This window comes from Chitinophaga dinghuensis, assembly GCF_003259435.1.
GTDB classification, from domain to species: Bacteria; Bacteroidota; Bacteroidia; order Chitinophagales; family Chitinophagaceae; genus Chitinophaga; species Chitinophaga dinghuensis.
This window is the reverse complement of record NZ_QLMA01000010.1, coordinates 230,686-288,356: the sequence shown is the minus strand read 5'-3', so window position 1 is coordinate 288,356 and position 57,671 is coordinate 230,686. Positions and strand designations below refer to the sequence as shown.

Below are 57,671 nucleotides of genomic sequence, written 5' to 3'. Positions count from 1 at the left end.
GAAATAAGTCCATCGGCATCCACCGGCAACCATGTTACCTGTGCGCCCTTTTTCTCCAGATGCTTGACCGTATCTATTACTGCTTTATGCTCCGTTACACAGGTGATAATATGATTACCGCTGGCAACATAAGTTTCATATACGCCTTTTATCGCCAGGTTAATGGCCTCCGTTGCGCCGGATGTAAACACAATTTCCTGCTTCACTGCGCCAATCAATCCCGCGACCTGCTCTCTCGCATAATCAACGGCCTCTTCTGCCACCCATCCAAAAGAATGACTTCTGCTGGCTGCATTGCCATACTGAGTAGTAAAATAAGGGAGCATGACTTCCAACACCCGCGGATCGACAGCGGTAGTGGCGTTATTGTCCAGATAAACAGGTAGTTGCAGCATCAAACAAAAATACGACATTAGATGCTGTAAAAACAATATACATGCTCAAGGTTGAACATATCGGAATCGCCGTTAAATCACTGGATGTAAGCATCCCTCTGTTTGAAAAATTATTGAACACACCTTGTTACAAAAAGGAAGAAGTCGCCAGCGAAAATGTACTGACCGCCTTCTTCCAACAAGGAGAAAGTAAAATCGAATTGCTGGAAGCAACGGCGCCTGAGAGCGCTATCGCCAAATACCTGGATAAAAAAGGAGAAGGAATGCATCATATCGCATTCGAAGTGGCAGATATCTATGCAGAAATGGAACGACTCAAATCTGAAGGCTTCATTTTACTCTCAGAAACACCTAAAAAAGGAGCCGATAATAAGCTGATTTGCTTTGTACACCCGAAAAACACAAATGGCGTGCTCATCGAGATTTGTCAAGAGATTCGCTAAAATTCCTATCTTGATTTAATTAGATATTTTAAAATTAAATAATAAGATTTTTTTTTATTTTTTTTCCATTTTAGCAATCCAAACGAATTAAGTGTTCGTAAGTAATTATGTAGCACGCTTAAAAAAGCTGCACTGTTAAAACCAAAAAAAAATATTTAGAAAAAACTGAACAAAATTATTTTCTACTACGTTAATAATATATCAACACAAAAAAGACAATCATAACTAAAAATATTAGGGCTTAGCGGCTCAGCCGTAACGCTCTTAACGATTACTCTAAAGTTGGCATAGGTTATGAACACCTGCGGGTTTTTTAGCTTGCAGGTCTTTTTTTTTATATATGCCTGAAGTATGGTATAAGGGAAAGACAGGAGAAAAATTTAGAATATAGCTATGCTATATAAACGGTCACCATTTCCATCAAATTGTACAAGTACTCATATAATTTTTACTACCATTTATTACTTGCTATAAACGAAAAATCCATCTCTACTTAGCAGAGATGGATTTTTCGTTTATGGATAACCGTTAGTTAAAGATATATCGGATACCTATCTGTCCTTGCCAGCGACTAATAGTTCCTGTATTATCTCTCCAGGAATTAGTCAACGGAATTTCATTTTTCGCATCCAGGTAAGGGAAGGAGAACGCCGGCGTTGCAGTAGCCTGGCCACTTACAGGATCGCGGAACTGACCTTCGTACTTCAGGAAAGATGGCTGATTCGGCAGTTTGTAAGTACCCCATCTTCTGTTCAGTAAATTACCCAGGTTGATAATGTCAAATGTTAAGCGAATAGTATGCTTCACATTATTCTTACCAGTGAACATAAAGATATCCTGTGTAATATTCAGATCTGCACGCTTGAACCAAGGCAATACCACGCCATTACGCTCTGCATACTCGCCACGATGATTACTCAGGTAATTATCCTGCTTGATGAAATTATCCAACTGATTCCAAATCACTGATTCACTGCGCTTATCAGCATTGGTACTAGGATTATACGTTTTGTCGCCATAACCTACCTGTACCAGTTTGATGTCGCTCGCTTGTCTTGGAATATAGATCAGGTCATTGTTTCCGCCTGAACCGTCGTTGTTGAGATCGCCGTTATAAGTATAAGAAGTAGTTCCGTTAGGCGCCGCTTCGAATACTAAACCAAAAGACGTTGCAAAATGCTTGGCCCACGTAAAACGATAGGTAGCTGTTGCAATCACACGATGAGGCAGGTAGAAGTTAGAATATCCCAGATCATTCGCATTAGGATCTCCACTCACCGGACGGTCGCGCCAGTTACTCTGCGCAATAGTTCCTCCGTCATTCACACTGCGCGACTTACTATAAGTATACGCTGCACTCACCGTGAAATTCTGCACATTCTTCTGCAACTGTAATGTTACAAAATAGCTGTACCCTTTATTGGTGTTACGCATCAGGATAGCGTCGCTGATGTTAGGATTGCTAAGCGAATTTTTACCAGGGCCATAGATCTGTGAAGAATTGTAACGGATTCTGTGGTCAGGCGTTCCATCCAGCATCATACCGGTAGCAGGCAGATTCACGTTCTGGAAATATACAGCGTTGATATCTTTGGAATAGTTGAATTCCAATGTTCCATCAATACCACCTGGTAGTCTTCTATCCACAGCCAGCGTGGTTTTCAGTACTTGCGGATATTTAAAATTCCGGTCTGTTGCCGCAATGTTATAGGCTGTTGCTAACTGTCCGGGTCCAGGACGGTAAATATTAGGATCTGGACTAAACGGATAAGGAATAGTAGTGGTATTTGTAGCAGTTGCTACGAAAGAGCCAAACTGTACGCCATTGTTACCTGCCTGATTGCTCAGCCACACTGCTGGCGGCGGACCTGCAAATAACCCAATACCACCGCGGATCTGCGTCTGGTTATCATGGGTAACATCCCAGTTAAATCCAATGCGTGGCGACAATAACGGCGTCGTTTTAGGTTTCTGTCCTACATCCAGTTTCACGCCATCGCGGAAAGTCAGCGCCATCAGGGAATCGTTTCTGGTAAAGGTGTTGCCAATGATAGGAACATCTATACGCAGACCGTATGTTAAAGTGAAGTATTTACTTACACTCCATTTATCCTGTACAAACAGGCCGAGCTCCAGTGAATTCACTTTTGCAAATGGAAATGATCCATCTGGCGTACTGGCATAAGACAATGCATAACGGGCAGTGGTTAATGCGCCGGAATTCGCACTGGCGTAGAAGTCTGTCAATGTATTGAAACGATAGTTACCCACATAGTTAGGCGCAAAACCATTTACAAATGCTTTGTAATAGTTCTGTGTTCCAATGGTAATCTCATGTGCGCCTTTATACAAATTGAAGATGTCAGAGATCTGATATACATCCGTACTCAATTTGTTGTTGTAAGTAAATGGCTCATAACCAAAAGCAGTATAGCTCGCACCTTGCCCATTCAGGATATCCACCAGCGGGAAGTTGCTGCCGGATAAGGAAGATCTGAAGTCGCGCATAGCAGAGTATCCAATCTGTAATTTGTTGGACATGTTATTACTGATGCGGGTATTCAACTCTGCAATGAAGATGTTGAAGTTGTTATTGATCGTATAGCCACTACCGCTGAAAGGTAAGCCAGTATTGCTTGGCTGACGGTTGCCGTTTGGAGCGCCACTATTACTTGCAGAAATATCTCTGAATGATTTCAGATAGTTATACTTGAAAGTAAGGGTGTTCTTTTCATTGATATTCCAATCAATCTTTGCAGTAATCTTATCACTTTGTGTACGATAAGGATAACCTTGATAATCTCCCGGATTGTAATTGTATTTGTCGATCAGGAATTTCTTCAGGGCATCCAGCGTATCTGCTACGGCCTGTGATACGTTACCGCCAGCTACCTGGTTAGGCTTGTTGGCTACCAGACTGGTGGCAGGAGCGCTGATACGTTCCTGTTCTGCACTCAGGAAGAAGAATACTTTATTCTTTACTATTGCGCCGCCTACATTGAATCCACGCAGGTTATAATTGAAGTCTGGCTTAGGAACAGTAGCAGTCCCTACTTTCAGCCCTTGCAATCCTGGCGTTTGTAAAAAAGTATATACCGTTCCTTTGAAAGTATTGGTACCACTCTTAGTGATACTGTTAATACCGGCTCCGGAAAATCCTCCCTGACGTACATCATATGGAGAAACGTTTACCTGGATTTGTTCCAGCGCTTCCAGACTGATAGGCTGAGAAGCTGTCTGAGAGCCAAGTGTAGCCTGTAACCCGAACGCATTGTTGAAGTTAGCACCGTCTACAGTCATGTTGTTTAACTGGTTACTTCTTCCTCCAATGTTCAGGCCATTCGCAGAAGGTGTCAGGCGGGTAAAATCCTGCATAGAGCGACTGATTGTAGGCAGTCGGTCCATTTGCGCACGGGTAATCACTTCCTGGCTACCAGTGCGACTCTTGTTGAACACTTTGTTCTGCGCCCCTGTAGACTTCACCACCACTTCGTTTAAAGAACTGGTGCTGGCCTTCAGTGTCAGATCAAGTTTGTAATCTTGTCCCAAGGAAAGAAAAATGTTCTCTTTCTTTTCTTCCTTAAAGCCTACATAGGTTACAGTAACAACATAAGGGCCGCCTACACGTAGGTTAGGTAAGTTGAAACGGCCATCTTTACGGGAAACAGTAACATACCTGGAGCCAGTGGGTTGATGTATCGCTATGATACTGGCACCAGGAACGGGATCATTACCACTGTTGATAATTCCGGAAATGTCGGCAGTAGTTTCCTGGGCATAAATAAACGTTGGGATCAGGAGCATGCAGCATAGCAGCCCCCAAATTAATCGGATGATTTTGGGACTCATTAAATTCAGATTTTGGTAAAGGTCGAAACCGTATGTTAAGGATTAAATATAAATAAATTATGAAATCATTAACATTTCTTATATGTGACCATTTACCAAAATCTTCTGAGAGAAATTATATAACTCGCTCCATGCCAGTGCTTCTGGAGCCCTTGATTAATAAGAAAGTATTTGTGAATTGTTGGGCTTCCAACCATTTTTTCGCTTCCAGTGCATCAGAAAGGAAAATATAGGGATGATTGACCTTAGCAAAATCCCCGCCTACCAATACAACTGCTTCCCAATGGTGTTTGAGCAGGTTATCTACCAGGGTCTGGTGTTCTTTTACGGAATCGGGGCCCAGTTCCATCATTGCGCCCAGCAGCAGTACTTTTTTAGGAGCCTGCAAGCCTGCGAAGTTATCCAACGCAGCTTTCATGCTGGAAGGGTTCGCGTTGTATGCATCCATGATAATCGTATTGCTACCCTGTTCTATAATCTGGGAGCGGTTATTGGATGGAACATATGCTGCAATGGCAGGTGCAATTTTTTCTGACGGCACTTTGAAATAACTGGCTACAGTAACGGCAGCCATTACATTCGGGAAGTTGTAAGCGCCTACCAGGTGGGTGGGTATACTACCTACTTGGCTGTCGCCGGTTACGGCTACTTCCAGAAAGGCTTTGTCTGCCACCGGATGACCGGTGAAATCAGCTTCTTTCTGGCCATAGGTCACAATATGCGGGATACCTTTGCTCATTTCCACGAGGTACTCGTAATCGTTGCAAACGAACACGGTGCCATTGTGTGCGCGAAGATAATCGTACAGTTCACCTTTCGCTTTTTTAACGCCTTCTTCTCCGCCGAAGCCTTCCAGGTGGGCTTTACCGATATTGGTGATGATACCATGCGTAGGTAAGGCCACCTCGCAATAAGCGGCAATTTCGCGCTGATGGTTCGCGCCCATTTCAATGACAGCGATTTCCACATCTTCTTTTATAGAAAGAATCGTCAGCGGAACGCCAATATGATTATTGAGATTACCTACGGTGGCGTAGGTTTTATAGTTGGACGACAGTGCGGCGTTTACCAGTTCTTTCGTAGTGGTTTTACCGTTAGTGCCTGTGATGGCGATAAATGGGATACCCAGTTGTTTACGATGATGCAGGGCCAGGTTTTGTAACACTACCAGCGCATCGCCTGCCAGTAACATTTTGTCTGGTTGGGTAAAATACTTTTCCTCATCCACTACGGCGAAGACAGCACCTTGTTCCAGGGCCTTTTCAGCGAATTCATTGCCGTTGAAGTTAGTGCCTTTCAGTGCAAAGAAAATATCTCCCTGTTTGAGTTTACGGGTGTCTGTCTGGATAGATGGGTACTGCTTGTATATTTGGTAGAGTTGTTCGATATTCACAGTGAATGCTATTTGTTACAAAAATAAGCGGTAAAAGATATGTGTTGCATTTTTTTTAAGGAAGATTATCTACCATTAAAAATCATGCGTTTATCCGCAGAAACGCCGCTACCTTTGTATAGCTAAGGGGCAAAGGCTGTAGGGAGACACCTGTCTCTCGTAATAATCATGGCCAGCGCTGCGCTTCGGGAATGAATGTCTGATCCTGTCTGCTGCATGGATCTGGTTGAAAAAATTAAATATCGGTTGTTATGAAATACATGATCCTGTTTGTTCTGGGCCTCTTGATGAGCGTGAGAAGCTTTTCCCAGGATGTTGTTACCGCTAAGGGAGCTACGATCTCATTTTTCTCCTCGGCTCCGTTGGAAGATATTTCGGCCCGTACCGATAAGGCCGTGTCTGCCATTAACACTAAAACCAGGGCTATTTATTTCAAAGTGCCCATTAATTCTTTTGAGTTTGAGCAAGACCTGATGCAGCAACATTTTAATTCCTCGTACATGGAGAGTGGCAAATATCCCTTTAGTGAGTTTAAAGGAACCATTAACGATAACGTTGACCTCACCAAAGATGGCACCTATAATGTAACGGTATCGGGTACACTTAATATGCATGGCGTCGATAAAACCTACCAGGAAAAAGGTACGATTATCGTGCAGGGAGGCGTGCTGAAAGCCCATGCAAAATTTGTGGTTAAACTGGCTGACCATAAGATCAAAATTCCCACCATTGTAATGAAGCATATTGCCGAACAGGTAGAGGTAACTGTTGATGGTACCTACACTGCTCAGGGGAAATAGTCTGAAATCAGGACTTTTTCGTCAAAAAAGCCAATTTTCTGCTCTCCCGGCCAACAGGGGGAGATTCAATATTTCGCGTTAGATTTACGTTAGGGAGTATGTATACAAGTGGAAAAAATAATATGCAGGATTAAAGAAAGGTCGTGGTTGGCAGGAATTGCAGCCAAACGCATGAAAGCGCGCTCACTGGCGATGGTGATTGGACATACAATTCACCTCTACGGCGCTTCCAGGCAGCAGTTTCTTTCCGATATAGAATGGGTCAGACATGAGGCTTGTCACGTACTGCAGTACAGGGAGTATGGAATTTTCCGATTCTTGTATCTCTATATACGTGAATACTTGCGTCACGGTTATGTGGATAACTCTTTCGAAGTGGCCGCCAGAGCGGCAGAAGCAGACCAACATCTGCTCGATCGCTTCGAAATTCACTAAAAAATCGTTAAAGCAAGGATTCGGCGTGTATTTTTCCTTATTTTTACGTTAAAGGTTGTTATTATGGTAAAGAAGGTAACAGAGGGCATCACTATCAGCGTGGAAACATTTTACCAGCCGGATTATTCCAATCCGATTGGCAGCGAATTTATGTTTGCCTACCGCATTACTATCGAAAACAACAACACTTTCCCTATTAAGCTGCTTCGTCGTCATTGGTACATTATTGATTCCAACGGCAACCACCGTGAAGTGGAAGGCGAAGGTGTAGTAGGTGTGCAGCCATTACTGGCTCCGGGTGAAACATATCAGTACGTCTCGGGATCGAATCTCCGTACTGAAATAGGAAAGATGTATGGAACTTACCAGATGGAAAATCAACTGGATAAGAAGCTTTTCGAAGTGAAAATACCGGAGTTTCAAATGATTGTGCCTTTTAAACTGAACTAACTCAATCAGTATATCGAAAGGCTTTCAATCGCTTCCCGCGGTTGAAAGCCTTTTGTTTAAAGACATAAAAAAGCCTCCGGCGCTCGCATCTGCCGAAGGCTAAAAAAATTATCTCCGCCGCAGGCGGTATGATTATCTCGGTCTGTACTTCGATTCGTTAAAAATCTCCATTACATCTTTCTTCTCCATCAACTGCTGCAACGTCAGCTCCGGATGTTTATCCATATATTTCTTTACAATCTGCCAGCCAACAAAATTACCGATCTTCCCAGGAGAGCCTTCCGGCATCCCTTGTGTAGCCGGGCCGTCGCCCATAAAATGGCTGATTTCCTGCCAGTCGGTATTGTATAACAGGTTGTTTTGAATAAAGAACTGCCAGATCATCTGCTCATTGTCATAGCACCAGCGCAGCTGATCACCGGTATATCCTATCTTGATACTGTCTGCCGTAAAAGGCAGCACCTTATCCAGGAAATACTGCTGGCGACCGGCATCCACCATCTGGCTGACCAGGTTACCGCCATCACGGGGAGTAGGATACATCTGATTGTGCAGTGCCTGCATCGCATTGGTGGCGATATATTCCGGGCTAAACCTGCGAATCATGTAATTGGGAAGGTCTTCGATCATATGGTAAGGAGGAAATTCTTCTCCCATGTACATGTCGAGGCCAATACCCAGCACAGAATCTACTGTTACGGCGCCATAATTGGCTACGCCACTGATGAAGGTCACCACTTTGGGCGCACGGAAATAGGGGATATAGTATTTAGTATATTTAAACGCCTGCTCCAGGTCTTTCTTAACGGTGGATAAGTTGCCGAACTTTTGCTGTACGGCGCTTTCCAGCTGACGAAAGTCCTTCGTAGTAAGAAACAGGTGCAATTGTTGCTGAATAGCGGCACTGCTGTCCGAATAGGCGCCGAGGTTCATAATATCGGTCATGTATACGGGCAGAAACATTGGATAAGCCGCATGCAGCCGCTCCAGACCAGGCTGGATTTGATTGGTGTCTATCGTAAATAAAGCGGAGTCGAACCGCTCCGCGCTAACGTGGAGGGCTATATTACTCACATCCGGCGGCTTGGGCCCGGATTTACAGGCGGCAACAGCTAAAAAGGCCAGTAATAGCCAGCTGTACCGGAAACTTTTATTAGTGTAACTTTGCATCGCTCTTAAAAACTGAATAAAGGGTAAATTTATTATATACCTTGTATTTAAAAAAAGACAATATCCTTAATATGAAGCGGATTTTAATTTTAATGCTGGCGTTAGGTGGAATGAAAGGCGCAATGGCACAAAGCAACTATGGAAACTTTACAAAGAAAGTTCGTTTAGGTTTTAACCTGGACCCTATGATCTCAACCATGAACCCTCAAACCTCGGGCGTGAATCGTACCGGCTCCAAAATGGGCCTTGGATTTGGTCTGATGGCTGATTTTAGCCTGAACCCATCAGGTAACTATTCGATTGCCTCAGGATTTAATGTGGTACTGGGTGGTAGTAAACTGAAATATGATGCCGGTTTGGGTTTAAGCGATTATAAACAATTGCCGACAGAATACAATTTCAAAATGACACATATTCAGGTACCAGTGGCCCTGAAACTGAGAACAAACGAAAATGCAGATGGCATGGCCTTCTGGGGACAATTCGGTACTTATTTCGCTTTCCCGGTGAGCGCGAAAGTGAATGTAACCAATCTTTCCCAGAGTGCGGACAACATCAATATTTTATCAGATGTAAACAGAATTAACATTGGGCTGTTAGTAGGAGCCGGGATGGACTATACTTTGAGCGAATCCCTGACCGGTACCGTAGGGCTTATATATCAAAACGGCTTTATCGATGCTACCCGCAATGCAAAATGGAATGATGGCAGAGTGAATATCAATAGCTTTGCACTCCGACTCGGAGTTTATTTCTAAGCAACATAACTTTGAAATTATGAAGATTATACTGGCACAGCAGAATTATCATATCGGCAATTTCGAACAGAATACCGCCAAGATCATAGCGGGTATCCAGGCTGCCAAAGCCCAGGGCGCTGATCTGGTAGTATTCTCGGAACTCTGCGTGTGCGGATATCCTCCACGGGATTTCCTGGAGTTTGAAGATTTCATCGCCAGATGCTATACAGCCATAGATGAGATAAAGCAACATGCTACCGATATAGCCGTGCTGGTAGGCGGTCCGGCCAGAAATCCACAGCCTGAAGGGAAAGATCTCTTCAACGCTGCCTGGTTCCTGTACGAAGGAGAAGTGAAACATATCGTACACAAAACACTGCTCCCTACCTATGATGTCTTCGATGAATATCGCTACTTTGAACCTGCCTTTGGATGGAATGTTATTCCATTCAAAGGTCGCAAACTGGCCGTTACCATCTGTGAAGATATCTGGAATCTCGGCGAAAACCTGCTCTATCGCATTTGTCCGATGGACAAACTCATGGAACAGCAGCCAGACGTGATGATTAACCTGTCTGCTTCCCCATTTGATTACGACCATGATCAGGACCGAAAAGAAGTGATTCGTGCCAACGTACTCAAATACCGGCTGCCGATGTACTATTGTAATACGGTAGGTTCCCAGACGGAAATCGTTTTTGATGGAGGATCTTTAATCTTCGATGCACAGGGAAATATCGTAAAAGAACTGCCTTATTTCGAAGAGGCTATGGACGGTATGGAGCTGGAACCGCTGCTCAGCAATGGTAGCGCTATAGCCGAAAAACCGGAATTTACGCCCCTGACATCCCTTGTATTTGATCATAACATTGACAGGATATATGATGCACTGGTATTAGGTATCCGTGATTATTTCGGGAAGATGGGATTCAAAAAAGCCATCCTGGGTTCTTCCGGAGGAATAGACAGCGCAGTAACCCTGGCTATTGCCTGCGATGCCCTCGGCGCAGAAAATGTGAGAGCAGTATTAATGCCGTCTCCTTATTCCACAGAACATTCTGTGGATGATGCGGTCCTGCTGTCCCAAAATCTGCAAAACCCATACGATATAATCCGTATCAATGATATTTATGAAACATTCCTGAAAACCCTGGAGCCTTATTTCCAGGGACTGCCCTTCAATGTGGCAGAGGAAAATACGCAATCCCGCATCAGAGGTAACCTGCTGATGGGATTGTCCAATAAATTTGGGTATATCCTGCTGAATACTTCCAATAAGAGCGAGTTATCCACAGGGTATGGTACACTGTATGGAGATATGGCCGGAGGATTGTCTGTCCTCGGTGATGTGTACAAAATGCAGGTATATGCATTGGCGAGATACATTAACCGCGACAAAGAAATCATTCCTCAGAACATCATAGACAAGGCGCCATCCGCAGAACTGCGTCCTGGACAAAAGGACAGCGATAGTTTACCGGATTATGCTGTGCTCGACAAACTACTGTATCAATACATTGAACGGAGGCAGGGCCCCCGTGAGATTGTTGCACAGGGCTTCGACTCGGCTTTGGTTTCGCGGACCTTAAAGATGGTCAACGCCAATGAATACAAACGAAATCAGTTTTGTCCTATCATTAGAGTATCTTCCAAGGCCTTTGGCGTGGGTCGCAGGGTACCAATCGTAGGAAAATATCTTATATAGCCTTTATCTTTGCTCAAATTTTTAAATTACAATAATGTTACAAGTACCGTTTATACGTCAAAATAAAGAGCTGGTTTTAGAAAGACTGGCCCTTAAAAACTTCAAAGAAACACATCTGGTGGATGAAGTACTTGCACTGGACGACAAGCGTAAGAAACTGACACTGGAATATGATGATACACAAGCCCAGGTAAACAGCTTATCCAAAGAAATCGGTAAACTGATGGCCCAGGGGAAAAAAGAAGACGGCGAAGCCATGCGCGCGAAAGTGAATGAGCTGAAAGAGCACCTGGCGCCCGTTAATGAAGCCCTGAATGCCACTGAAAAAGAACTCCTGGATACCCTGGTAAAACTGCCAAACCTGCCTTCTCAGCTGGTTCCTGCTGGTAAAACGCCGGAAGACAACGTGGAAGTAAAGCAGCATGGCGATATTCCTGCCCTCCATGAAGGCGCAGTACCACACTGGGATCTGGCGAAAAAATACGATCTGATCGATTTTGAACTGGGTAATAAAATCACAGGTAGCGGTTTTCCGGTATACAAAAACAAAGGCGCTCGCCTGCAACGCGCTATGATCCAGTATTTCCTGGATTATAACATCAACGCCGGCTACATGGAATATGCGCCGCCATACCTGGTAAACGAAACCTCTGCTTTCGGTACCGGTCAGCTGCCGGATAAAGAAGGTCAGATGTACCATGCTACTGAAGATAACTTCTTCCTGATTCCTACCGCTGAAGTACCTGTTACTAACATCTACCGCGATGAAATCCTGAAAGATACCGATCTGCCTATCCGCATGACAGCCTACACGCCATGTTTCCGCAGAGAAGCCGGTTCTTATGGTAAAGACGTTCGCGGTCTGAACAGAGTACACCAGTTTGATAAAGTGGAATTGGTACAGCTGGCTCATCCGGAGAAATCTTATGAAGCGCTGGATGAAATGGTGGCCCATGTGGAAAGCCTCCTCCAGTCTTTACAGCTGCCATATCGTATTCTGCGTTTATGCGGTGGCGATATGAGCTTCACTTCTGCACTGACCTACGATTTCGAAGTGTACAGCGCTGCCCAGCAGAAATGGCTGGAAGTTAGCTCTGTAAGTAACTTCGAGAGCTACCAGAGCAACCGTATGAAAATTCGTTTCAAAGAAGCTAATGGCAAGCCGCAATTCCTGCATACCCTCAACGGTAGCTCCCTGGCGCTTCCGCGTATCATGGCCTGCATCCTGGAAAATAACCAGACAGCAGACGGTATCCATATACCAGCTGTGTTACAGGCATACTTTGGCGCTGGAAAAATTCAATAGTCGTTCTATCATAAAAAATAGTTACCTTGAGTACGGTCAATCTATCTGATATACTCAAACTAATTTTATGAAAACTCTACTCCAGTTTGCAGTGATCGCTGTGTTATTGTGGGGATGTAGCAAAAGTACAGTACCTACAGACACCGCAGCTAAAACGGAAGCGGCCTTTGCAAAATATCCGGATTCACCTGGTAAAGAAGTGTACCGCGAGAATTGCAACAGATGCCACGCTTACAAATGGCCAGAAACACGCAGTGTGGATAAATGGCCAAGCATCATAGATAGGATGGCTAAAAAAGCCAGACTGTCAGAAGATCAGAAAGCAGCAGTACTGGACTTTGTGAAAACGAACGCGAAAGCATCTTAATAAATTTTTAGTAAGGTTTAAAACAATCAGCGACCGGAAACGGTCGCTTTTTTATTTTCGTATCATGCGACACTTTCTACCCAATGGCGAAGAGCTGATCATCCGCGAGGCACGATTGAAAGATGCCGCCGGTATGTTGGCCAATTATCAACGCATGACCGCCGAAACTGATTTCCTGCTCCTCAACCATGCAGAAGCATTGGACCTGGACGCCGAATCAGAAGAAGCTTTTATTAAATCCCACCTGGATAAATCCCGCCAGCTCTTGCTGGTAGCGGAAGTGAATGGTCGTATCATCGGCGCCGTGAATGTGGATAACACCGGCCATGACAAGCGGACCCATGTATGTGAAATGGGCATAGGCGTGGCCAAAGAATACCAACGAATGGGAATCGGCCGGAGATTGATGACCGCCATGCTCCGCTGGATCGAAGAACATGATGACCTGTGGCTCGTATACCTCCAGGTAGCCGCCGCCAACGAAAAAGCGATACAACTCTACCGCAACTTCGGTTTCCAGGAATGTGGCCGGCTCCCGGATGCCATCGAACTCAAACCCGGCCATTTCTCCGATATCGTAACCATGTATAAAAAAGTATAACGTTTTACTACCTTTATCCTTTACCAGGTTACCATTTCTTCATCAGATACGATTGATACCATGCGATACGACAGGCAGACCAGACTGGAAGGTTTTGGACCAGAGAAACAACAACTGCTGCTGCAAGCAGCCGTATTGGTAATAGGCGCCGGCGGACTGGGCGTACCAGTACTGCAATACCTCACCGCTATGGGAGTAGGCCGCATCGGCATTGTGGAAAACGATACCGTTTCCATTACCAATCTGCAACGACAGGTACTCTATACCACCGCGGACCAGGGAAAGCCCAAAGGGCAGCTCGCAAAGCAACGACTACATCAACTGAATCCCGACATAACCATTGAGCTACATGAAACATGGCTCACTACGGAAAATGCCCTTGAGATTATTTCCGGCTATGATGTAATCGTTGACTGTACAGACAACTTCGGCACCCGCTATCTGATCAACGATGCCTCTGTAATCACCGGAAAGCCTTTGGTTTATGGGGCTATCTACAAGTATGAAGGACAGGTAAGCGTATTTAATTATCAGCAGGGAGCTACTTACCGTTGTATTTTCCCGGAAGCGCCCGCTGCCGGCGAAATGCTGAATTGTAGTGAAATCGGCGTATTGGGGGTACTGCCAGGCATTATTGGCTCCTACCAAGCCAATGAAGTGGTGAAAATCATCACCGGTATTGGAACTCCTCTCCGCAATCAGTTAATGACAGTGGATATCCTGGAAAATGTGCATCATATTTTCCATATTCCTCCAGTGGAGGCTAATCGGCAGATTACCGTCTTGCAGGCAGATTACGCACAGGATGTATGCGACCTTACTGGCGTACAGTCACTACAGGTTAAAGAGCTGGAAAACTGGCTGAATAACGGTAAAAAGGTGTTAGTGCTAGATGTACGAGAAGATGATGAGTGGGAGATCTGCCATTTGTCACAGTCACTGCACATGCCAATGGGCAAGGTGCTTCAGGAATTCCCTAAAATGACGATTTCAGGGCCAATCGCGGTACTTTGTCACCATGGTATGCGTAGTCGCGCTGTTGCACAGCGATTGTCTGAAATGGGCTATAAAAACCTTTATAACGTAGAAGGCGGTATACATGCCTGGGCTTGTATGATCGATCCTGCAATGGCAACTTATTAATTCTTCGTTTTGTGACACTTACACTCTGCTTTTTATTTTTCCTGGTAGCGCTGTTATATTCCGCAGCCGGATTTGGCGGTGGCTCCAGCTACCTGGCCATCCTGGCGCTGTGGGGCGTGAACTTCCAGTTGATGAAATCGACCGCATTGCTCTGTAATATCGCGGTGGTCATTGGCGGCGTGTATCATTTCTGGAAGTCAGGACACCTACCCATGAAAAAAGCCCTCTGGCTGTCATTGGTGAGCGTGCCAATGGCCTTTATTGGCAGTTATCTTCCTATGAAACAGGAAACATTTTTCCTGCTCTTAGGCATTGCCTTAACACTGGCCGCCATCTTTATGTGTTACCGCATGTTTTTTGAAAGAAATGAGGAGACAGAAACAGTGCGCGAAAGCGGAGGAACAGTATATGGTATTATTGGCGGCGCTATCGGACTGCTCTCCGGTATGACAGGTATTGGCGGTGGTATCTATCTGGCGCCAGTATTGAAACTGGGGAAATGGGATACCTCCAAGAATATTGCAGGATTGAGTAGCTTCTTTATATTGGTGAATTCTGTGGCCGGTATTTTAGGACAGGTAGCCAAACGTGAAATCGTTTTCAATGTAGATTTCGTACTCCCGTTACTGTTATCTGTAATTGTAGGCGGACAAATAGGCGCACGTTTAAGTGCAAAGGTGCTTAAACCAAAATGGGTAGCAGGCGCCACGGCAGTGCTGATTTTGTATGCAGGAGTAAGAATGCTGATCAGATAACTGCTTATCCTCCTATAATAGACATACTTTCTTTAACATCTTCCAGGAAATTTTTCTCTGCTTCAAAACCATCTTTGAACCGTTCCGTAATGGCTGCCTGTATGCCGCTACGGATATGCATGTCGCGGAATAAAGGTTGTCGTAACAGATCCCGCACATTCAGCATATTATTCCCGTAAAGACAGGTTTTTATACTACCGGTGGCGGATATACGAAGACGATTGCAGGTGCCGCAGAAAGTGCGGCTGTAAGCAGGAATAACGCCTACTGTGCCACTGAAACCTGGAATCTGATAATTCAGAGAAGTAGCATGTGGAAGATCTGGTATCTTCACCAGTTCATACTGTTCACGGATGGTATCCAGGATACGTTGATAATGCCAGTTAATTCCTGAGAACTCTTTCTGCTGGCCGTTGAACGGCATCTCTTCAATGAAACGAACAGATACTTTTTTTAACTCTGTTAATGCAGCAAAAGCAGTAATCTCATCTGTATTCACCTGATCCATTACTACCGTATTTATCTTTACTTGCATGTCGTGTTGCAGCATAGTGTGGAAACAGTCCATCACGGCAGCAAACTTATTCCGACGGGTAATCCGCTCAAAGCGGTTTGCCTGTAAGGTATCCAGACTTAAATTGACCTGTTGTATTCCCAAATCGCATAGCGCTGGGATAAAGGATTTGGTCAGTACGCCGTTGGTGGTAATGGCAATATCGGTGATGCCATCAATGTTTTTTATTTTTTCCAGGAGAGACAACAAGTTGGGCCGCATGAATGGTTCTCCGCCGGTAATACGAACTTTGGAAACGCCATCATAAGCGAGCATCTTCAGCAGACGAATGATTTCATCATCTGTTAATAAGTTGCCCTGCTGTTCAAATTTCATCTGCTCCGGCATGCAATAGGTGCAGCGGAGATTACAGCGGTCTGTAACAGACAGCCTGACATAGTTGATTATACGGCCATGCGGGTCCTGTAACATGCCTACTTAGCAGTTTTTACTAGCCATTGGGTTATCGAAAGATTCACTATCGTCTTCATCACGGTCTGTCAGACATTTAAAATCCCTTTCTACCAATATCTGGAGATTGGAACCATCTTCGTTGGCAATGGACAAACTGAATCCGGTTTCTCCGGAACTTATCCACAATTGCAATTGCGGAATCGGTATCAGGATATGTACGCCATCATGCTCCAGTTTTGCTAGTGGAGCAGGAATATCTTTCCCACGGATCACAAAGTGCAGGGTACCCGCGCCGATATGCGTGATGGATTCCACCTTAGCCACTGTTTCCAGTAGTTCCATATCGATTTTATCTAAGCGAAACCGGATACTATTTCCTCTGAGCCTTACTTTCATAAAAAATGATTTTACCGCAAACTAAAATTACTACTTTATCGCTGCTATATTGTAGTTTTAGCCAACAATTTTAACTTATGGGCTTATTGCTGTTTGGTGTGGCGAAAGACATTGCAGGCCGGTCGATGATAACATTGCCGGATGGTATTACCACCGTAGGGGATTTGAAAACCTGGTTGCTGGCCACCTATCCTGGCTTACAACAGTTAAATTCCCTGATGATTGCAGTGAATAGAGAGTATGCAGCTGATAACCAACTAGTTGCTGCCAATGATGAAATTGCGGTTATCCCGCCGGTAAGTGGTGGCTGAAACAAGAAAACATGGACGTATTACTCAAAATAGAATCTGACATCACTATTCAGGAAGCGCTGGATTTCATTCATTCTCCTGCCTGCGGCGGAGAAGTAGTATTTACTGGTAAAGTACGCAACGATACTAAAGGCAGAGGGGTAACAAAACTCTTCTATGAAAGTTACCGCGAAATGGCTTTATCCGAAATGCAGAAAATTGCTGATGATGTAGCCAGACAATGGGATATTAAGAAAATAGCCATGCTACATGCCGTTGGAGATAAATATCCTGGAGATATCGCGGTAGTCGTGGCTGTATCATCCGTTCATCGGGGAATTGCCTTTGATGCCTGCGAATACGCCATAGACACCCTCAAAGCAAGAGTGCCTATCTGGAAAAAAGAATTCTTCGAAGACGGAACCATTATTTAGGCTGGTTCATCGCCTCCGCCTTCTCCTCCTGGGTATTGGCATTAAATTGCTCCGTGGCCCAGGGGTTTTCCACAATTTTTATATCGCTGGATAGCAATGTTTTACGTGGACATTGTTGCGCCTTCGTTTGCACATTTTGCTGTAAGGCAGCCAGTCCGGCTGGTTCCCAAATGGCCACCAGCGGCTCCGGTAACAGATTAACAGGACTCTTGAAACTTGTTGCTGCTTTGCCGCTATCCCGTTCGGCAATCAGCAGTTGCAGACTATTGGCACTAAATAAAGGCAGGTCGCAGGCTACTACCAGCCATGCGGTATCTGGCTGAAAGGCATGCGCACTGAGTATCCCTGCCGATGGGCCTCCCGTAGCCACGCTGTCCGATATCAAATGTGGATAACTACTGAATCCGGCAAGCTGATCTGGCCGGCAGGAAATATACACTTCCTCCAGTTGGGAGGATAACAACTGTATCATGTATTGCCATTGCGGCATACCATGGTACGCAATAATGCTTTTATCTTCCTGCATGCGGGTACTATATCCCCCACATAGTATAAGTCCTTTCAGTGGCGCTTTAGCGGCTATAGTCATGTTTTCCTCCCGATTTGCTGATGAGTTTTGTTTCCCGGATAACCATTTCCTGAGAGAATGCCTTACACATGTCGTAAATGGTGAGTGCCGCTACAGATGCGCCAGTGAGGGCTTCCATCTCCACACCAGTCTTTCCTGTTGTCTTAACGGTACAACGAATAACCGCTTCCTCAGATTCCATTACAATGGCTACATCACATCCGTCTAATAATAAGGTATGACAAAGCGGAATCAGTTCCGGCGTTTTCTTTGCCGCCATAATACCTGCAATGATGGCGGTTTGAAAAACGCCACCCTTGCGGGTTTGAATGTCGTTCCCCTGAAATTGATGACGGATAATTTCCGGGAGATAGATGCGACTCTCGGCAACGGCTATACGAAAAGTATTGTCTTTACCACTAACATCTACCATGGCCGGTTGACCGGCAGTATTCAGGTGGGTAAAATCGGTGCTTGATTGATTGGCCATAAAAGCATAAATTTAGTGGACTGCTCCATACAAAAATAATAAAATGATGCTGACTGTTGCTGATGCATATGCCCTGGTAATGGGAACGGTACGTGATACCGGTACAGAAATCGTTCCGTTTGAACAGGCTAATGGCCGTATTCTGCGGGAACCTGTACTGGCAGACAGGCCATTTCCGCCATTTGACAGGGTAATGATGGATGGTATCGCTATCCGTTTTGATAGCTATGCCCGTGGGCAGCGCGTTTTTGTAGTGGAAGATATTCAAGCTGCCGGCAGGCCGCAGTTACAGTTGTCGAATACCGCCAATTGCATGGAAGTGATGACTGGCGCAGTTTTGCCGGAATTGACAGACACGGTTATTCAATATGAACATCTGCAAGCAGCAGAGCATGAAGGCTTTAAACGCTTTACCATCAAGAATCAAGTTAAAAAAGGACAACATATCCACAAATTAGGCAGCGATGTAAAACAAGATGCCATACTGCTCAATACCGGTGTGCTGTTAGGCCCTGCAGAAGCAGGTGTGCTAGCTACTGTTGGGAAAACGTCTGTATTAGTTAGTAAAAAGCCCAGGGTGGTAGTTATCGCTACCGGCAATGAACTGGTGCCTGCTACAGCTCAACCTGCGCCCCATCAGATACGTATGTCTAATGTTTATAGTCTGCGTGCATCATTGGAACAAATGGGAATAGAGGCTATGGTGCTACATCTGGAAGATCATGCGGAGAGTATGTTACATCAGTTACGGCCACTCATCGCCGATACGGATGTCTGGATCAGTTCCGGCGCCGTATCAGCAGGTAAATATGATTACCTGCCAGAAGTCCTCCAGCAACTGGGCATGGAGCAACTTTTCCACAAAGTGCAGCAACGTCCCGGAAAACCTTTTCTATTTGGCACTTTCACGGATGGGCCTGTTGTGTTTGCACTCCCAGGTAATCCTGTTTCAGGATTCATGTGTTTTTACCGTTATGTACAGCCCTGGCTACATGCAGCCATGCACTTACAACCAGTTAAACCTCAATATGCCGTCTTATCTGAAAAGGTGCATTTTGACCCCAACCTGGAATATTATATTCCTGTTAAAATAGAGTCGCAGCCACATGGTAAGTTGGTAGCCACGCCACAACCCTATCAAGGCTCCGGAGACTTGGCCAGCTTGATTCTTGCCGATGCATTCATGGAATTACCCGCAGATAAATCCGAGTTCAAAAAAGGAGATTCTTTCCCAATTTGGAAATTCCGTTAAACCCGGTTCCTTATTTGCGGTCATATTGAAAATCGTATCAATATGCCCGCTATTTCCCCACAACAGCAAATGTTGCATCTGGCCTGGAGAGCCGGTTTCGGGGCTACTTTGCCTGAAATAAACGAATGGTCCGATAAACGTCGGAAAGTAATTGTCAATCACATACTTATTGGGAAAGGGAATTATAAAGCGCCGGAAGTGAATGTGGTGAGTGAGGCGGACCTGCCTGATTTTCAGAAGATGAAAGGAATGACGCCTGATGAACGCAAACAGGTGCAACAGATGAATACACAGGGCATTAAAGACCTGAACGTTTCATGGATGAAAGCCATGATCAACAGTGAACATCCCCTGCGGGAGAAAATGAGCCTCTTCTGGCATGGACATTTCGCCTGTCGTACCCAGGATGTGCTGTATAACCAGCAGTTACTGGGAGTAATCCGGGATAATGCATTAGGCAATTTTGGAGACCTTCTCAGCGGGGTGTCTAAAAGTCCTGCCATGCTGCAATTCCTGAATAATCAGCAAAACAGAAAACAACATCCCAACGAAAACTTCGCCCGCGAAGTAATGGAACTTTTTACCCTCGGACGTGGTAATTATACAGAAAGAGATGTGAAAGAAGCTGCGAGAGCCTTTACCGGCTGGGGATTCGATGAAACAGGCACTTTCAAATTTCGTGATAAACTCCACGACGACGACTATAAAACTGTATTAGGAAAAACAGGAAAGTATGATGGCGACGATGTCCTGAAAATATTACTGGAACAGCGTCAATGCGCGAAATTCATTACAACAAAGGTTTATCGCTATTTCGTAGAAGACGACCCGAATGAAGAGAAAATAGATTACCTGGCAGATAAATTCTATCGTTCTGGATATGATATCAAAGCCCTCATGCAGGAGATCTTTATGGCGGATTGGTTCTACGATTCACAAATCGTTGGTAACAGGATTAAATCGCCGGTAGAATTGTTGGTGGGTATTCGCAGAGCGGTGCCAATGACTTTCGATGAGGAAGGAACCATGTTGGTATTTCAACGTATACTCGGACAGATGTTGTTTTATCCGCCAAACGTAGCCGGCTGGCCCGGCGGACGTAACTGGATAGATAGTTCCAGCCTGATGTTCCGACTCCGTGTGCCGCAAGTGATTTTCTATTCTCAGGCCATGAATGTGCAACCCAAAGAGCTCACACCAGAAATGGGCGAAGGTGGCAGCTATAAAATGACGATGCAGATCAATGATTTTCTGAAACGTCAATATGCTAAAAAAATCAATGCACATATTGATTGGGACCCATATCTGAAAGGATTTGAAGGGGTTTCGAGAGACACGCTTGCTAACACCATTGCCAGTACGCATTTGCTGCAACCTGGTGGAGCAAGCCGGCAATTGCTGGACAAATACGCAGATGCATCTAACCGTGACGCCTATATTAAAACCGTCACTATAGACGTAATGAGTACGCCGGAATACCAGCTTTGTTAATCATTTATCTCCCTAAAAAACGCATTTATGGATATTCTTAATCGCAGACGTTTTATACAGGTTGGCTCGCTGGCTTCAGCCGCAATGCTGATGCCTAAATTTCTCAAGGCGCTGGAACGGGGAGAGTTAGTACCCCCAGGAAATAAAGTATTGGTAATTGTGCAGCTGTCGGGTGGTAATGACGGACTGAATACGATTATTCCTTACCGCAATGATATTTATTACAGGTCGAGGCCAGTGTTGGGTATTAAACGCACAGATGCGCTTTCTCTCAACGATGATTTAGGTATACATCCTGCGTTGAAAGGGCTGAAAGCCCTCTATGATGATGGCTCATTGGGCATTCTGAATAACGTAGGTTACCCTAATCCGGATCGTTCGCATTTTCGTTCAATGGATATCTGGCATACCGCCAGTCAGTCCAATGAATTATGGTCTGATGGCTGGATTGGCCGTTACCTGGATGCGCAATGCAAAGGTTGCGACAAGCCTACGCAGGCATTGGAAATTGATGATACGCTAAGTCTGGCACTGAAAGGAGAGTATTCCAAAGGACTAGCCCTTACTGATCCTAACCGTTTGTTGGGTACCAGTAGTAATCCTTTCTTCAAAGACTTGCTGAAACAGCATCCGCAGGAAGCAGATGAACATCATAATGTGGATTACCTGTATAAAACAATGGGAGAAACAATTTCTTCTGCAGCATATATTTCACAGCAGTTTAAGGTGTATCAGTCCAAGGAAAATTACCCTAATACAGACTTAGGAAAGAATATGCGAACCATTGCTAATTTGATCATGTCTGATATTAATACCAAAGTGTATTATGTATCTCATGGTAGTTTTGACACGCATGTAAACCAACAAGCGCAGCAGGAGCGTCTGTTTCAGCAGCTGAGTGATGCCATCACGGTATTCACCCAGGATCTGAAGAAGAATAATCGTTTCCAGGATGTGGTGGTGATGACTTTCTCTGAATTTGGTCGTCGGGTGAGTCAGAATGCAAGTGGTGGTACTGATCATGGTACTGCCAACAATATGTTTCTGATTGGTGGCGGTTTACAGCGGAAGGGCGTCTTGAATGATGGTCCTGATCTGATGAATTTGCAGGATGGAGATCTGAAATATAATATTGACTTCAAAAGCGTATATGCGACCCTGTTAGGAAAGTGGTTAGGTGCAGACGATGGGGGTATTTTGAAGGCAAGATATAATCATTTGGATTTTGTATAGGGAGACACGGATACAAAAGAAAACCCCGGACTTTAATGGTCCGGGGTTTTCTTTTTTTATGGCAAGCGTATTAACGGCTTTTGTATTGCAGTACAGCGCGGAATGTACCGTCTTGAACATTGGTGGAACCACTGCTGGAACCGCTGATGGTTCCGCTGAAGGTGCCCTCAACAAACTGGCTGTTGATCTGCGTGATAGTGATAGTAAAACCGGCAGCAGCAGGATCTGTTTTTAACGTTTCACCTGTAGTGCTGGCCATGTAAACAGTCATACTGTTACCAGTATTTGTTACAGGGTATGCGCCTGGTTTGAATGGCAGTTCAGGTACCGCCAGCGTAAAGGTTACATAATCGCCAGTATAGGTGGTGCCAGTAATTTGCATGCTGGGATACTGATCATCCGGATTTTCAGATGTCGGATCAGCCAGGAATACTGTCGCTTTTGGATTTTCTGATAACTGGATACGGGAGCCCATTTTCATAGAAATGAATTTTCTATCGGTGGCATCTCCGTTGCCGTTAGTGGTTTTCGCACAGGATATGCCCAGCATCATTATTGCGCCGAGCAAGGCAGTTACAATTATACGCATAGGTATTTCTTGATATATCTGATAAAATTAAGATATTATTTTTAGGAATCTGTTATTTTCTTGCAGTACGGTACAGGTACCATCCCATAAACGCAAAAAAGCCAGTTCCCAGTATATAATATCCTCCTTCACCAAGGGCCGACTGAATACCATTTCCGATATTCAATTTGGCAAGGAACTCAGCAGATGAATCGAAACCAGCGAGGATAGCGATAATCACACCGGCAACAGCACCTCCGGCTACCAGTCCCGTAGCAAATAGATTTCCTTTGCCCAGTTCTTCTTCTTCAGGAGAAGTTTCAATTTTATCTTTTTTCTTTTTGTAATCTACTACTCCGCGGATCGCGCCACCAATGAAGATTGGTAAGGTGGTCGACAGTGGCAGATAGGCTCCAACGGCAAAAGAGAGTGCATTCACCCCGCAAAGCTCAATGGTAATAGCCAGGAAAACGCCTACCAGTACAAATTGCCAGTCTAGTTTTCCGGAGAGGATACCAATATCCAGCGTAGCCAGCAGCGTACCTTGAGGAGCAGGGAAATATAAACTACCGATCGCATGGTTTTTCACGCCATGTGCAATCATATCTGCCGTAGGGCGATCCAGGAATTTTACGGTAAGACCGATCACAATCGAGGATACAATCGCTCCCACGAACAATGCAATCTGCTGATTTCTCGGCGTTGCCCCAACGATATAACCACTTTTCAGATCCTGGGAAGTACCGCCTGCATTTGCAGCAGCAATACAGATCATACTACCTACTACCAGCGCCATTGGCTCATATACTTTACCTGTCCAGCCTACAGCAATAAAGACCAGGCAGGTACCCATCAGGGTAGCGATGGTCATACCGGAAATCGGGTTATTGGAGGAACCGATCAAGCCTACAATACGGCTGGATACCGTCACGAAGAAAGCGCCAAAAATGATGACGAGCAGTCCTACCAGTAATTTCTGGCCCAAAGATCCGCCAGGTAACTGTGGAAGTATGGTCATCAGGATCACTAGCCCAAGGCTTCCCAGCAATACTACTTTCAGGCTCAGGTCTTTTTCAGTTCTTGGAACTTCGCCAGTGGTGTTGGCGGCGCTGCTTTTAACAGCGCCCAGACTGCCTTTGAAGGTAGATATAATAGTAGGAATTGTTTTGAGCAGGGTGATGAAACCACCGGCAGCTACTGCGCCGGCGCCTATTTGACGCACATATGCATAGTAGATAGCAGAAGCATAATCGCCGAAAGTATGTGTAGCGGGGTCCCAGTTGCCTTGTCCACCAGGCGTTTGCAGATTGGCCAGGTATCCGATTTTCACCAGTTGTGTGGCAATCATGTCGGCCGGTAACAGAGATGCCAGCAGCGGAATGAGTGCGAGCCATGACAGCACGCCGCCTGCTACCAGTACGCCGCCAATACGTGGCCCGATGATGTAGCCCACCCCCATATATTCAGGAGTGATATCAGCGCTGATATTAGCAGAAGGGAAAAATCTGTTCACTTGTTTGGTCATGTAACCAGGCGTTTCCGCGATTACATGGAATATCTTTTGAAGAGCGGCATATGTAAAAGCAAATCCTAGGCCCCAGAAAGCGGTTTTAGCGAAATCGCCTCCTTTCTCGCCGGCAATCAATACATCTGCACAGGCAGTACCTTCCGGATAAGGCAATGTGCCATGTTCTTTAACAATGAGCGACCTGCGAAGGGGAATCATCATCAGGGTACCCAGTATACCGCCAATAATGGCAAGGGTCAGAATGGTGATGTAATTGAAATAATCTGCCCCAGCGCCGTCGCTGAGGAAGAGAAAGCCGGGAAGAGTGAATACCACGCCGGCAGCAATAGATTCCCCTGCCGAGCCGGTAGTCTGGATAATATTGTTTTCAAGAATGGTAGTACCAAAGAACTTTCTACCTAATGTAATGGCAATCACCGCAATAGGTATGGAGGCGGATACAGTAAGACCGGCTTTAAGCGCCAGGTATACAGTGGCAGCACCGAAGATGACGCCAAATATGCAGCCAAGGAGTATTGACTTGAGCGTCAGCTCTTTCATTTTGGTATTGGCGGGAACAAAGGGTTTGAAATTGTTGTCAGACATGTTTTAGTTGTATCAGTATAAACAAATATAACATACAAAATAAAAAGCCTCGCTGCAACTAGCGAGGCTTTTTATTTTGTACGTTATAATAACGCTTTTCAGCGGTAGTATTATTATTTAACGCCGTGCATCCATTTTTTCAGGAATGGAGACAGGAAGAACAGCAGTACTGCAGCTGCACCTGGCAGGATCACGAATACCATGAAGAACTCAAACAGGTTATGAATAGTGAAACCTGCGAAAGTTGGGTAGTGAGCAGCCAGTTTCAGTTCAGCGAGTTTGCTGAGTTGTTCTGCAGAAGGAGTGATAACGCCATTCAGGATACCTTTCAGGTCTATGCCAGCTTTTGCTGCATCAGCATAGTTTTCAGGATTTGGAGGCAGCAGGGCGCCCAGGGTACCCGCCAGCGCATAACCAGCGGCATTTGCCAGGAACCAAACACCCATCAGCAGGGAAGAGAAACGATGAGGAGCCAGTTTTGCCACGAGAGACAGACCTATTGGAGACAGGCACAGTTCACCGAGGGTATGGAACAGGTACATCACGATCAGCCAGATAACGCCGAGTTTTTCAGATTCACCCAGTCCTTTTACCTGGAAGGCAATGATCAGGAAGCCTACAGACAGCAGGGCCAGACCCAGTGCTTGTTTAACTGGAGAGATAGGCTCCAGGTTACGTTTCTGGAGTTTTATCCACAACCAGCTGAAAGGCAGTGCGAATATGATAATGAAGATAGAGTTGGCATTCTGAATGAAGCTAGGAGGCATGTCCCAACCAAACAGGCGACGGTCAGTTTGTTTGTCCGCGATGAAGGTCAGAGAAGAACCTGCCTGCTCAAAACAAGCCCAGAAGAAGATTACAAAGAATGCCACCGCATAGAGTACGAGGATTCTTTGTCTTTCAATGGAGGTAATGGATTTATCCGTGAGGATCAGTACAGCCAGGGAGATACCAGTAGCGTAGATGAACGGATAGATCCAGGATTTGATCGGATTAGGATCGTTCGCAACGAAGTGGAAAGCGATGAATAATACCGCCAGCAGGGCTGCGCAGCCGAGGATGGCGCTGGAAGTGAATTTCGCTTTGTCGGCTTCGCCGGTAGCAGAAGTTGCGTGGAAAGTTGGTTTTGCACCGATGGCTTTACCATCTGGCGTTACCACATACTTGTCTTTCAGGAAGTAGAACAGGATGGTACCGAGGAACATCGCGATACCAGCAGCGAGGAAGCCCCATTTGAAGGCGCTTACAACTCTGACACCGTCGGAGAGTTTCACGTCGCCGAGGATAGGGCAGATGAGCATACCGAGGAAGGCGCCCATGTTAATACCCATGTAGAAGATAGTGAATGCAGCATCCAGGCGGCCGTCATTTTTTGGATAGAGGCTACCCACCATGGAAGAGATATTGGGTTTGAAGAACCCATTTCCGAAGATGATCACGAACAGAGCCAACCACATTACTAAGCGGGCTGTATCTACGTTACCGGCATAAATAGTGGCACTCAGCACCATCAGGAGCTGGCCGATGCCCATAACAAAACCGCCTAATAGAATACAGTTCCTGTTTCCCAGGTAACGGTCGGAGATATAACCGCCGAGCATAGGTGTAAGGTAGCAGAGACCCAGGAAACCACCATAGGCATAAGATGATTCAGCTTCTGAAAATTGCAGTGCATTTACCAGGAAGAGGGTCAAAAGTGCCCTCATGCCATAAAAGTTAAACCGTTCCCACATTTCCGTGGCAAATAATACCGAAAGGCCTTTGGGGTGCCCCTTCTGAGAGGCAGTTTCCGGCCCTTGTGCAACAGCAGTTTGCATCATAAATGGTTAGTTTTAAACAAGATTGTTTTAAGGTTCAGTTAAGCTATAAGGAGGCAATTTAAAGAAAATCGCGAATCCGGGTAAAAAAATGGTATAAATAGACAATTTTTGCGCTTTTTTGAACTTTCTTTGCATTTTCTTTCTCATCTGTATTAATTCATTATGAACATACTTTTATTAGGAAGTGGTGGTCGGGAACATGCACTGGCCTTGAAAATGTCGCAAAGTCCGCTATGCGGAAAATTGTTTATTGCACCGGGTAATGCGGGTACTGCCCAATGTGGTACCAATGTAAACATGGGTGTGAGCGAATTTGACAAGATAAGATCTTTCTGTCTGGAGCAGGAAATTACTATGGTAGTACCTGGATCAGAAGAAGCACTGGTGAATGGCATTTTCGATTACTTTGCGCAAGATGAGGCGCTGAAACATATACCAGTAATGGGTCCTTCCAAATTGGGGGCACAGCTGGAGGGCAGTAAGGCGTTTGCCAAGCTGTTTATGGAGCGTCAGGGAATACCTACTGCAGCCTATAGAGAGTTTAGTGAAGAGAATTATGAGGAAGGAATTGCTTATATTAAGCAGCATTCCTTACCAATCGTGCTGAAAGCCGATGGTTTGGCTGCTGGTAAAGGGGTGGTGATCACCTCTAATCATGATGAGGCACTGGATGAGTTTAGCCAGATGATTAAGTCGGCTAAGTTTGGGGATGCAAGTCGTAAAGTAGTAATAGAGCAGTTTTTGAGCGGTATTGAGTTGTCTGTCTTCGTTCTGACAGATGGCCATACATATAAGATATTACCAGAAGCGAAGGATTACAAACGCATTGGAGAGGGAGATAAAGGACTGAACACAGGCGGAATGGGGGCGGTATCGCCGGTTCCTTTTGCAGATGCAGCCTTTTTGAAACTGGTGGAAGACAAAGTAATTCGTCCTACGGTGGATGGTTTATCCAAAGAAGGGATAATTTATCCTGGTTTTATCTTTTTTGGCCTGATTAATGTAGCAGGAGAGCCTTTCGTGATTGAGTATAACTGTCGCATGGGTGATCCTGAAACCGAGGTAGTCATGCCTCGTCTGCAGAACGACCTGCTGGAATTATTTACCGCTGTAAACGAGGGAAATCTTTCAGCGCAGACGATTTACACAGATCAACGTGCAGCTGCTACCGTTATGCTGGTTTCCAAAGGTTATCCGGAGGCTTATGAGAAGAATAAGTCGATAACCGGCATTCCGCAGCCTACACAAGATCAAATCGTGTTTCACGCGGGTACCCGCCAGGATGGCACTACTGTACTGACTAACGGCGGTCGCGTACTGGCAGTCACTTCCCTGGCAACCTCTTTGTCCCTGGCACTGGCACATTCTGTGCAAACCGCCAACCAAATTGAGTTTGAAGGTAAAAACTTCCGAAAGGACATTGGATATGAGTTTATTTAACTAAAATAATAGTCGGCAATCCCTTGATGGGGTTGCCGGTATCTGCAACATGTTAACTGATGACAGCAGGGGGAGGGCTGTCAAATTATCACGGAAAAGCGGAGATGTAAGGCGTTATTTTTTAGAAACGGAATTATTAAAACGGGATTAAATCCGTTGAATTGATCGGTACTTGAAGAGAGCAGTTACTATGCCGTTTATACTACAAATAAGATTTTTTAATATTTAGCCGTATTATTGCAGGAATATCCACTTTTTGCATCGTATATTCGTTGGAATTATTCATTTTTGCATTCTAATTTTTGACCGTATCAACAATGGGATTTTTTAATTTTTTAACGCAGGAAATCGCGATTGATTTAGGTACAGCTAACACGCTGATAATACATAATGACCAAGTGGTTGTGGACGAGCCTTCCATTGTAGCGATAGAACGGGCTAGCGGCAAAATTGTGGCGGTTGGTAAGAAAGCCATGATGATGCACGAAAAAACTCACGAATATCTTCGTACTATACGTCCCCTGAAAGATGGCGTTATCGCAGACTTTAACGCTGCGGAAGGCATGATCAGGGAACTGATAAAAATGATTTACCCTAAGAAACCTTTGTTTGCTCCCAGCTGGCGTATGGTTATCTGTATCCCTTCCAGTATCACTGAAGTGGAAAAGAGAGCCGTTCGCGACTCTGCCGAACAGGCCGGAGCGAAAGAAGTTTACCTCATTCATGAACCAATGGCTGCCGCACTGGGTATTGGCATTGACGTAGAAGAGCCTGTGGGTAACATGATTATCGATATTGGAGGTGGTACTACCGGTATTTCCGTTATTGCCCTGGCTGGTATTGTTTGTGACCAGAGTATTCGTATCGCAGGTGATGAATTCACCGCCGATATCATGGAAGCACTCCGCCGGTATCACTCCCTGCTCATCGGTGAAAGAACCGCTGAACAAATCAAAATTCATATCGGTTCCGCTCTGAAGGAACTGGATAATCCACCAGATGATATCCCTGTAAACGGTAGAGACCTCGTTACAGGTATTCCTAAGCAAATCATGGTTTCCTACCAGGAAATTGCTGAAGCACTGGACAAATCCATCTTTAAAATTGAGGAAGCCATCCTGAAAGCGTTGGAAACTACGCCTCCGGAACTGGCATCAGATATTTATCGCAGAGGACTTTACCTGACCGGCGGTGGCGCATTGCTCCGCGGCCTGGATAAACGCCTTGCCCAAAAAATCAAACTGCCTGTGCATGTAGCAGACGATCCGCTGCGCGCAGTAGTGAGAGGTACCGGCATCGCCCTGAAGCATGTAGGTAAATATCCGTTCCTGATGCAATAAAACCTATTTTGAGATTTAGGGCGGCAGGTCTACTGCCTCCCTAAATCAACAAATCTCAAAATTCCTGCGCGCTTGTGCGAAATCTAATCATTTTCTTAAGGCGATATTTCAACTTCTTCTTATTTCTGCTGCTGGAAGTGATTTGTATTGTATTGGTATTTCAAAACAATAGCTTTCAGCATTCTGCATACGTTAACTCTGCCAATAATATCAGCGGAAAGCTTTACGATAAATACAACAACGTACAATACTATTTTCATCTGAAAGCCACCAACGATAGTCTGGTAGCAGAAAATACCCGCCTGCATAATGCCATCCGCTCCAGCTACGATAGCATGGTTACTTCCAACGGTACCAGAGTGGATACCATCCGCAGATACAGTGACGATACTACCCATAAGGTCATTAGCACGGAAATCCGTCGCTTCCAATACTTCGAAGCCAAGGTGATCAACAACTCCCTCAATAACCCCATGAACTATATTACCATCCACCGTGGAAGCAAACAAGGCATCAAACCCAATATGGGCGTGATCAGTCCAAGTGGCGTGGTTGGAGTTGTAAGAAGTGTAAGTGAAAACTATGCCGTAGTCCTCTCCCTCCTGTCTAAATCCAATTCCGTATCCATCAGTGCCCGTCTGGCGCAAGGAAAGGAAATGGGCTCCGTACACTGGGATGGCGATGATCCGGCCTTCGCTACACTCCGCGATATTCCTAAAAGTGCACAACTGCATAAAGGCGATACCGTCGTGACCAGCGGATTCTCTGCCCTCTTCCCGGAAAATATCCCCATAGGATACGTGGAAGGGTACTCACAAGGTGATAAAGCAAGCACCTCTCTCACCGTGAAACTGCGTCTGGCGACCAACTTCTATAATCTCCAGTACGTTTACGTGATTGAGAACCTCCTGAAAGATGAACAACAAAGTTTGGAAGACTCGACTTACAAGCTGATTAAATGAGTATACTGTTAAGAAATATTATCCGATTTGTGCTCCTGCTGCTGATCCAGGTATTCGTTCTCAATGAAATCCTGATCCACCAGCTGGTGAGCCCCTACATATACATGCTTTTCATACTGGTACTTCCTTTTAACCTGCCCCGCCCCGCTCTTATGCTGCTCGGGCTGTTAATGGGATTGTCCCTGGATATGTTTATGAATACCATGGGAATGCACGCCGCTGCCTGCGTATTCATCGCCTACCTACGTCCATTCATCATCAATATTCTGTCACCACAGGGAGGTTTCGAAACCACACAGAAAACTCCGTCGATGACAAGTATGGGCGTGTCCCAGTTTTTAATCTACGCAGCCATACTGGTATTTCTGCACCACACTGTTTACTTCACCCTTGAAGTATTCGGATTTGCCAACCCGTTATACCTGTTGCTAAAGATTATTTTATCCTCTGCAGCCAGCCTTTTCCTCATTATTCTGTACGAAATGTTATTCTTTTCCAGAAAATAACGAAAAGCCGCAATTGCTGCTCGTGGGATCAATTGAAGGTTTAAATTTGCAAAAGCTACAACAATTGCATGTCTGTATTTAATCAGCCCAGGAGAAGAGTAATTCAATTGATCATTCTAGGCATGGTGTCTATCATCATCGTCAGATTGTTTTTCCTGCAGGTCGTAGAAAAGAAATATGCCAAGCTCGCGGATGCCAACGCGGTGCTAAGGAAAGTCGTGTATCCAAGTCGCGGTATCATCTATGACCGTAAAGGACGCGCTATCCTCAGCAACGACGTGCTGTACGACCTCGTGGTGACTCCCAGAAGCGTGAAGAATATTGACACCGCCTACCTCTGCACCATTCTGAAAATAGATAAAGAAGAATTTAAGAAGAAAATTGCCGACTGTATCAAAAAGAATGGTCCGGTAAGGCAATCTGTATTCTCGTCTCTCCTGCAAGCAGACATTTACGGCCAGCTGCAGGAAAGTATGTATCTCTTCCAACCAGGATTTGAACTGATACCAAGACAAATCCGCTCCTACCCTTACTCTGCCGCCGCCAATATCCTGGGATACATCGCGGAGATTTCACCTACCATGTTGAAAGACTCCAACTATGCTTCCTATAATTCGGGCGACTATCTCGGTATGACAGGGCTGGAGAAAACCTATGAAAGCGTACTCATGGGACAACGCGGTATCCAATATCTCGTAAAAGATAACCTCAACAGGCCACAAGGTCCTTATGAAAATGGGGAGTTCGACAGTGCTGCCATCGCGGGTAAAAACCTCCGACTCAGCCTCGATATTGAATTACAAGCCTTCGGTGAACAAATGATGCACGGAAAAATAGGTAGCATCGTTGCCATTGATCCGCAAGACGGCGGTATCCTGGCCATGGTCAGCGGGCCTAGTTTCGACCCGAACCTCCTCACTGGCTCCTACCGAAGCGCAAACTTTAATAAACTGTATCTAGATACTACCCTGCCACTCTTTAACCGTGCCATCCAGGCACAATACCCGCCAGGATCTACTTTCAAGCCAATGATCGGCCTGGTTGGACTGGATGAAGGGGTCATTACACCTAGCACAGGGTATCCTTGTTATGGCGCTTATCTGGGTTGTAGCAGACCTATCAAATGTGAGCACCATGATCCTGGACACGCGGCCAACTTCCGTCTGGCGCTTGCGCACTCCTGTAACGCCTATTTCTCCAACGTCTACCGCCTTTGCGTGGATGCGCCGAAATGGGGTGGTATACGAGTCGGCGGTATGCAGAAATGGGCCGAATATATGAACAACTTCGGCTTCGGACATAAGATCGGTATAGATATCCCGAGTGAAAGACCCGGACGTATTCCTGATAAAAAATACTACGACGCCAAGTATAAAGGCAGCTGGAACTCTTGTACCTCCGTATTTCTCGGTATCGGTCAGGGTGAGGTGGAAACCACTCCGCTGCAAATGGCCAACGCTATGTGTATTGTTTCCAACAGAGGATCGTTCTTCGTACCTCACTTTGTGAAAAGTATTGATAACGACGACACGCATCTCCTGGACAAATACAAACAACGTCACGTAGTGGCACATATTTCTGATGAAGCCTACGATGCGGTAATCAAAGGTATGACCGATGTGGTGGAAAGCGGTACCGGCCGGGTGGCCCAGATTGAAGGGATCACCATCGGCGGTAAAACAGGTACGGCGGAAAACTACGCCATCGTAGATGGTAAGCGTACCAAAATGCCTAACCACGCACAGTTCGTGGCTTTTGCACCGGCAGAAAATCCCAAAATTGCCGTTTGCGTAATCGTTGAACGCTCCGGCTTTGGTGCGAAGTATGCTGCGCCTATTGCCAGTTTGATGATTGAGAAATACCTGAAAGATACCATTGCTGCCAAACGTCAGGCGATGTTGAAAACAGTAATGGAAACGGTCACTATTCCGGATGCCATGAGATCGAGATCCAAACTGGATTCCCTGAATGGTACCGTGATTAAGAAGAGATTATAAAAAAATTAACCATAAACGCCCAAACTGATTAAAACATAATGAACCGCTCGCAAACCAAATTGACGCAAGGTATAGACTGGCCAATCGTTGGCCTGTACCTGGCATTGGTGATAGTCGGCCTGATGTCCATTTTTGCTGCGGAGTACCGGGGAGATGATAACGTCTGGCAGAATATCATTCATCTGAATAAGAACTACGCCAGGCAGCTCATGTGGTTTGGCATTTCGACGGTGCTGGCATCTGTGATCTGGCTGACCGACAGTAAGTTCTTTACTGCCACGGCCAATTTGCTATATGCAGGCGGGATATTATTGTTGTTATTAGTATTAGGGATTGGTAAAGATGTAAAAGGATCGCATTCCTGGCTGGTATTGGGAGGTTTCCAGTTTCAGCCGGCGGAATTGACAAAACTCTGTACCAACCTGGCTTTGGCCAAATACCTCAGCTCGCAGGAAACAGACTTCACCAAGCTACGATCGCGATTGATAGCAGCCGCTATTGCGGTGGTACCGGCAGGGATCATCATCCTTCAATCAGAAACAGGGCTTGCGCTGGTGTACTTCTCCTTCTTCCTGGTGATGTACCGCGAAGGTTTGCCGGGCGTATTGCTGGTGATTGCATTCTCCGCCATCGTCTTAGTACTATCGGCCTTGTTAGTGGATAATAAGGTCTTGTTTATCATATTCACGGTCATCACGGCGCTGGTCATCTACTTTAGCCGGCGCGAAATCAAACGGAATAAGTCCAGACTATTGCTCATAGTGGCTATTTATGGCTTCTGTGCCCTGTTCGTGATGTTCGTAGTGCCTTTCACCTTTACGAAAGTCCTGAAAGATTACCAGGTGCGTCGTATTGAGGTAATGCTGGGTAAAGAAAATGATCCGAAAGCGACTTATAATACCCGCCAAAGTATGATTGCCATCGGTTCCGGTGGATTCTGGGGGAAAGGGTATCTGAAAGGAACTCAAACCCGTTACGATTTCGTACCGGAGCAAAGTACAGACTTCATCTTCTGTACAATTGGAGAAGACTTCGGCTTCTTTGGCAGTATTATTTTCATTGGAATATATGTAGCCTTGCTTTTCCGAGTCATACATGTCGCGGAGCGACAGCGATCGACATTCACGCGAGTCTATGCCTATGGGGTGGCAAGTATTGTATTCTTCCACGTGGCCATCAATATATCGATGACAATAGGTTTGGCTCCGGTAATTGGTATCCCGCTGCCATTGGTGAGTTATGGAGGTAGCTCGTTGTTCTCCTTCACGATGTTGATTTTTATATTACTCCGACTGGATGCCGACAGGCAGATGGTTTTAAGATAATTTCCACAGAACGCCCGGTTTACAGCCGGGCGTTCTTCTTTTCTGAATTAACTATCTTTGCGCTATGGCACGTATTATACCATTATCCGAAGGGTCATTTACCGTAGACGGGACCAAACAATTCACTCCTTTTGACTTAGGAAAAGATAGCATGCAGGATCGTCCGCATGGGTCTCTGCTGGTGGAAATCCAGCCATTCCTCGTCATCACAGACAGGGATTATATCCTTTTTGATGCCGGACTTGGTTTTCGTAACAGCAACGGCGTTATGCAGATTCACCAAAATTTGATTGACCATGGTATTAATCCAATGGAAATCACCAAAGTGATGATGAGCCACCTGCATAAAGATCACTCAGGCGGTATTTCTGCTGTGGACCCCGTTACTGGCGAGCGCAGCCTGACTTTCCCCAGTGCCACTTACTATGTGAATAATGAGGAAATGCTGTATGCGATGGAGCATGCCGGCAAGTCTTATCACTCCGAAGATATTATACTGCTGCAGCAGCGAGATAATGTTATTTTCACTACTGGTAATGGTACCATTGATGGCTATATTCATTATGAACTGACTGGCGGCCATTGTCCTTATCACCAGGTATTTCTGGTGGATGATGGAGAAGATAAAGTGTTTTTTGGTGGAGATGTGGCGCCACAGTTATCTCAGATGAAGAACAGATTTATTGCCAAATATGATTATGATGGTAAACGCAGCATGGAGCTTCGTCAGGAGTTCATGGAGCGTGGCCGTCAGGAAGGATGGAATTTCCTGTTCTATCATGATGTAAAGACGCCAACTATCCGATTCGAATAAAATACCTATATGTACAGCCGCTATGAAAATTTCCGTTTAAGTGGCCAGTCGTTTATTAACACTGCCTGTCATCAGGGACAGGACTGGGCTGCTATTTCCGTATATCCGGGTGCGGCTGTACATGAATTGTATGTCCGGCATACCATTATTAATTTCATCCTGGATGGGGAAAAACGGATGTACAATGGGAATCGGGTATTGCATGTAAAGAAGGGGGATATCCTCCTGATCCCGCCTGGAACCCTTGTCAGCTCTGAGATATTACATACCAGTCGGCCTTTCAAAAGTATGAATCTGGTGATTCCGGATCAGGTAATAGCGCGTAAGCGGTTATTATTGGGAGACACGGAGCCCAAGTCGATGGCCGTTTTACCTCAGGGAAGCGATTGGGAGGGGTTGTTGAATAGGCTGGAACCGGTATTCACCGGGAATGGAGAGGTAGTGGCAGAAGAGGTACAGGAGCTGGTTTGGCATAAATTGTTACAGTGTAAGTCTTTGGCGGGTATGCTGCGTAAAGCGGTGGAATGCCCTATGGATGATATGATGGATCTGTTGCGTACCCGGATGGAAGATATCCGGGATATGAGCGATCTGGCAGAAGCGGGACATATGAGTCCTGCTACCTTAAAGCGCAGGTTCCGGTATTTGTTTGACTGTAGTCCTATGCAGTGGATATGGACCATGCGTTTACAGCGGGCTGCCTTGTTATTACGTTCCGGGCAATGCCCTGTGAATGAGGTCGCTTTTGCGACTGGTTTTTCAGATATTTCACACTTCTACCGGTTATTCAGAAAGAATTATGGCTGTACGCCAGTGCAATGGCGCCAATCGGCCTAAAAATGAGCTTTTCAGCCAATGAGAACCGTGTCTCCCTACCTATCTTGCATTCAAAAAAAATGGAATCGAAAACGACCTTTGCAGCCGAATGGGTAGCAGCCTGGAATGCGCATGATTTGGATGCAGTGATGTCTCACTATGATGACCAGATTGAATTTTATTCGCCGGTGATACAGCGTATCAATAATGATCCTGAAGGGAAAATTGTTGGTAAAGTTGCGCTGGAAGCATATTTCAGGAAAGCGTTAGTTGCTTATCCTGATTTGCATTTTGAGCTGTATCATATATTGGAAGGGATTAATTCGGTGGTCCTGTATTATAAAAGTGTGAATAACAGTTTAAGTGCGGAGATGATGGTATTGAATGAGAAAGGGTTAGTAAAAGAAGTACGGGCGCATTACAAACAGCAGTCCTAAAAAGAAAAGGAGGTGATCATCACCTCCTTTTTTATGGCTTAATGTCTTGGTCTCAATTGCTGATTATTCATCCTATTGATTTTTTGCGAGTTTTGCAGGTGCTTAATCATGATTCTTCGGAATTCTTTTTCACTGTTAAACACAGCACTGGCTTTACTGGCGGGTAGTACGCGCTGGAATTCTGCGGTATATTTTGTTTTGATATCCAGGAATCTTTTATCGTAGCTTAGATCTTTATCCATATTGTTTCTGGCGACAGCGTCGGCATCGGCGGAATGGGTACTTTTAACGTCGATGGATTTGTCACGTTCTTTATCTGCAACAAGTTGGTCCATTTCATTGCGGTAATTATTGTAAACGGGCCAAAATCTGTCGGCTTCTTCTGGAGTTAGTTTCAGGTTTCTAGCCATGAATGCCACCTGGATGGATTTCAGCTTTTTGCCTGCATCATCTTCCTGCGCAAATACATTCGTTATACCAGTTAGCATAACAATGGCTAGCATCAATATTTTAGAAAACTGTTTCATCTATTACTTATTAGGTAATTCATCGTTTCCGAAGGACTCTTCCTGTTGGTATTTCTGCAGTAGTTCACTTGGTAAATCGCCATTGATCTGTTTTTCCAGTTGTTGCATGTTCCCTGACTGTACTGCCTGGGAAAAGATGGCTTCATTATCGAAGGCATCCGCATGGTTTTGCAGATAGGAGGCTATTTCGTCATCACTCACATTGTTCAGTTGATATTCAATGTCGTCAATGATATCAGTGGAATGGTGTTCTGATCTGATAAAGAACAGGGCGCTGGTGCCCATTATAGCGACGACACATGCTGCTGCGGCCCATTGTCTCCAAGGACTGCGGGAGTGGTGACGTATGGGAATAACCGGCGTAGGTTTGGGTATTTCTGCGGAAATACGTTCAAAATAATTTTCAGGCAGGGAGAAGGGAGTACTCCTGGGAATACTTGCCAATAAAGGTGACAGTTCTTCCAATTCTTCCTGTACTGATGATCCATCGTTTTTGATAATGGATAATATAGTTGTAGGTAAATGTTCGAAGTAGTTGTCCGGAACGGAGTAAGGGGGAAACCCAGGCAGCATATCTGCACCGATGGCATCCGAGAGCAGTATTTTGTCTGCTATCAGATCCGGCAGCCCATCGAAATAGCCTGCAGGCATAGAGAAGGGGATCTCTAGGGGCCATTGAGCCATGGGGGCTATTTGGAGCAATTCGTTTGATATGTCTTTACCGTGTTTCATGTACTGATTAGACGCTTTCTGTTGGGAATGGTTTAATGAGATTTTAATCTAGATGGAAAAAAGTTTAAAAGTGTATTAAAAATAGCGGCTGCGGGTTCAGTTTCAACCATTTTTAATAAATTCCTCTATTTTTTTCACCGCATGATGGTAAGAAGCTTTCAGTGCGCCTTCGGAAGTATCCAATATTTTGCTCATCTGCTCATACGGCATTTCCTCATAATATCTCAAATTAAACACAATTCTTTGTTTTTCAGGTAGTTGCAATATGGCCTTTTGTAGTTTCCATTCCAATTTATTGGGATCGAACTGTGTATCGGCTTTAAGTTTATTGCTAAGACCTGTTTCCACATCAGTGAGGGAGACAGCATGTTTTTTCTTTTGCTGTTCGAGGAAGGTAAGGCATTCGTTGGTCGCGATTTTATAGAGCCAGGTATATAGCTGGGCATCTTCGCGGAAGCCTTCCAGGTTTTTCCACACTTTAATGAAAACATTTTGCAGTACGTCATTGGCATCTTCATGGTCAATGACAAGCCTGCGAACGTGCCAGTAGAGCCGTTCCTGGTATTTTTTGAGTATGAGCGTAAATCCCTTTTCTCTGGTTTCCGGTTTCCGGTAAATAGCCAGAAGTTCTTTATCGTCCTGTGTAACGGCCATAGGTTAAATGGTTCAAGACATCTTTAGTCATAAATATAGATAAAAAAATATACTGATAGTTTAATACGGGGCTGTAGTAAATAAAAAAAGAACAGCGTCACGGGAGGGTGACGCTGTTCTTTATATACAGTTAAGACTGATTTATTTCTTTTTACGGGCCATTGCTTTTTCGGCAGCAGCTACGATATGATCTGGAGTCAGGCCGTATTTGGCGAGGAGTTCCATTGGTTTACCGCTTTCTCCGAAAGTATCGTTGGTACCTACATATTCGATAGGTACTGGCAGATGACGGGAAGCAACCTGTGCGATACTGTCGCCCAGACCGCCGAGGATATTATGTTCTTCTGCGGTAACTGCGCAACCGGTTTTCTCCAGCGATTTCAGTACTGCTGCTTCGTCCAGAGGTTTGATGGTGTGGATATTGATGATTTCCACGCTGTATCCTTTTTCTTCCAGTACTTTACCGGCTTCTACGGCGAGCCATACGAGGTGGCCGCAAGCGAAGAGGGTAACATCGGTACCTTCATGGAGGATCTGCGCTTTACCGATTTCGAATTCCTGGTTTTCCGGTGTGAAGTTGGGCCATTTTGGACGGCCAAAACGCAGGTATACCGGGCCTTCGTGGTCAGCGATAGCGATGGTGGCAGCTTTGGTTTGGTTGAAATCGCAAGGAACGATTACAGTCATACCAGGAAGCATTTTCATCATACCGATATCTTCCAGGATCTGGTGGGTAGCGCCATCTTCACCGAGGGTCAGACCTGCGTGGGAGGCGCAGATTTTTACGTTTTTGCCGGAGTAGGCAATTGACTGACGAATCTGGTCGTACACTCTTCCTGTAGAGAAGTTAGCGAAAGTAGTAGTATATGGAATCTTACCGCCAATGGTCATACCGGCAGCGATGCCCATCATATTGGCTTCCGCGATACCTACCTGAACAAAGCGATTAGGAAATTCTTTAATAAAAGCATTGAGTTTCATGGAGCCGAGCAAATCTGCTGTCAGTGCCACTACATTAGGGTTTTTACGACCCACTTCAAGAATACCCTCACCGAATCCGGCGCGGGTTTCTTTTTCATTCATCGGTTGAATATCTTTAACCATAACGGATATTTTAAAATGATCGCGTAAAAGTAAGTGATTAGAATGATGAATTCTAATTACTTAAAACTTTATCCCGGAGGCTTACTTCCCACTGCCAGGCGGTGCGCATAGAATCTTCGATGCTGATCTGAGGGATCCATCCGAGTTTTTCTTTAGCGCGACTATTATTGGCGTAGATAGAGATTACATCTCCTGGGCGACGTGGGCCCATGGTGTAATTCAGTTTTACCCCGGAAATTTTCTCAAACGCTTTGATGGCTTCCAGTACGGTAACGCCATTACCGGTGCCCAGGTTAAAGATTTCGCAATTGCTGGCGTTATTATGATTGATCAGATACTGCAACGCTTTCGTGTGTGCGTTAGCGATATCAGTCACGTGGATATAGTCGCGTACGCAAGAACCATCGCGGGTATCGTAATCGGAGCCAAAAACAGTCATTTTCGGAATTTTTCCGATGGCTGTTTGGGTGATTACAGGCACCAGATTATCTGGTTTACCCAGCGGTAATTCGCCGATCAGGCCGGAAGAATGTGCACCAACCGGGTTGAAATAACGTAAGATGATAGATTGGGTATTGTTCACCCGACTGTAATCTTCAATTATCTGTTCGCCCATTTGTTTGGTACGTGCATAAGGGGACTGTGCTTCGCCGATAGGGGTTTCTTCCACTACAGGGAGGGCTGTGGTGTTGCCATACACGGAGCAGGAAGAAGAGAATACCAGGTTAGGCACGTTGAATTCCTTTACGCATTTGAGTACGTTGATAAGGGACGTCAGGTTATTGTGGAAGTACAGTAAGGGATCAGCCACTGATTCCGGAACGGTTTTCAGTGCTGCAAAGTGTATCACCCCTACGATATCTCTGTTTTCATGGAAAACGGCGTGTGTATCTTCCAGATTGCAGAGGTCTACCTTGTAATTACGGACTTTCTTTCCGGTAATTTTTTCGATGCCATCCAACAATTGCGTGGTACTTCTGATGTTGCTGTCTACAGAAACCACATCAAAGCCATTATTAATCAGATCAACAATAGTATGCGCGCCGATATAGCCACAACCACCGGTAACAAGAACCTTCATGATAATTTGAGATTTACAATTTTATATGTTATCAGATTACTTTCTGTTGGAGTACGGTTTCCAGGTATTGGCCGTATCCGCTTTTCAGCAAAGGTTTGGACAATTTCTGCAACTGTTCAGCATTGATAAATCCTTTACGGTAGGCGATTTCTTCGATACAAGCAATTTTAATGCCCTGTCTTTGTTCAATTACCTGAACGAATTGGGAGGCTTGCATCAGGGAGTCGAAGGTACCAGTATCCAGCCATGCTGTTCCGCGAGGTAAGATAGAAACTTTTAATTTGCCACGCTTCAAATATTCCTTGTTGACATCTGTAATTTCATATTCGCCTCTAGGACTTGGCTGGAGGTTTTTGGCGATTTCTACTACTTCATTATCGTAGAAATAGAGTCCTGGAACAGCGAAGTTTGATTTAGGTTTCAGTGGTTTTTCTTCAATAGAGAGCACTTGCATACTATCAGAGAATTCCACTACGCCATATCTTTCAGGATCGGATACCTGGTATGCATATACGATTCCGCCATCGGGATGTACGTTATTGGCTAGTTGTGTTCCGAGACCGGCGCCATAGAAAATATTATCGCCTAATACCAGCGCTACATTATCCTCTCCGATGAATTTCTCTCCAATGACGAAGGCTTGTGCCAGTCCATTAGGCTGTGGCTGTTCCGCGTAGTGGAGGTTGAGTCCCAACTGGCTGCCGTCGCCGAAGAGGCGTTGAAAAGCCGGTAAGTCATGTGGTGTGGAAATAATAAGAATATCTTTAATGCCAGCCAACATTAAAGTGGACAGTGGATAATAGATCATTGGCTTATCATAGACTGGCATAATCTGCTTACTGATTGCATAAGTGATGGGGTGCAGTCGGGTACCGGAACCGCCGGCCAGGATAATTCCTTTCATTGGTTTTACAAATGGTTTAGTAATCGTACAAAAATAGTGGTTTATGGGTATAATTTCAGAGCACACGTTTGCGTGAAATGAAAATGCAGCGGTATTGGCCGGAGGGCTGGCTGTCTCCCATAAAAAAAACCTGCGCGGAGCGCAGGTTTCACAAAATATAGATCAAATGATACTATTAAATAAAAAGGCTGGAGATGGCATATACCAATGCAGCCAGTAAGCCACTGATAGGGATGGTCAGTACCCATGCCCAGAGGAGACTTACGGTAACGCCCCATCTTACAGCGGAGAGGCGTTTGGTAGCGCCTACGCCCATGATGGCGCCAGTGATTACGTGTGTGGTACTGGCAGGGATACCCAGATGTTCGGTGAGGAACAGGGTAACGGCGCCGGCACTTTCCGCAGCAACACCTTCCAATGGCGTTACTTTGGTGATACGGGTACCCATGGTTTTAACGATTTTCCAACCGCCGCTCATGGTACCTAATGCGATGGCGGTAAAGCAGGCGAGCGGAATCCAGTCCGGCATGGCCTTGATATTTGGAATATAGCCTGCGGAAACCATGGCAGCAGCAATGATACCCATTACTTTCTGGGCATCGTTACTACCGTGGCCCAGACTCAGTGCAGCACTGGAGAGCAGCTGTAGGCGCTTAAACCAGTTTTCTGCATGGAATGGATTGGCTTTGCGGCAGATATTCACAATGATCAGCGTGATAATAAATGATACCACCATACCGATTAAAGGAGCAAGTACGATAAAGTATACGATTGGCAGTACTTTATGGTAGTTGATAACGTCCAGGGTACGGGCGCTGGTAACAGCTGCTCCGATGAAGCCCCCGATCAGGGTATGGGAAGAACTGGAAGGAATTCCCAGCCACCAGGTAAACAGGTTCCAGGTGATGGCAGCTACCAGTCCGCAGAAGATTACTTTTAAGGTAATAAACTGTTCAAATACAGAACTGGCTACAGAGTTGGCAACTTTAAATTCCTGAATTACATATTTGGCAATAAAGAAAGCGGCAAAGTTGAATACTGCGGCCCAGAGTACTGCCTGAAAAGGGGTCAGTACCTTGGTGGAAACTATAGTGGCTATAGAGTTGGCGGCATCATGAAAACCATTGATATAGTCAAAAATGAAGGCCAGAATGATAATAATAACTAGTAAAGTCATGTTGCTACCGGAATTATACGGTCAATACAAGCAGTAGGTCCTGATTAGGAGTACTTGATAATAATGGTTTCGATCACGTTGGCACAATCCTCGCATTTGTCGGTAGCGATTTCCAGTGCCTGATAGATCTCACGCATTTTGATCAGTTCTGCTGCATTTTGTTCTGTATCGAACAGTTCAGCGATAGCCATATCATAAATATCGTCGGCATGGTTTTCCAGGCTGTTAATTTTCACGCAAGCATCGGTGATTACGCGCATGTTGGACATGCTGCGGAGTTCGTGAATAGCCTTGTGCAGTTCCAATACGCCCAGGTGAATCAGTTCAGTGAGTTTACGGATGCTATCGTTGATGTTGTGAACTTTGTAGATGTCCATTCTTTTGGCAGAACCATGGATATAGTCGGCAACGTCGTCCAGGGTAGCAGCCAGGTAGTGGATATCTTCACGGTCAAATGGCGTAATGAAGTTTTGACCTAGTTCAACAAATATACGGTGGGTGTAATCGTCGTTTTTATGCTCCAGTCGCTCGATCAGATGTACTTTATCTTTTCTGACAGACAGATCGGAGGTGGCAACCAGCTCATTGAGCACCTGGGCCATTTCCACCAGGTTGGAAGCTACATCTTCGAAGAGAGAATAAAATACCCGGTCTTTCGGCATGAATAATTTAACAAAAGAATTGAAGCCTCCCATACATTTGAGTTTAAAAATTTGCCGCAAAAATAGCTTGCACAACCGATAGCTTCCAATTAAAAGTAGGAATTAATAATTCCTTAACATTGGATTAATATAAAAGTAATATAGCGATTTTTCCTTTGTATTGAAAATAATACTCATAAAACAGGGGGTGCAAGCACCTTGTTCATACCTACAATTGAATGTCAGAAAAGCGCAGATTAGATATAGCTGTTATCTCAGACGTCCATCTGGGGATATACGGCTGTCACGCCAAAGAGCTAATACAGTATCTGGACAGTATAGATCCCCGTATACTGGTGCTGAATGGAGATATCATCGATATCTGGCAGTTCAGCAAGAGGTACTTTCCCAAGGCACATACCAAGGTTATCAGACGTATTCTCAAAATGATTGGAAAAGGCACGCAGGTAGTTTACCTGACGGGCAACCATGACGAGGCCATGCGTAAATACTCCGGTTTTGAGCTCAGTAATTTCAAAATTGATGATAAACTTCTGCTCGAGGTAGACGGCAAAAGACATTGGTTTTTCCATGGGGATGTATACGATATCACCATGAAAAATTCCAAATGGCTGGCTAAACTCGGCGGTAAGGGATATGATCTGCTGATTATACTGAACCGACTGGTGAACAATACCCTGGAACGCTTTGGAAAGGAAAAGATGTCCTTCTCCAAAAAAGTGAAGCAAGGGGTGAAACAGGCGGTGAAGTTTATATCCGACTTCGAGCAAACTGTAGCGGAGATTGCGGTGGATAAGGGAATTGATGTGGTGTGCTGCGGGCATATCCATCAGCCGCTGATTAAGGAAATGCATATAGGAGACAAAACTGTACTATATCTGAACTCCGGCGATTGGGTGGAATCCCTTACTTCTCTGGAATATGTAAACCAGGAATGGACTTTATACCATCATCCTGTTACCAGTTCTAAGCAGGCCCTGCCAGAAGAAGATGATGATCTTCCATTGGTATTTCCAACAAATGCATTCTAATTATTTACATATTTATTAAAAATATATAAGTTTCACATAAACATAACAGCCACTTAATATTAAATTAAAGGTAAGCTGGTAAGTTTGCCACAGAATAAATTAAGTATCCGTTTTGGACCATTTGGAATTGAAAGATCACTATTAATAAAATGAAAGTACTCAAGTTACATCCGCACATGACCATTTCCCTCCTGCAAATGCAGATGCAACGTCTGCTGAGCTGTAATGTGGCGGTATATATGCGTCATTCATTAGCGAATGCGTTCGATACCCTACAGGAAGCGGGATTTGGCGAGGAAGCCCTGGTGGAATTTCCTATTGATGAAACCTTGAGCCTGCGGGAATTTGAGGAGGAAGTAGAAGAGAGATTCAATTTCACACTGGAGTTGTGTAATAAAGATAATAAGCCATTCACCAATAAGAGTCAGCATCTGTTCCAGATTTCCTCCTCTCAGCCGAGAAAAGAGGAAAGGAATTATCAACTGGATATTTCATTGGATATGCTGATCAATAACAGGGGATCGCAACAAAATATTTCGTTCTAAGTTGAGTTAAGTCTTGATTGTTAAAGAAAGTCCGGTTGCTTCTGCATCTGGACTTTTTGTATTTTAACCCTATGAAACATCCTATCCCTTTCCAGTGTATTGATTGGAATACTATCGCAGTTACCGAACATCCGGGTATTACGGGGACAGCATGGTGGCAGACCTTACAGCATCCGGGTTTGCGCATCCGCATTGTTACTTATTCTCCTGGTTACCTGGCGGATCATTGGTGTAAAAAAGGACATATAGTACATTGTCTGGAAGGCAGTTTTATCAGCGAGCTGGAAACCGGTGAAGAATATGAACTGCAGCAGGGTATGACCTATGTGGTTTCGGATGAATGGAGTACTCATCGGTCCCGCACAGAATTGGGAGTGAAACTGCTAATTATAGACGGTGATTTTTTACAAACCCCATAAGATATTTTCGTTTACCCGATCCCGTTATTACTCCAGCGTTAATGTCGAAATAATGATCAGTTAATATTACGATAACAACCTGCAGGTAATTTTGCGTGGCAGATAATTGTCTGCCATACCAAACCTGTTACCCGTACCTGACCTTAGCAACCATGCTGTAAGCGGCCATTCGGCAACAATACTGGTTGTCTCCCTAAAATATTGGATTTACAGTGGACATTGGCTGGTGGGACAATTTTACTATTGGCAGGAGGAGGATTTGGGGAGACACGGATCTGTGAAGTGGAACAGTCCTTCTTTGGTAAGATTAATTATTGGGACTTAACGTTGATTATAAGCTGTATTTACTTGAATCCCCGTCCCGGGTTTCCGGGACGGGTTACTTATTATAATTATTTGCCCAGTTTTGCCATGTATTTCTCTGGCGCTTTAGAGAATACTTCTTTGCAAGTAGGAGAGCAGAAATGGATAGTATCAGTTTTGTAAACGGTAAACTCGTGGTAGCTGGTATCATAAGGCATTTCACAAACTGGATCTGGCAGTTTGCCAGCAACGGTCTGTTCTGCTACCGGAGTCGCTTCAGGAGCGGTTTCGGGTGCTTTTTCAGCTGGTTTGGATGACTGACCACAAGACATAATGAATAAAGCCGCGGCTACGAGTACATATTTCATTTTCTATGATATTTGAACGATCAATAAATAAAGAAAGAGGCAAAGTTATTTAAAATAACCTTGCCTCTTTGCTATTGATTTATGAATGGGTGATTACCAGATCACGACGCGTTGGTCGGCAGGTAAAACCATTTTGTTGCCATCTTTGCAACCCCATGCCTGCTGGAATTCAACCAGGTGAGGCAGCGGGCCGTTGATACGCCATCTGGCCGGAGAATGCGGATCTGTCTGGATTTGCTGACGCAGAGCGGCATCTGTGATATTAGCATGCCATACCTGTGCCCAGCCCAGGAAGAAACGTTGTTGCCAGGTGTAACCATCGATTGGTTTAGGTTCGCCTTTACCCTGGAAGGATTTTTCCAGTGCATGGTAAGCGAGGGTCAGACCGCCGAGGTCAGCGATATTTTCACCGATAGTGAGGGCGCCATTGATTTTGAAGCCAGGCAGTACTTCGATGCTGCTGAAGTATTCGATATAGCGTTTAGCCAGTTTATCGAAGTTTTCGCGATCGGATTTGGTCCACCAGTTTTTCAGGTTACCTTCTGCATCGAATTGAGAACCCTGGTCATCGAAACCGTGGGTGAATTCGTGGCCGATTACTGCAATGATACCGCCATAGTTGATGGCATCGTCTGCGTTGGCGTTATAGAAAGGAGGCTGAAGGATACCTGCAGGGAATACAACTTCGTTGTTCAGTGGGTTGTAGTATGCATTTACAGTTTGAGGAGTCATACCCCATTCTGTTTTATCCACTGGTTTACCGATTTTGTCAACGTTTTCTTTATGTTGATACAAAGAAGCGCTGATGGTGTTTTCCACCAGTTTATCCTTTTCAATATTGATGGAAGAGTAATCTTTCCATTTGTCAGGATAACCGATTTTGTAAGTGAAGGAAGCCAGTTTTTTATGTGCCATTGCTTTGGTAGAATCGCTCATCCAGGTGAGTTTATCGATTCTTTCACCGTATACAGAACGCACGTTTTCAATCATTTCTGATACTTTCTTCTTAGAGCTTTCCGGGAAGTATTTCTTCGCGAAGAGTTTACCCAGCGGCATACCCATTACAGCGTCGGTAGAGCGGATAGCGCGTTCTGGGCGGGTTTTCTGGGCTTTAGCGCCAGACATAACCGTTCTGAAGAAGTAGAAGTTAGCTTCGTCGAAAGATTTAGGCAGCAGACCAGCGAAGTGGGTCAGCAGTTGCCATTTGGTGTACGTTTTCAGTACTTCCATTGGCGTAGCTTTCAGCAGGCCGTTGGCATCAGACAGATACTTTTTGTTTTGGATGATCAGGGTATCAGCTTTGATATCCTGGCTTTGGCTGAAGCTATCCCAATCGAAATCCGGAGCCAGTTTTTTCAGCTCAACGAAAGCAGCGCGATTGTAAGTTGCCTGAGGATCGCGGAGTTGAACGTTGGTGAGCTGGAGTTTAGCCAGTTTGGTTTCGAAGTCGAGGATGGTTTTACCTGGAGTAGTTTCTTTGAAACCGGCCAGGGTAAACATTTTGTCGATATGTTTTACGAATTCGTTGCGTACGTTGATGGTAGCGGAATCCTGTCTGTCGTAGTAGCTTTTTTCACCGAGGGAAAGACCGTCCTGTCCTTGGTACAGTACGTTCATTTTGCTGTCTTTCGCATCTGCCTCTGCATAGAAGCCTGTGAAGGTAGAAATACCGATTTTCTGTAGTTCACCAGTCACCTTTGCCCAGTCGGCCAGGGATTTTACGCCCTCAATCTTATCCAGATAAGGTTGTAATGGGGTGATGCCGCGTTTGTCGATGGTAGCGGTGTCGAGGTAGGAAGTGTAGAAATCAGCGATTTGTTGTTCTTCAGTACCTTTTTTGAGGTCAGTTTTGGCGGTGATTTCAGCGATGATACCTTTCAGACGTACTTCCTTGTTTTGTTTATCCAGTACGTTGAAGGCGCCCCAGCGGCTTTCTGTAGAGGGAACAGGGTTGCTTTTCTTCCAGTTGCCGTTGGCGAAGTTGTCGAAATCTTCGCAGGATTTGTAGGCACTGTCGATATCTGCCATGTTGAAGGCCGGAACTTTGGTTGTGTCGGCACCGTTTTGTTGCGTGGAACTGCCTGAGTTACAAGCAGCGAAAGTAACCATCGCAGCCAGTAACGGTAGCTTTACCGCATTGGTTTTACTCATATTAAAATCAGGTTTTACTTAAAGTTATTGAAAACACAGCACGTAACATAATTAGTATTACATGAGTGGCAAACTTCGCCAAAAGTGATGGTTCTACCTAAAAACCGGAAATTTCTGATTAATTAGGTAGGTTTGTAGCTGGTAAAAAGATATTTTAATGACTTTTAGGTTAAGATTATACAGAATTTTAACAGGAATAGGGCTACTCCTTGGTAGTTTTCTGACCATCAGGGCTTTTCTCATGGTATTGATGACTGGATTTTCCCTGGGGGCGTTGACCTCCCTGTTTTTTATGAGCATCTTTTTTGTGCATAGTCTGTTGTCATTGTACCTGCAGCGAAGTTTGCTCCTGCCTCAGATTCCATTGAAAGAAAATACGCCTGGCGGTATCCGCATTTTAGGCGGTATCATCTTAGTGATTACAGCGCTTTGGATCCTCGGAGGGGTCACCCTTGTTACGATGAACCAGCAGATGGTAGACATGCTCCGGGATATGGTGAAAACCACCCAGCCGGATGCCGTACCATACCTAACGCCCAATGTATTTCGTACAGCCGGCGTATTGGTGTTGCTGCTGGCAGGCGTGTATTTTGTTAATGTGCTCCTCTCCTTCAGTTTCCTCCGTAAATGGAAGGAAGAACAGCAAAAACGGGAGAATGAGCAACATCCGGATGATGATAACCTGATGTTATAATGATCAAGTAATATGGAGAGACGGGAGATTAAAACGAGGGAAGATATTGAGTTGCTGGTCAATTCATTTTACGACAAGGTTCAGCAAGATGAAGTCATTGGCTTCATTTTTAAAGATATTGCCAAAGTGGATTGGGCGCGTCATCTCCCTACCATGTATAATTTCTGGGAAAGTCTGTTGCTGGAAAGCGGCAGCTATCGTGGGAATGCCATGGAACCACATTTCAGGATAAATAAAAAGATTCCGCTGGAAGCCGCTCATTTCCAGCGCTGGATTCAGTTGTTTGAAGCTACAGTAAATAAATTATTTACCGGAGAAACCGCCGCACTGGCAATCACCCGGGCCAAATCTATTGGCGAAATCCTGTTGTTCAAAATGAACAGCATTAATCACCCTGATCCAAACAATAAAAAAATTCCGCTCGTTAACCCGGGCAATCAAAAAGGATAGTGTATGCAACCACTTGCAGAACGCCTAAGACCGGCTAGCCTGGATGATCTGGTAGGTCAGGAACATCTTACAGGGCCGGATAGTATTCTCCGGAAAGCCATTGAACAGGGAAGAATCCCATCTATGATATTATGGGGTCCGCCAGGTGTGGGGAAAACTACCATTGCTAATATTATCGCACATACATTGAACGTACCTTTCTACACGCTTAGCGCCATTTCTGCTGGTGTGAAAGAGGTGCGTGAGGTCATTGAGATGGCGAGGCGACAGCAACATGCGGTATTATTTATCGATGAGATTCACCGTTTCAATAAATCTCAGCAAGATGCCTTATTAGGCGCTGTGGAGAAAGGAATTATTACGCTGATCGGCGCTACGACAGAGAATCCTTCTTTTGAAGTAAATGCGGCCGTACTCTCCCGTAGCCAGGTGTATGTACTGAAGCCATTGGGGCCTGAGCAATTAATGCAGTTGCTGAAGCAAGCCATGGAAAAGGATAAGTGGTTACAGTCCAAAAATATTGAGCTGAAAGAAACCACGGCTTTATTCAATATTTCCGGTGGTGATGCCCGCAAATTGTTGAATCTGTTTGAACTGGTAGTAGGTACTATACAGGAAAGTCCTGTAGTGATTACAGATAAAGTAGTGATGGAAATTGCCCAGCAACGGGTAGCCATATACGATAAATCAGGGGAGCAACATTATGATATCATCTCTGCCTTTATCAAATCTATTCGTGGTAGCGATCCCAATGCCGCAGTGTATTGGCTGGCACGTATGATCGATGGTGGAGAGGATGTGAAGTTTATAGCTAGACGACTGGTCATCCTGGCTTCAGAGGATATTGGGAATGCCAATCCGAATGCCTTGTTGCTGGCTACCAATTGCTTTCAGGCGGTTAATCTGATTGGCTATCCGGAGTCCAGGATTATTTTGTCTCAGTGCGTTACATACCTGGCCTCTTCGCCAAAAAGTAATGCCGCTTATATGGCGATTAATACTGCACAGCAGGTGGTCGCTAAAACAGGAGATCTGCCGGTGCCGATGCATATCAGGAACGCCCCTACGAAAATGATGAAAGAGATGGGGTATAATCAGGGATATGCTTATGCACATGATTATGAAAATAACTTTGTGCTCCAGGAGTTTTTACCAGATGCGATCAAAGGCATGAAGATGTATGATCCCGGAAAAAACGCCAGGGAAGATGAATTGAGAAGGTATCTCAAACAATTGTGGAAGGATAAGTATAACTATTAATAGTTATGGTATCAAAGAAACTATATATAAAGCCGGAAGTGAAGTCACTTCCGGCTTTTCTTTTTCCTTCGAAATATCGGCCTTTTTTAATGTTCTCTTTCTTTTTCAAGGATGGTGAAATCAGCGGAGATACGTTCTCCGTTTTCATCTACCAATGTGATGGTATGTTTACCAGCATTAGGACGTAATGCCATTTGATGGAATTCAGTAGTTGTGCCGATGAAATTATTATCCAGATGCCAGAATATTTTGGCAGCAGTATTGCGGTGTGTGGCGGTGAAGATGGCCTGTCCCGGGCTACCGTCGATTTCTACGGGAACGAATATACGTGCATTGGCGCGTGGGTATATCAGTTCCATAGGGGCTTTATCCTGGCCAAGAGAGGCCAGGCATTCCGGTTTATAGGGAGGCAATGGTTCATAGTAGTTTTTACTGCGATAATAAAACTCCTGTGAGGGCGGTAAAATGAACCATGCTTTATGCTGCATGTATTGTGGCGATTCGCAGGCTTCTGTTACCCTGAATTTACCGGTTCTGTCCAGATGTACTAATTGATGATATGGGCAGATGCCGGAACGGATGCCTGCAGCTGGCACCCAGATAGAGTCTTTATCATCACATAATTCATTGGCTCTGTAGCCGCTTTTTTTACATACTTCCACTTTTTTCATCTGGTCGTATGGGGCTGTAAACCAGCCACTGGTATGTAGTTGACGGAATACTTCGAAGAGTATGGGAGCGGCTGTCTGTACTCCGATGAGTCCGGGTCTTCCTTCTCCATCTGTATTACCTACCCATATGCCTACTACATATTGCGGTGTAACGCCGATGGCCCATCCATCTCTGAAACCGAAGCTGGTACCTGTTTTCCAGGCTACGCGCTGCGTGGAAGAGAACTGTTGCCATAGTAGTTCTTCTCCCGGCCGCATTACTTCCGTCATGGCTTCGAATGTCCACCAGATGGAAGCTGCATCCAGCACGCCATTGCGACTGAGTCCATGCTCAGAGGGTTGTGCTGCATTCAGTACATAGTTGGGTGGATGAATATCATCGAGGTCATATTTTCCTTTGTATTGGTCGGTATGCAATAGGATGCGGGCCATGCTGGCGTACATGCCGCACATTTCCCAGAGCGTAGTTTCTCCACCTCCCAGGATCATGGACAGGCCATAGTGATCCGCAGGTTTGTTGAGTGTGGTGATACCCATTTGTTTGAGTAACGAATGAAAGCGTTCATAACGATATATCTGCAACATTCGTACAGCAGGGATATTCAGCGATCTGGCCAATGCTCTGGAGGCCGGTACGGCGCCATCATAGCCCAGGTCGAAGTTTTTGGGGGAATAGCCTGCGATTTGGGTAGGAATATCTGGTATCAGCGTATTAGGCAGCATGAGGCCATCGTGGAGCATGGCGGCGTATAATACGGGTTTCAGCGTACTACCGGGACTGCGTCTTGCCTGTACCACATCCACATGGCTTTCCAGCTCAGGATCTCCAGGATTATAAATGTTACCTACATAGGAGAGTGTATTACCTGTTTCGACGTCCAGTACTAGCGCTGCAGCATTGTTAATACCATTGGCTTTATAAATCTGATGATAGCGTGTAACGATTGCCGTTACATTTCTCTGTAAGGCCGCATCCAGTGTTGTTTTGATGCGGGTGTCTTCTGTGATATGTTGTTGTTTGAAGTCCGAACGAAATTTGTCCAGCAGATGCGGCGCATCTTGCGGCAGCGGGAGAGGCTGATTTGGCAAGGGTTCCAGCTGGGCGAGTTCGTAAGTGCTTTTATCGATGGTTTTATTCAGATAAAGTTTCTGCAACAGTTGGTTACGTTTGTTGAGTAATATTTGTCTGTTGCGGCCGGGGTGTACTAATGCAGGGGAATTCGGTAATACTGCGAGTGCGGCCATTTCGCCCCAGGAGAGTTGATCTGCTTTTCGGCCGTAATAGCGCCAGGAAGCGGCTTCCAGACCTACAACGTTTCCTCCGAAGGGGGCGTTCGCGGCATAGAGTGCAACGATTTTATGTTTGGAGGCGGCGAATTCGAGTCTGGTAGCTAATATAGCTTCTATGCATTTCTGCCAGAGGTTTCGGGGTTTATTGCGGGCGATACGGATCACCTGCATGGTGAGGGTACTGCCGCCGCTGACTACTTTATGTCCGCTGATATTTTGTTTGATGGCTCTGGCCATTGCGATGGGATCTACGCCCCAGTGGTAGTTGAAGCGTTTATCTTCATATGCGATGATACACTTTTTAAATTTTTCAGGTACATGATCATTGTAAGGAAAACGCCATTGTCCGTCAGTTGCGATACTGGCATTGAGGAGGTCTCCGTTGTTGTCTTCCAGTACATATGATGTTGGGTCGTTGAACAGGTGTCTTGGCAGACAAAAATAGTATGCAATGAGTACTACGGTGAGGGCAGCCAGCCACCACTTTTTTCGTTTGCACCATTGTTTGAATTGCTGTAGGGTCATTGGTTTGCAATGATAGTATAAAAGTTTGATCTGTTCATTTTTATTAATTTAATATTGATACTTATGAATAACTAATAATAGTAATATTTATTGAAAATTAATAAATTATAATTGTGTCAGAGACGATGACACAATTTAAAAATATTTTTAATTAAATGAGCGTGAATGCGCAGTTCGATGCGCTGAAAATTACGATCGCAGCGTGAAAAATATTGGAAATGTGGGAAGCAGGAATTCGTGAATTTTTCCGTTTAGAGTGATGGCAAAATTTAAATGTTTGATCTGTTCATTATCATTAAGATAAGGGTACTAAGAATGAACAAAATGGATAAATCTATTTGAGTAAATGTAGTTAGCTTGCGATTATTGTTTTTAACCATTCTTCTGCTAAAATTTAATCAACTATTTTATGGATGAAATTCAGACAGTAATTGGATATTCTACCCTTAACATATACATAGATAAGTATAGTGAATATGATAAGTGTATTGAAAATCAATTTTTTATAGTATTCATGAGAGTCACTTTGATGCACAATATGTATGCTCTAAAATCAAGGGAGACATTTGTTGATTTAAATCGAAAAAACTAATTTTACATTAACCGTACCCGCCACGCTTCTCGTAAGATCAGCGCACCCAGGCGGGGCTTTTTTTTCTATGACCCTCACTTACAATAAGCCTGCTTTATCTATCCAGCAGCAAATAATATTATTACAACAGAGAGGAGTGATTTTTAGTGATCAATCAGAAGCAATACATTTTCTGGAAAACGTTGGTTACTACCGCTTAGCAGGGTATTGGCAAGATTTTCAGACAGATAGAATTAATCATATTTTCTGCACTGGTACTAATTTTAAGCAAATTATTGAATTATATAACTTTGATCGTGAATTGAGGTTGTTGCTGATAGATGCTATTGAAAGAATAGAGGTTTCGTTCAGATGCAGGCTTTCTAATATGATGAGTATTCCGTATTCGCCAACCTGGTTTGCTCATAGTCATCTGTTCCATAAAGAAGACTTATTTGATACAGTTCTTGAAATAATAGATAATGAACTTGCTCGGTCTGGTGAAAAGTTCATTTTGCATCATGATAAAATATATGGAACAGATAGATATCCGCCGGCATGGAAAACGTTAGAAGTCCTTTCTTTTGGTACATTGTCTAAACTTTATGGTAATATTCGCAATGACATTGCTGAGAAGAAAGCGATTGCTAAATCATATGGGCTCAGCACTGTGGAATATTTACATTCCTGGATACAGGCAATAAGTGTTTTGAGAAATATTTGTTCACATCATGGCCGTTTATGTTATCGGATCTTTGGTTATCCTCCTAAATTAATGCATAAAGGAAGCTTGCCTTGGATAGTTCGGGAAAACATGCCATCGTCAACTAGTCCTCATATCCAGTTCTTATTCCTGCAACTCTGCACTGTACGATACATTTTACATACAGCAAGTCCTCAGGCTAACTTTCATACTAAGCTCAAGGAACTCATAGTGAATTATCCATCCATAGATGTGGATAAAATGGGTTTCTCTAAGGGATGGGAAGAAGAAGCTCTTTGGAAATAATACAAGTTATAAACAACAAAGGCTGTGTCATCGACACAGCCTTTGTTGTTTATAACTTGTTGTTTCTTTTATTTCTTCACCTCTACCCATTTACCTGGTGCAAAAGCATGGATGGTATTATCATACATAGCTTCGCAAGAAGTAGCTGGCAGATAGTATTTACCCAGATACGCTGCATTCAGTAATACATTGTATGTGCGGGATTTATTCTCTTCAATATTGAAGTAAGTATAAACCCTGTCATCACGTATATCCATATACGTAGCCGGAGAAGAACGATTTGCACTATCATTACCCATGAGACGGGTATTCAGAATTTCCCATCCTGACGGGAAGATCTGAGACAGCGCCATTTGCTCATAATAGCCACGTTTACCTGGATTAGTAATTGTAACTGATGCTACAAAATCAGATCCTTGCGTCAACGTAGTTGGATCGATTGGATGCCCATCGCGTGACAGGTATCTCACCGTCATATTCAATATGTCCGGACTATTGGTAGCAATCGGTTCTTTACCGGATTCTGGTTGTCCGCGAAGAATCACACGTACGTAGAGTAAATTGCTTCCGTTGTTATTGATGGAAATATTACCTGCATTGTTTGCTGACAGCGGAATCTGCGAAACGAATGAATTACTGTTCACGGTACCTTTTGCACCATTGATAGTATACGAGAAATTCATTTTGTTAGAACCCTTATTGGTACCACAATACTTAGCAATGGCGATGAGCGCATATGCAGTGGTTTGAGTGCTGTACCACATATTATCCTGCGCCAGGTTAGAGGCGATTTCTCTTGTCAGAGAGGAAGCGCGACTATTCTGACCAAGTATGGCTTCAGTTTCCAGGATCATGGCTTTATCGCGCAGATCAGATCCGAAAGTACCACCTAACTGGTTATAGGCTTTCACCTCTGTACCCAGACCTGCTACCAGACTGTTTGCCACTTCAGGTTGACCGGCCAGTTTATAGGCTGCTGCCAGTCTCCATTTAGCGGGAACAGAGATGTATTTGAATTCTTTCAATCTGTTCATCGCGCCCAGTTCTGGTACTTTTGCCAGTGCCAGGAGATACAGTCTATATGCCTGTGTAAGATCGCCACCATAGAAATTGGTGGTGTTCGGCGCCCAGGTGTTGGCTTTGTTACGCTGGTATTTCTTCCATCCTTCTAAGAGTCCGGCAGGAATAGCATAGCCTCTGGTTTGCGCTTCTACGAGGAAGTGACCGCCATAGTTGGTTCCCCAATCATCCGCAGTGGTTCCTCCAGGCCAGTAGGCAAATCCTCCATCCGACGTCTGGAAGCTGCGTAATCTGGTGATACCAGCCTTCACATTTCTGTCGATTTCCGCTACCTGGCTTTCTTTAAGATCCATCAGCTGGTTGAGCACCAGTTGCGGGAATACGCCGGAAGTAGTTTGTTCTATACATCCATGTGGATAGCTAATCAGGAATTGTAAGCGTTTGCCCAGGTTAAGCGATGGAATCGTAGAAACTTCCAGTACGCCAGTATTGGTACCACTCATACCTACCGGCGCGTATGGCGCACTCCATGCCTTCGATGCTTCGAGCGTAGATTCGCTGACGTTAGTGATGAACGGATTAGGATTCCTTACCTCCAGTTCTACATTATCTTCGGCAGACTCGCGGCCGCTGCTGGCGGTTACCTTCAGCTTAGCAACGCCTATCTGTGGATTTACTTTTACATCAAAGTATACCATTTGCTCTCCTGGCATCGGGAAGTTGACCGTTTTGGTACGTTCGCCTACTACTTCCAGCAATCCATTAGTGGAGAGTGTAACAGTAGCGCTTTTAACGGTTGGCTCCAGGCCAAAGACAGTTACTGGTAACTGCATGGTTTCAGTTGGGCCCAGTACTCTTGGTGCAGATGTCAGTACCATCAGTGGTTTTTTCACTGATACCGCTTTTTCTGCCTGGCCATAAGCGCCATCCTGACCCGCTACTACCATGGCTTTCACTGAACCGATGTACGGTGGCAGTTTAAAGTTATGGGTCTGTTTCTGACCTGATTTCAGGTAGAATGGTCCCATGAATTTAACTACAGGTTTGAAACGATTTGCTTTTGCCGCGCCGGCGTTTCTATTCAGCCCTTCATCCCCACCAATGCTGAGAATACGGTCCATATCTACGCCCCATGCACCGATCACATAATCAAACAGATCCCAGGTTCTTACGCCGAGCGCTTCTCTTGCATAGAAAGAGCTGTGTGGATCAGGCGTTTTGAATCTTGTCAGATCCAATAAACCTTCGTCTACAATGGCGATGGTATACGTCATTGCTTTTCCGCTGGCTTCACTTACGGTAATGCTGGCATCTGCTTCTGGTTTCAGCTTGTCAGGCATATTGATAACCGGCTTCAGAATGGTTTCCGGATCTTCTACGAGGATCGGAATGGTACCATACATACGGATTGGCAGGTCATTTTTCGTTTGTGCATGGGGTTGCAGCATACTAACGTTCACGTATATATTGGGCGCCATGTTTTTGGTCGCCTTGAACTTGTAGACAGTTTGTCCTTTCTTGGTATCGATCCAGGTGGTTTGCAGCACCTTGCTACCGCTTTCAATGCTGACGAGTCCGCGGCCACCTTCACTACTAGGAATGGTGAGGGTAATTTCCTCTCCTGTTTTATAAGTGGTTTTATCGGATGTAAATACGAGCATGGCTGCTTCGGCAGGGTTTTCTTTCTGCACGCGTTCTGCCCATCCCGGATA

55 protein-coding genes (2 of these 55 only partly in view) are annotated in these 57,671 nt (G+C 44.9%); 32 read left to right on the top strand and 23 right to left on the bottom strand.

Going from position 1 to position 57,671, the window contains the following annotated elements; translation table 11 throughout:
• Positions 1 to 413 carry the 5' end (the start) of an IscS subfamily cysteine desulfurase gene (locus tag CLV59_RS26385; RefSeq protein WP_317048651.1) on the bottom strand. The gene continues 799 nt to the left of window position 1, outside the view, so 413 of the gene's 1,212 nt are visible here — the first part of the coding sequence; its start codon is at positions 411 to 413; the stop codon falls past the left edge of the window.
• Positions 414 to 436: 23 nt separating this feature from the next.
• Between CLV59_RS26385 and mce the strand changes: the two genes are divergently transcribed.
• Positions 437 to 838 carry a methylmalonyl-CoA epimerase gene (mce, locus tag CLV59_RS26380; protein WP_111595100.1) on the top strand — a complete coding sequence of 134 codons (402 nt, stop codon included), beginning with the start codon at positions 437 to 439 and terminating at the stop codon, positions 836 to 838.
• Positions 839 to 1,366: 528 nt separating this feature from the next.
• On the opposite strand, the gene CLV59_RS26375 is transcribed toward mce, so the two are convergent.
• Positions 1,367 to 4,687, bottom strand: coding sequence for a TonB-dependent receptor (locus tag CLV59_RS26375; protein WP_111595099.1), 3,321 nt, complete (start codon positions 4,685 to 4,687; stop codon positions 1,367 to 1,369).
• Between the two features lie 115 nt (positions 4,688 to 4,802).
• Complete coding sequence (locus CLV59_RS26370; RefSeq protein WP_111595098.1) at positions 4,803 to 6,080, bottom strand: UDP-N-acetylmuramoyl-tripeptide--D-alanyl-D-alanine ligase; 1,278 nt, start codon at positions 6,078 to 6,080, stop codon at positions 4,803 to 4,805.
• A gap of 251 nt (positions 6,081 to 6,331) precedes the next feature.
• Between CLV59_RS26370 and CLV59_RS26365 the strand changes: the two genes are divergently transcribed.
• The 3 genes from CLV59_RS26365 to apaG all read left to right on the top strand — a co-directional run bounded on the left by CLV59_RS26365 (position 6,332) and on the right by apaG (position 7,765).
• A complete protein-coding gene (locus CLV59_RS26365; protein ID WP_111595097.1) occupies positions 6,332 to 6,880 on the top strand; it encodes a YceI family protein in 549 nt (182 codons plus the stop codon).
• A 147-nt stretch (positions 6,881 to 7,027) separates the two neighbouring features.
• Entirely contained in the window at positions 7,028 to 7,315 is a 288-nt protein-coding gene (locus CLV59_RS26360; protein WP_245950958.1) for a DUF4157 domain-containing protein, read from the top strand.
• Positions 7,316 to 7,378: 63 nt separating this feature from the next.
• Positions 7,379 to 7,765, top strand: a complete 387-nt coding sequence (apaG, locus tag CLV59_RS26355) for a Co2+/Mg2+ efflux protein ApaG (RefSeq protein WP_073078323.1) — start codon at positions 7,379 to 7,381, stop codon at positions 7,763 to 7,765.
• 132 nt (positions 7,766 to 7,897) lie between these two features.
• On the opposite strand, the gene gldB is transcribed toward apaG, so the two are convergent.
• The gene (gene gldB, locus CLV59_RS26350) at positions 7,898 to 8,935 is read right to left on the bottom strand and encodes a gliding motility lipoprotein GldB (RefSeq protein WP_111595095.1); all 1,038 of its coding nucleotides are present in this window, start codon (positions 8,933 to 8,935) and stop codon (positions 7,898 to 7,900) included.
• 71 nt (positions 8,936 to 9,006) lie between these two features.
• Here gldB and CLV59_RS26345 point away from each other — a divergent pair, with 71 nt between their 5' ends.
• From CLV59_RS26345 to CLV59_RS26315, 7 genes are all read left to right on the top strand, one after another.
• The gene (locus CLV59_RS26345) at positions 9,007 to 9,693 is read left to right on the top strand and encodes a porin family protein (RefSeq protein ID WP_146616328.1); all 687 of its coding nucleotides are present in this window, start codon (positions 9,007 to 9,009) and stop codon (positions 9,691 to 9,693) included.
• 19 nt (positions 9,694 to 9,712) lie between these two features.
• Positions 9,713 to 11,380, top strand: a complete 1,668-nt coding sequence (locus CLV59_RS26340; RefSeq protein ID WP_111595093.1) for an NAD+ synthase — start codon at positions 9,713 to 9,715, stop codon at positions 11,378 to 11,380.
• 34 nt (positions 11,381 to 11,414) lie between these two features.
• Positions 11,415 to 12,686 carry a serine--tRNA ligase gene (serS, locus tag CLV59_RS26335; protein ID WP_111595092.1) on the top strand — a complete coding sequence of 424 codons (1,272 nt, stop codon included), beginning with the start codon at positions 11,415 to 11,417 and terminating at the stop codon, positions 12,684 to 12,686.
• Between the two features lie 67 nt (positions 12,687 to 12,753).
• Complete coding sequence (locus tag CLV59_RS26330) at positions 12,754 to 13,053, top strand: c-type cytochrome (protein WP_111595091.1); 300 nt, start codon at positions 12,754 to 12,756, stop codon at positions 13,051 to 13,053.
• Between the two features lie 64 nt (positions 13,054 to 13,117).
• Positions 13,118 to 13,654 carry a GNAT family N-acetyltransferase gene (locus CLV59_RS26325; RefSeq protein ID WP_111595090.1) on the top strand — a complete coding sequence of 179 codons (537 nt, stop codon included), beginning with the start codon at positions 13,118 to 13,120 and terminating at the stop codon, positions 13,652 to 13,654.
• 60 nt (positions 13,655 to 13,714) lie between these two features.
• Positions 13,715 to 14,797: a HesA/MoeB/ThiF family protein gene (locus CLV59_RS26320; RefSeq protein WP_111595089.1), complete on the top strand. Its 1,083-nt coding sequence runs from the start codon at positions 13,715 to 13,717 to the stop codon at positions 14,795 to 14,797.
• Positions 14,798 to 14,808: 11 nt separating this feature from the next.
• Positions 14,809 to 15,552: a sulfite exporter TauE/SafE family protein gene (locus CLV59_RS26315; protein WP_111595088.1), complete on the top strand. Its 744-nt coding sequence runs from the start codon at positions 14,809 to 14,811 to the stop codon at positions 15,550 to 15,552.
• Between the two features lie 4 nt (positions 15,553 to 15,556).
• Here CLV59_RS26315 and moaA read toward each other — a convergent pair whose 3' ends face one another.
• Positions 15,557 to 16,537 (bottom strand): GTP 3',8-cyclase MoaA, encoded by a 981-nt coding sequence (gene moaA / locus CLV59_RS26310; RefSeq protein WP_111595087.1) that lies wholly within the window; start codon positions 16,535 to 16,537, stop codon positions 15,557 to 15,559.
• Positions 16,538 to 16,543: 6 nt separating this feature from the next.
• Entirely contained in the window at positions 16,544 to 16,915 is a 372-nt protein-coding gene (locus CLV59_RS26305) for a DUF7009 family protein (protein ID WP_111595086.1), read from the bottom strand.
• Positions 16,916 to 16,992: 77 nt separating this feature from the next.
• On the opposite strand from CLV59_RS26305, the gene moaD reads away from it, so the two are divergent.
• Both moaD and CLV59_RS26295 read left to right on the top strand, forming a co-directional pair.
• Positions 16,993 to 17,226 carry a molybdopterin converting factor subunit 1 gene (moaD, locus tag CLV59_RS26300; RefSeq protein WP_111595085.1) on the top strand — a complete coding sequence of 78 codons (234 nt, stop codon included), beginning with the start codon at positions 16,993 to 16,995 and terminating at the stop codon, positions 17,224 to 17,226.
• 11 nt (positions 17,227 to 17,237) lie between these two features.
• On the top strand, positions 17,238 to 17,639 hold the full coding sequence (locus CLV59_RS26295; protein WP_111595084.1) for a molybdenum cofactor biosynthesis protein MoaE: 402 nt from the start codon (positions 17,238 to 17,240) through the stop codon (positions 17,637 to 17,639).
• Here the strand turns inward: CLV59_RS26295 and mobA are convergent.
• Positions 17,632 to 18,228: a molybdenum cofactor guanylyltransferase gene (mobA, locus tag CLV59_RS26290; RefSeq protein WP_111595083.1), complete on the bottom strand. Its 597-nt coding sequence runs from the start codon at positions 18,226 to 18,228 to the stop codon at positions 17,632 to 17,634. The two genes, CLV59_RS26295 and mobA, sit on opposite strands and share 8 nt — an antisense overlap.
• The gene (gene moaC, locus CLV59_RS26285) at positions 18,212 to 18,697 is read right to left on the bottom strand and encodes a cyclic pyranopterin monophosphate synthase MoaC (protein WP_111595082.1); all 486 of its coding nucleotides are present in this window, start codon (positions 18,695 to 18,697) and stop codon (positions 18,212 to 18,214) included. Before moaC ends, mobA begins: the two co-directional genes overlap by 17 nt.
• 43 nt (positions 18,698 to 18,740) lie before the next feature.
• Here moaC and CLV59_RS26280 point away from each other — a divergent pair, with 43 nt between their 5' ends.
• From CLV59_RS26280 to CLV59_RS26270, 3 genes are read left to right on the top strand one after another with little or no spacing between them, the layout of a single operon-like run.
• Positions 18,741 to 19,949: a molybdopterin molybdotransferase MoeA gene (locus CLV59_RS26280; protein WP_111595081.1), complete on the top strand. Its 1,209-nt coding sequence runs from the start codon at positions 18,741 to 18,743 to the stop codon at positions 19,947 to 19,949.
• 42 nt (positions 19,950 to 19,991) lie between these two features.
• Positions 19,992 to 21,440 (top strand): DUF1800 domain-containing protein, encoded by a 1,449-nt coding sequence (locus CLV59_RS26275; RefSeq protein WP_245950957.1) that lies wholly within the window; start codon positions 19,992 to 19,994, stop codon positions 21,438 to 21,440.
• Positions 21,441 to 21,467: 27 nt separating this feature from the next.
• The gene (locus CLV59_RS26270) at positions 21,468 to 22,673 is read left to right on the top strand and encodes a DUF1501 domain-containing protein (protein WP_111595080.1); all 1,206 of its coding nucleotides are present in this window, start codon (positions 21,468 to 21,470) and stop codon (positions 22,671 to 22,673) included.
• A gap of 70 nt (positions 22,674 to 22,743) precedes the next feature.
• Here the strand turns inward: CLV59_RS26270 and CLV59_RS26265 are convergent, their stop codons facing one another.
• From CLV59_RS26265 to CLV59_RS26255, 3 genes are all read right to left on the bottom strand, one after another.
• The gene (locus tag CLV59_RS26265; RefSeq protein ID WP_111595079.1) at positions 22,744 to 23,262 is read right to left on the bottom strand and encodes a hypothetical protein; all 519 of its coding nucleotides are present in this window, start codon (positions 23,260 to 23,262) and stop codon (positions 22,744 to 22,746) included.
• A 52-nt stretch (positions 23,263 to 23,314) separates the two neighbouring features.
• Positions 23,315 to 25,354, bottom strand: coding sequence for an OPT family oligopeptide transporter (locus CLV59_RS26260; protein WP_111595078.1), 2,040 nt, complete (start codon positions 25,352 to 25,354; stop codon positions 23,315 to 23,317).
• A 113-nt stretch (positions 25,355 to 25,467) separates the two neighbouring features.
• On the bottom strand, positions 25,468 to 27,174 hold the full coding sequence (locus CLV59_RS26255) for a peptide MFS transporter (protein WP_111595077.1): 1,707 nt from the start codon (positions 27,172 to 27,174) through the stop codon (positions 25,468 to 25,470).
• A gap of 162 nt (positions 27,175 to 27,336) precedes the next feature.
• Here CLV59_RS26255 and purD point away from each other — a divergent pair, with 162 nt between their 5' ends.
• The 9 genes from purD (at position 27,337) to CLV59_RS26210 (ending at position 36,811) form a co-directional block, all read left to right on the top strand.
• Complete coding sequence (gene purD, locus CLV59_RS26250; RefSeq protein WP_111595076.1) at positions 27,337 to 28,614, top strand: phosphoribosylamine--glycine ligase; 1,278 nt, start codon at positions 27,337 to 27,339, stop codon at positions 28,612 to 28,614.
• 317 nt (positions 28,615 to 28,931) lie between these two features.
• A complete protein-coding gene (locus tag CLV59_RS26245) occupies positions 28,932 to 29,954 on the top strand; it encodes a rod shape-determining protein (RefSeq protein WP_073078293.1) in 1,023 nt (340 codons plus the stop codon).
• A gap of 74 nt (positions 29,955 to 30,028) precedes the next feature.
• The gene (mreC, locus tag CLV59_RS26240; protein ID WP_170137931.1) at positions 30,029 to 30,916 is read left to right on the top strand and encodes a rod shape-determining protein MreC; all 888 of its coding nucleotides are present in this window, start codon (positions 30,029 to 30,031) and stop codon (positions 30,914 to 30,916) included.
• Entirely contained in the window at positions 30,913 to 31,422 is a 510-nt protein-coding gene (gene mreD, locus CLV59_RS26235) for a rod shape-determining protein MreD (RefSeq protein ID WP_111595074.1), read from the top strand. The genes mreC and mreD overlap by 4 nt, the downstream gene beginning before the upstream one ends.
• Positions 31,423 to 31,490: 68 nt before the next feature.
• On the top strand, positions 31,491 to 33,419 hold the full coding sequence (mrdA, locus tag CLV59_RS26230; RefSeq protein ID WP_111595073.1) for a penicillin-binding protein 2: 1,929 nt from the start codon (positions 31,491 to 31,493) through the stop codon (positions 33,417 to 33,419).
• Positions 33,420 to 33,457: 38 nt separating this feature from the next.
• On the top strand, positions 33,458 to 34,744 hold the full coding sequence (gene rodA / locus CLV59_RS26225; protein ID WP_111595072.1) for a rod shape-determining protein RodA: 1,287 nt from the start codon (positions 33,458 to 33,460) through the stop codon (positions 34,742 to 34,744).
• 64 nt (positions 34,745 to 34,808) lie between these two features.
• The gene (locus CLV59_RS26220; RefSeq protein ID WP_245950956.1) at positions 34,809 to 35,558 is read left to right on the top strand and encodes an MBL fold metallo-hydrolase; all 750 of its coding nucleotides are present in this window, start codon (positions 34,809 to 34,811) and stop codon (positions 35,556 to 35,558) included.
• 9 nt (positions 35,559 to 35,567) lie between these two features.
• Entirely contained in the window at positions 35,568 to 36,395 is an 828-nt protein-coding gene (locus CLV59_RS26215; RefSeq protein WP_111595071.1) for a helix-turn-helix domain-containing protein, read from the top strand.
• Positions 36,396 to 36,454: 59 nt separating this feature from the next.
• A complete protein-coding gene (locus CLV59_RS26210; protein WP_111595120.1) occupies positions 36,455 to 36,811 on the top strand; it encodes a nuclear transport factor 2 family protein in 357 nt (118 codons plus the stop codon).
• 38 nt (positions 36,812 to 36,849) lie between these two features.
• On the opposite strand, the gene CLV59_RS26205 is transcribed toward CLV59_RS26210, so the two are convergent.
• The 8 genes from CLV59_RS26205 to CLV59_RS26170 all read right to left on the bottom strand — a co-directional run bounded on the left by CLV59_RS26205 (position 36,850) and on the right by CLV59_RS26170 (position 43,685).
• Complete coding sequence (locus CLV59_RS26205; protein WP_111595070.1) at positions 36,850 to 37,338, bottom strand: hypothetical protein; 489 nt, start codon at positions 37,336 to 37,338, stop codon at positions 36,850 to 36,852.
• Positions 37,339 to 37,341: 3 nt separating this feature from the next.
• On the bottom strand, positions 37,342 to 38,022 hold the full coding sequence (locus CLV59_RS26200) for a hypothetical protein (protein ID WP_111595069.1): 681 nt from the start codon (positions 38,020 to 38,022) through the stop codon (positions 37,342 to 37,344).
• 150 nt (positions 38,023 to 38,172) lie between these two features.
• A complete protein-coding gene (locus CLV59_RS26195) occupies positions 38,173 to 38,724 on the bottom strand; it encodes an RNA polymerase sigma factor (RefSeq protein ID WP_111595068.1) in 552 nt (183 codons plus the stop codon).
• A 141-nt stretch (positions 38,725 to 38,865) separates the two neighbouring features.
• Positions 38,866 to 39,828, bottom strand: a complete 963-nt coding sequence (locus CLV59_RS26190; RefSeq protein WP_111595067.1) for a transketolase family protein — start codon at positions 39,826 to 39,828, stop codon at positions 38,866 to 38,868.
• Between the two features lie 52 nt (positions 39,829 to 39,880).
• The gene (gene galE / locus CLV59_RS26185; RefSeq protein ID WP_111595066.1) at positions 39,881 to 40,909 is read right to left on the bottom strand and encodes a UDP-glucose 4-epimerase GalE; all 1,029 of its coding nucleotides are present in this window, start codon (positions 40,907 to 40,909) and stop codon (positions 39,881 to 39,883) included.
• Positions 40,910 to 40,940: 31 nt separating this feature from the next.
• Entirely contained in the window at positions 40,941 to 41,813 is an 873-nt protein-coding gene (rfbA, locus tag CLV59_RS26180; RefSeq protein ID WP_111595065.1) for a glucose-1-phosphate thymidylyltransferase RfbA, read from the bottom strand.
• 175 nt (positions 41,814 to 41,988) lie between these two features.
• Positions 41,989 to 42,990, bottom strand: a complete 1,002-nt coding sequence (locus CLV59_RS26175) for an inorganic phosphate transporter (protein WP_111595064.1) — start codon at positions 42,988 to 42,990, stop codon at positions 41,989 to 41,991.
• Positions 42,991 to 43,034: 44 nt separating this feature from the next.
• On the bottom strand, positions 43,035 to 43,685 hold the full coding sequence (locus CLV59_RS26170; protein WP_111595063.1) for a DUF47 domain-containing protein: 651 nt from the start codon (positions 43,683 to 43,685) through the stop codon (positions 43,035 to 43,037).
• A gap of 185 nt (positions 43,686 to 43,870) precedes the next feature.
• Here CLV59_RS26170 and CLV59_RS26165 point away from each other — a divergent pair, with 185 nt between their 5' ends.
• The 3 genes from CLV59_RS26165 to CLV59_RS26155 all read left to right on the top strand — a co-directional run bounded on the left by CLV59_RS26165 (position 43,871) and on the right by CLV59_RS26155 (position 45,647).
• A complete protein-coding gene (locus tag CLV59_RS26165) occupies positions 43,871 to 44,683 on the top strand; it encodes a UDP-2,3-diacylglucosamine diphosphatase (RefSeq protein ID WP_111595062.1) in 813 nt (270 codons plus the stop codon).
• Positions 44,684 to 44,832: 149 nt separating this feature from the next.
• Positions 44,833 to 45,228 (top strand): hypothetical protein, encoded by a 396-nt coding sequence (locus tag CLV59_RS26160; RefSeq protein ID WP_111595061.1) that lies wholly within the window; start codon positions 44,833 to 44,835, stop codon positions 45,226 to 45,228.
• 71 nt (positions 45,229 to 45,299) lie between these two features.
• The gene (locus CLV59_RS26155; RefSeq protein ID WP_111595060.1) at positions 45,300 to 45,647 is read left to right on the top strand and encodes a DHCW motif cupin fold protein; all 348 of its coding nucleotides are present in this window, start codon (positions 45,300 to 45,302) and stop codon (positions 45,645 to 45,647) included.
• A 392-nt stretch (positions 45,648 to 46,039) separates the two neighbouring features.
• On the opposite strand, the gene CLV59_RS26150 is transcribed toward CLV59_RS26155, so the two are convergent.
• Together CLV59_RS26150 and CLV59_RS26145 are read right to left on the bottom strand one after the other, a co-directional pair.
• The gene (locus tag CLV59_RS26150; RefSeq protein ID WP_111595059.1) at positions 46,040 to 46,318 is read right to left on the bottom strand and encodes a YHS domain-containing protein; all 279 of its coding nucleotides are present in this window, start codon (positions 46,316 to 46,318) and stop codon (positions 46,040 to 46,042) included.
• Between the two features lie 93 nt (positions 46,319 to 46,411).
• The gene (locus CLV59_RS26145; RefSeq protein WP_111595058.1) at positions 46,412 to 48,469 is read right to left on the bottom strand and encodes a M13 family metallopeptidase; all 2,058 of its coding nucleotides are present in this window, start codon (positions 48,467 to 48,469) and stop codon (positions 46,412 to 46,414) included.
• A 157-nt stretch (positions 48,470 to 48,626) separates the two neighbouring features.
• Here CLV59_RS26145 and CLV59_RS26140 point away from each other — a divergent pair, with 157 nt between their 5' ends.
• From CLV59_RS26140 to CLV59_RS26130, 3 genes are read left to right on the top strand one after another with little or no spacing between them, the layout of a single operon-like run.
• On the top strand, positions 48,627 to 49,163 hold the full coding sequence (locus tag CLV59_RS26140; RefSeq protein ID WP_146616327.1) for a hypothetical protein: 537 nt from the start codon (positions 48,627 to 48,629) through the stop codon (positions 49,161 to 49,163).
• 12 nt (positions 49,164 to 49,175) lie between these two features.
• A complete protein-coding gene (locus tag CLV59_RS26135) occupies positions 49,176 to 49,613 on the top strand; it encodes a group III truncated hemoglobin (RefSeq protein ID WP_211324028.1) in 438 nt (145 codons plus the stop codon).
• 3 nt (positions 49,614 to 49,616) lie between these two features.
• The gene (locus tag CLV59_RS26130; RefSeq protein ID WP_111595056.1) at positions 49,617 to 50,873 is read left to right on the top strand and encodes a replication-associated recombination protein A; all 1,257 of its coding nucleotides are present in this window, start codon (positions 49,617 to 49,619) and stop codon (positions 50,871 to 50,873) included.
• A gap of 86 nt (positions 50,874 to 50,959) precedes the next feature.
• Here CLV59_RS26130 and pbpC read toward each other — a convergent pair whose 3' ends face one another.
• Positions 50,960 to 53,359, bottom strand: coding sequence for a penicillin-binding protein 1C (pbpC, locus tag CLV59_RS26125; RefSeq protein ID WP_111595055.1), 2,400 nt, complete (start codon positions 53,357 to 53,359; stop codon positions 50,960 to 50,962).
• Between the two features lie 659 nt (positions 53,360 to 54,018).
• Here pbpC and CLV59_RS26115 point away from each other — a divergent pair.
• Positions 54,019 to 54,939 (top strand): Abi family protein, encoded by a 921-nt coding sequence (locus CLV59_RS26115; RefSeq protein WP_111595053.1) that lies wholly within the window; start codon positions 54,019 to 54,021, stop codon positions 54,937 to 54,939.
• A gap of 68 nt (positions 54,940 to 55,007) precedes the next feature.
• Here the strand turns inward: CLV59_RS26115 and CLV59_RS26110 are convergent, their stop codons facing one another.
• On the bottom strand, positions 55,008 to 57,671 hold the final stretch of the coding sequence (locus CLV59_RS26110; protein ID WP_111595052.1) for an alpha-2-macroglobulin family protein. Its footprint extends 2,916 nt past the window's final position; the window shows 2,664 of its 5,580 coding nt (coding positions 2,917–5,580); its start codon lies off the right edge, out of view; its stop codon occupies positions 55,008 to 55,010.

What these genes read in the sequence shown, in the direction of transcription:
- mce (WP_111595100.1), top strand. Translation starts at nt 437, where the DNA reads ATGCTCAAGGTTGAACATATCGGAATCGCCGTTAAATCACTGGATGTA.
- CLV59_RS26375 (WP_111595099.1), bottom strand. Translation starts at nt 4,687, where the DNA reads ATGAGTCCCAAAATCATCCGATTAATTTGGGGGCTGCTATGCTGCATG.
- CLV59_RS26365 (WP_111595097.1), top strand. Translation starts at nt 6,332, where the DNA reads ATGAAATACATGATCCTGTTTGTTCTGGGCCTCTTGATGAGCGTGAGA.
- apaG (WP_073078323.1), top strand. Translation starts at nt 7,379, where the DNA reads ATGGTAAAGAAGGTAACAGAGGGCATCACTATCAGCGTGGAAACATTT.
- gldB (WP_111595095.1), bottom strand. Translation starts at nt 8,935, where the DNA reads ATGCAAAGTTACACTAATAAAAGTTTCCGGTACAGCTGGCTATTACTG.
- CLV59_RS26345 (WP_146616328.1), top strand. Translation starts at nt 9,007, where the DNA reads ATGAAGCGGATTTTAATTTTAATGCTGGCGTTAGGTGGAATGAAAGGC.
- CLV59_RS26340 (WP_111595093.1), top strand. Translation starts at nt 9,713, where the DNA reads ATGAAGATTATACTGGCACAGCAGAATTATCATATCGGCAATTTCGAA.
- serS (WP_111595092.1), top strand. Translation starts at nt 11,415, where the DNA reads ATGTTACAAGTACCGTTTATACGTCAAAATAAAGAGCTGGTTTTAGAA.
- CLV59_RS26330 (WP_111595091.1), top strand. Translation starts at nt 12,754, where the DNA reads ATGAAAACTCTACTCCAGTTTGCAGTGATCGCTGTGTTATTGTGGGGA.
- CLV59_RS26325 (WP_111595090.1), top strand. Translation starts at nt 13,118, where the DNA reads ATGCGACACTTTCTACCCAATGGCGAAGAGCTGATCATCCGCGAGGCA.
- CLV59_RS26320 (WP_111595089.1), top strand. Translation starts at nt 13,715, where the DNA reads ATGCGATACGACAGGCAGACCAGACTGGAAGGTTTTGGACCAGAGAAA.
- moaA (WP_111595087.1), bottom strand. Translation starts at nt 16,537, where the DNA reads ATGTTACAGGACCCGCATGGCCGTATAATCAACTATGTCAGGCTGTCT.
- CLV59_RS26305 (WP_111595086.1), bottom strand. Translation starts at nt 16,915, where the DNA reads ATGAAAGTAAGGCTCAGAGGAAATAGTATCCGGTTTCGCTTAGATAAA.
- moaD (WP_111595085.1), top strand. Translation starts at nt 16,993, where the DNA reads ATGGGCTTATTGCTGTTTGGTGTGGCGAAAGACATTGCAGGCCGGTCG.
- CLV59_RS26295 (WP_111595084.1), top strand. Translation starts at nt 17,238, where the DNA reads ATGGACGTATTACTCAAAATAGAATCTGACATCACTATTCAGGAAGCG.
- mobA (WP_111595083.1), bottom strand. Translation starts at nt 18,228, where the DNA reads ATGACTATAGCCGCTAAAGCGCCACTGAAAGGACTTATACTATGTGGG.
- moaC (WP_111595082.1), bottom strand. Translation starts at nt 18,697, where the DNA reads ATGGCCAATCAATCAAGCACCGATTTTACCCACCTGAATACTGCCGGT.
- CLV59_RS26280 (WP_111595081.1), top strand. Translation starts at nt 18,741, where the DNA reads ATGATGCTGACTGTTGCTGATGCATATGCCCTGGTAATGGGAACGGTA.
- CLV59_RS26275 (WP_245950957.1), top strand. Translation starts at nt 19,992, where the DNA reads ATGCCCGCTATTTCCCCACAACAGCAAATGTTGCATCTGGCCTGGAGA.
- CLV59_RS26270 (WP_111595080.1), top strand. Translation starts at nt 21,468, where the DNA reads ATGGATATTCTTAATCGCAGACGTTTTATACAGGTTGGCTCGCTGGCT.
- CLV59_RS26265 (WP_111595079.1), bottom strand. Translation starts at nt 23,262, where the DNA reads ATGCGTATAATTGTAACTGCCTTGCTCGGCGCAATAATGATGCTGGGC.
- CLV59_RS26260 (WP_111595078.1), bottom strand. Translation starts at nt 25,354, where the DNA reads ATGTCTGACAACAATTTCAAACCCTTTGTTCCCGCCAATACCAAAATG.
- CLV59_RS26255 (WP_111595077.1), bottom strand. Translation starts at nt 27,174, where the DNA reads ATGATGCAAACTGCTGTTGCACAAGGGCCGGAAACTGCCTCTCAGAAG.
- purD (WP_111595076.1), top strand. Translation starts at nt 27,337, where the DNA reads ATGAACATACTTTTATTAGGAAGTGGTGGTCGGGAACATGCACTGGCC.
- CLV59_RS26245 (WP_073078293.1), top strand. Translation starts at nt 28,932, where the DNA reads ATGGGATTTTTTAATTTTTTAACGCAGGAAATCGCGATTGATTTAGGT.
- mreD (WP_111595074.1), top strand. Translation starts at nt 30,913, where the DNA reads ATGAGTATACTGTTAAGAAATATTATCCGATTTGTGCTCCTGCTGCTG.
- mrdA (WP_111595073.1), top strand. Translation starts at nt 31,491, where the DNA reads ATGTCTGTATTTAATCAGCCCAGGAGAAGAGTAATTCAATTGATCATT.
- rodA (WP_111595072.1), top strand. Translation starts at nt 33,458, where the DNA reads ATGAACCGCTCGCAAACCAAATTGACGCAAGGTATAGACTGGCCAATC.
- CLV59_RS26220 (WP_245950956.1), top strand. Translation starts at nt 34,809, where the DNA reads ATGGCACGTATTATACCATTATCCGAAGGGTCATTTACCGTAGACGGG.
- CLV59_RS26215 (WP_111595071.1), top strand. Translation starts at nt 35,568, where the DNA reads ATGTACAGCCGCTATGAAAATTTCCGTTTAAGTGGCCAGTCGTTTATT.
- CLV59_RS26210 (WP_111595120.1), top strand. Translation starts at nt 36,455, where the DNA reads ATGGAATCGAAAACGACCTTTGCAGCCGAATGGGTAGCAGCCTGGAAT.
- CLV59_RS26205 (WP_111595070.1), bottom strand. Translation starts at nt 37,338, where the DNA reads ATGAAACAGTTTTCTAAAATATTGATGCTAGCCATTGTTATGCTAACT.
- CLV59_RS26200 (WP_111595069.1), bottom strand. Translation starts at nt 38,022, where the DNA reads ATGGCTCAATGGCCCCTAGAGATCCCCTTCTCTATGCCTGCAGGCTAT.
- CLV59_RS26195 (WP_111595068.1), bottom strand. Translation starts at nt 38,724, where the DNA reads ATGGCCGTTACACAGGACGATAAAGAACTTCTGGCTATTTACCGGAAA.
- CLV59_RS26190 (WP_111595067.1), bottom strand. Translation starts at nt 39,828, where the DNA reads ATGGTTAAAGATATTCAACCGATGAATGAAAAAGAAACCCGCGCCGGA.
- galE (WP_111595066.1), bottom strand. Translation starts at nt 40,909, where the DNA reads ATGAAGGTTCTTGTTACCGGTGGTTGTGGCTATATCGGCGCGCATACT.
- rfbA (WP_111595065.1), bottom strand. Translation starts at nt 41,813, where the DNA reads ATGAAAGGAATTATCCTGGCCGGCGGTTCCGGTACCCGACTGCACCCC.
- CLV59_RS26175 (WP_111595064.1), bottom strand. Translation starts at nt 42,990, where the DNA reads ATGACTTTACTAGTTATTATTATCATTCTGGCCTTCATTTTTGACTAT.
- CLV59_RS26170 (WP_111595063.1), bottom strand. Translation starts at nt 43,685, where the DNA reads ATGGGAGGCTTCAATTCTTTTGTTAAATTATTCATGCCGAAAGACCGG.
- CLV59_RS26165 (WP_111595062.1), top strand. Translation starts at nt 43,871, where the DNA reads ATGTCAGAAAAGCGCAGATTAGATATAGCTGTTATCTCAGACGTCCAT.
- CLV59_RS26160 (WP_111595061.1), top strand. Translation starts at nt 44,833, where the DNA reads ATGAAAGTACTCAAGTTACATCCGCACATGACCATTTCCCTCCTGCAA.
- CLV59_RS26155 (WP_111595060.1), top strand. Translation starts at nt 45,300, where the DNA reads ATGAAACATCCTATCCCTTTCCAGTGTATTGATTGGAATACTATCGCA.
- CLV59_RS26150 (WP_111595059.1), bottom strand. Translation starts at nt 46,318, where the DNA reads ATGAAATATGTACTCGTAGCCGCGGCTTTATTCATTATGTCTTGTGGT.
- CLV59_RS26145 (WP_111595058.1), bottom strand. Translation starts at nt 48,469, where the DNA reads ATGAGTAAAACCAATGCGGTAAAGCTACCGTTACTGGCTGCGATGGTT.
- CLV59_RS26140 (WP_146616327.1), top strand. Translation starts at nt 48,627, where the DNA reads ATGACTTTTAGGTTAAGATTATACAGAATTTTAACAGGAATAGGGCTA.
- CLV59_RS26135 (WP_211324028.1), top strand. Translation starts at nt 49,176, where the DNA reads ATGGAGAGACGGGAGATTAAAACGAGGGAAGATATTGAGTTGCTGGTC.
- CLV59_RS26130 (WP_111595056.1), top strand. Translation starts at nt 49,617, where the DNA reads ATGCAACCACTTGCAGAACGCCTAAGACCGGCTAGCCTGGATGATCTG.
- pbpC (WP_111595055.1), bottom strand. Translation starts at nt 53,359, where the DNA reads ATGACCCTACAGCAATTCAAACAATGGTGCAAACGAAAAAAGTGGTGG.
- CLV59_RS26115 (WP_111595053.1), top strand. Translation starts at nt 54,019, where the DNA reads ATGACCCTCACTTACAATAAGCCTGCTTTATCTATCCAGCAGCAAATA.